The following is a 57352-nucleotide window of genomic DNA, read 5'->3' as shown; positions in this document are numbered from 1 at the left end:
AAGGAGCAGCCACCGTTCACCACGCCGGAATTCTTCCACCAGCCGTGTTCGCTCTTCCATCCGTCCGGAGACGGCAGCACATTTCCTGATGAGAGAAGGGGACAAGCGTTCTTTCAGCCATTGGATCACCCGGCTGCTATCCCCCGTTCGGGGGATGAATAGGAGAACCTGCCCCCCTGTGGAACGGGCTTGCTCCAAGAATGCTTCCAACACCGGAAGAGGGCGCCCCCGTTCAATCTTCCTCCACAACCCCGGCACTCTGGTGAGGCGCGGGACGGGGAGTGGGTTTCCATGGTAACGAGCAGGGAGGGTAACAGTGGGAAGGTGGCCCTTTTTCACCCGACGCCGCCAGGAAGCGGGAGGTGTAGCCGTCACATGAACCCGTTTTCCCTCGGGGGTGCAAGCGCGTTTTAACGAAGCTTGTAGCCGATAATCCTCCGATAGGGGCCAAGCATCCGCTTCATCCACAATCACCAGAGAAAACCGCCGATAGAAACGGTAAGCCTGCTGAACGGTGGCCACAAACAGGCGCCCGTCACACCAGGTTTCCTCGCTTTCTCCGTGAAGAGTAACGTGGGGAGTATCAGGAAAAGCTTTTTTCAAACGGGTCGTCAATTCCCTCACTAGGTCTCGACGAGAAGCTGTCCACAGGACATTTCCACCCTTCTCCAACACGTTTCGGACGCTTGGAAAGAGCATCTCCGTCTTACCCGAACCGGTTACCGCCCAAATCAGCAGTTCCTCTTCCGAACTATCCAACCAGCGAAGACAACCAGCGGCAGCATCGGATTGAGCCGGAGAGAGCCGGGGAGACCGCAGGGTGGGAATAGCCGCTTGCTGGGATTGAGGTATTGGTAAGGCCTGTATCAGCGGGAGACAGGCCCGGCTAGCTCCTAGCACAGCACATGATTCACAGACGGCACAGGCTCCCCCACAACGGGCACATTGTACGGAACGGATTCCACTCGGCCCTCCGCCGCACCGGTTGCAGCGCCACCGGGAAACGGCTCGTGGCACCTCTACACCGGGGACTATCTTCACCCGGCCAGTTAGTTGAAGCCATTGAAGTGAGGCCGCCACCTCCCCTTCCTGCCAATCTGCCCCCCGAGCGCGAAGGAGCCTCTGAACTTCTATCCACAGCAGGGAGCGGCCCCCGATCAATCCATGGAGTATACAGGCCTGTTGGTCCCGGATTGTCCACTCAGGGGCTTCAGCCGCCTCTTTTGGGAATTTCACTTTTTCTCGGAGCCGATACATGCTTCCCTCCACCGTTGTATAGGCTTGTCCAATAGAAGAGAACTGTAGCAAATCTTCCATTTCCCATCCCGCCATTCCCCAAAAAAACCGATCCGTTTGCGGGTCCGGTGTTACCCACGGCTCTCCCTTTACACGGTAACGTGTGATATCCACCCTTCTCTCCTTTCTGTCCGCCAGGAACACCCCACCGATGAGACCGGCGGGGTGTTCCTGGTGGACGAGCCTGCCGTATTCGTCATTTTCCTCCGATCGGGGCAGTCCCCTTCCGCAGGTCTACGACCGCCGCCTCCCGTTCCCATAAGCTGGGATGTGTGATCGTCTCCCGGGAAAAAAACCGGACTTCCAATGCCGGGTACCGATGTTTCAGGCGCGTCAAGATTTGATACGTATCATCAGAGGATCCGGTATCCACACAAACCACTTCTGCTCGCCGGCCATAGATCTGTTGTCGGAAGAGGAAAGAACGGACCACCCCTTCAATGGACCCTTGGCTATTTTCCGTCATCAAGACCAATCGACGGATATCGGTTTGCAATGTTAATCCGAATATTCGGGCAAATAGGACCGACAATAACCTGAGCGCGCCGTAGAGAACCACTGTCCACAGGACCCAGAGTGCCATGGTATCCGCCCCTCCTTTGCCCCCAGTATATGCAGGGATAAAACAGGAGGTTCTGGAAAGCAGGACAGCTGCTCCCAAGTGGCTACCAAAGAAAAGTATATCATTTTTTTCCAATAATGACGACGCTTTCTCACAAGCTCCACGGCACCACAAAAAACCTCCGAAATGATCGGAGGTTTTTCGAGCTTCTCTGTAATGGCTGTCAGAGAGAGGCTTCCCGGCGGAGGGTATCGGCCAGGTTGGTTTTTTCCCAGGGCAGCTCAACATCCGTACGACCAAAGTGGCCGTAGGCTGCCGTTTGCCGATAGATAGGACGACGAAGATCCAGTTGACGAATGATACCGGCAGGTCGTAGATCAAAGTGCTTCCGAACCAGGTTGACCAGCTCTTCCTCAGCGACTTTACCTGTCCCGAAGGTCTCTACACGAATAGAGACAGGTTGGGCGACCCCAATGGCATAAGCCAATTGAACCTCGCACTTGTCAGCAAGGCTAGCGGCGACAATATTTTTCGCTACATAGCGTGCAGCATAGGCGCCCGAACGGTCCACCTTGGTCGGATCTTTCCCAGAGAAGGCACCACCGCCGTGTCGAGCATAACCACCATAGGTATCCACGATGATCTTACGGCCAGTGAGGCCAGCGTCTCCCATCGGGCCACCAATGACGAACCGACCTGTCGGGTTGATAAAGTACTTGGTCTTTTCATCCAACATATTTTCAGGAACAATCGCATTGATCACATGTTCCTGAATATCTCGTTTGATCTGATCGAGACCGATCTCTTCAGAGTGCTGGGTGGAAACAACCACTGTGTCGATCCGAACCGGCTTATCCCCTTCGTACTCCACCGACACCTGGGTCTTGCCGTCGGGACGGAGGTAGCTTAGGGTCCCGTCCACACGCACTTCGTGCAAGCGGCGGGCCAGTTTGTGAGAAAGGGAGATAGGAAGCGGCATCAGTTCTGGAGTCTCGTTGACAGCGAAGCCAAACATCAAGCCTTGATCCCCCGCCCCAATCGCTTCAATCTCCTCTTCGGTTATAGCCCCTTCCCGTTTTTCCAACGCTTCGTCCACTCCAGCAGCGATATCAGGCGACTGCTCGTCGATAGAGGTGAGGACAGCGCAGGTCGATGCGTCAAAACCATATTTGGCACGGGTATAACCGATCCCGCGGATCGTTTCCCGCACGATCTTGGGAATGTCTACATAACAAGTCGTGGAAATTTCGCCAGCCACCAGCACGAGACCCGTGTTCACAGAGGTCTCACAGGCGACTCGAGCATTGGGATCTTTCGATAAAATTTCATCGAGCACGGAGTCAGAGATCTGATCGCAGATCTTATCCGGATGCCCCGCTGTCACCGATTCCGAGGTAAACAGACTGCGACGGGTTTGTTCATTCAAAACAGTTCCCCCTTTGCTTTCTGATCCATACAAAAAAGACCTTTCCCTCAAGGAAAGAAGGTAACGTTATATCGGCCGTCCCGGTGCTATCCGGCACGGAATCCGTTATCCTCGAAATCCATCCTAAGAATACATGATCAAGGGGGGAAAGACAAGGCTTCCGCCGGATTTTTCCAACCCTCTGGGGATCAGCATTTACTTTGCTAAAAAAACAGGGAGCGGCAGGGCTGCCCTTTTTACCCCCTTTTTTTCGAAAAGCGGAGTTCATACTGGCCGGCCCCCTTTCCGCCCCCATACACCCGGATAAAGTAAGTTCCCGGCGTCAGGTTCGGTTCCATCCGGGCTCCTCCCTTTTCGTTTCCGGTCTTCCGAACGAGGGCCCTTCGCTTCTCATCATAAAGAATGATCTCCATCGATCCAGCGGCTTTTGATTCCTTCAGCTGCAGTTGGGGCTGCTCCCCTTCTTTCAGAAAAAAGGAATACCAGTCCATATCCGACGGCCCTGCAAGCCTTCCCTTCACTGTCTCACCATCGGCGAGAAGCGCGGCTTCTGCGGATATGTCATTCGGCTCGAAATCGTCCTGGGAACGGGGCTTATAATCAAAGAACAGATTATAGGGAGTGGGAATCACATTATTTCCATAATCTGACACCCGTACATACAGATTTCCCGGGCTCACCTTTAGCGTCCTTTCTTCCGCTTTTCCTTCCGCCTTTCCATCCAATTTCCGCCCTTCTCGGCTCCCCTTTTTCTGGATATATAGGACCGGATCATGCCGCGGGGTTTGGACATCCACACGCACCTTCAACTCGCCCGGTTCCGGGATTTTCAACCGAAACCAATCCTCATCCCCTTGTTTATGTAGGGTCCCTTTCACATAGGAGAAACCTGCGTTCAGCTCCAGATTGTGGGCGTTCCACTGGTGATCGTTGTTCTCGTAGTCATCCGGAGCGGGGCGAAAATGATTCTCTAGGGAATAGACGGCTTTCTCCTGCTTGTCAGAGGAGAGACAGAAAGTCACATTCCCGGGAGGGACGCTCATCCGAATGTTTTTTAGTTCCTCTCCCCGGTAAATCTCCTTCCTGCGCTCCCCTTTTCGTCTGATAACCAACCGTAGATTTTTCCGGCTTTTTGCCTTTAGATCAAGGGAAAGCGTTCCGGTGTATGGAGTCTCCATCCGAAAGCAATCCCGGTTTCCCTTCTCCAACACCGCTGTCAAGCTTTGATCGGAAGAAAAAGGGATCGCTTCGGCTGGGGAATCATTCGGTTCGTAGATATCTTTTTTTAACGGCTGGGTAAGGGCCTCGTAGACATCGATCCGACCGAACCCAGCCAGTTCGTTCCAACGCCCTTCCCCTACCGGTACGGCTGTCTGCCGGATCAGGTTTCGAACGTCTCCTGCGCTCAAATCTGGGCGCTGCTGGCGAATGAGAGCAGCCAAAGCCCCTACTTGGGGGGCGGCAAAGGAAGTACCTGAATCGCTAGCAAAGTCGCCTCCTGGCATCGCCGCCCAAATCTCCTCCCCAGGTGCGGTCACATCGATCCCGGGTCCTCCGTTGGAGGTGGGAACCACTTTACCGTCGGTTCCCAGGGAACCGACCCCCAGAACTGTCGGAAATGCGGCAGGGTAATACAATGGCCGGTTATAGCGAATTTCGCCCGCCTTATCCAGTTGAGCGTTACCCGCCGCACCGACGACTACCACTCCTTTCTTTTCCGCCAGCGCAACAGCATCCGCCATCGTCTCCGAATACGTCCAACTCCCTTGGGACAGGACGACCACGTCAGCTCCCTTGCGAACCGCTTTCCGGATCCCTTCCGATGTATAGTACACATCACCGTCTGAACCATCTTGCATTACCTTCACGGGCATGATCTTCAGAGATCTATAGGATTGCCCCCACTTTTTACGGAAACCTTCCCATACTTCCGCGATGACACCGGCAACATGCGTTCCATGCCCCATCGTATCTTGAGGCGGTTGGGAGGGATCTTTCAGATTGATCCCCCCGGCCAACCAGGCTTGGAGAAACGGGTGTTTCAAGTCAACTCCCGTATCCACAACCGCCACTGTCACCGGCTTTTCTGAAGAACCCGGCCCAATGGATTGCCATGCCTTATCCGCGTCAATCCTATTCAGATAGTACTTGCCCTCAGCTTGAAAGCCCGGTACAGTCGTTTCCCGATTTTCCACCTTATATTTCTGGTTGGGATGGAGGTACTCCACATCTTCATGTGCGGACCAGCGATCCATCCACCGCTCTTCCTCCACCCCCGGCTTGAGCCGAACCAGCATCGTCACCCCATCCGGCTCCTCCCCTGTCTCGTGAAGGATCTGCACCGTATCCAGAAAGGCTTGATCCGGCTCCCTGCCCTTCCATTTGACGACCCACTCTTTGTCCACGGCTTGTTTGCCGTTCCCTTTCTCCGGCTGCGGTGGATCTCTTCCTTCGTCACCCTGACCGGTGCAGGCCGCGGTAAAGAGAAGAACAACCGTCAGCAAAATCCCCAGCCCTTTATTCATCGAAAAACCCCGCATCCCTTGGGTGATAGGTCCAGCTTATCATGAATCCGCATGGAATGGGACACATGCAGCCTATAATAACAACGTCAGGACCGGAGGCTCAGTATCCGGCCCCGAACCCACAGGGAAGGAATGAAGGAGCATGGGACGCTTTTACCGTGCGGGAGTCCTGGTGCTGCTTCTCGTAATCAGTGCGGGAGCGTATATCCAGTTTCGCCCGGCTATTTCCCCCGCCCCCAACACGCAGGGGGAACAGGAGAAACACCCTCCAAAGAAACCAGTCAGGGCTTATCGATCACCCGTATTGCCTTCACCACCGGATCGTCCTCTCAGCATCCTGTTGATGGGAATCGATCAGCGCAAGAGAGACAAAGGGAGAAGCGATGCCCTGATGGTCCTCGCCATCAACCCCCGTCAAAAAGGGATCACCCTCCTTAATATCCCCCGTGATTCCAAAGCAAATCTTCAGCTTGGGCACGGGCGTACACGCTGGGATAAAATCAACCACGCTTACGCCCTCGGCGAAGGCATCCCCTCTACCGTTCGGACGGTGGAATCTTTCCTCGACCTCCCCATCCAGCACTACGTCAAGGTGAACATGGCCGGCTTTCGTTCCCTGGTCGACCTCTTCGGTGGCGTTGAGGTAACCGTCGGCCATTCCTTTTCATACAAAGGGCATCACTTCAAAAAAGGGCCCATGACTCTCAACGGATCACAGGCTCTCGCTTATGTAAGGGACCGAACCGGCGGGAGCGACTATAATCGTCACCGACGGCAACAGCAGGTGATGAAGAGTCTCTGGGAAAAAGGGACCCGCTTTTCAACGTTGTTCAAAATGGGCGAGCTTGCCGGAATCATGACACACCACGTGGAGACCTCCCTCACTCCAAGCGATGTGTGGCGTCTTTTCGTCGCCTTGCGAGAAGTTCCTGAAGACCGGGTGGAAGTGCTCCGTCTCGCCGGAACAGACGAGTGGGGAAGCCGATATTACCTGCGCATACCTAAGCGAGAGCGCATACGGGCCGCACATGCCCTCCGTCGTCGTATGGAACTGGAGCCTTCCCAATAAAAAGGCCCCATGGGGAGGGCCTATTTCGCATGAAGATATCAGCCCCTAAGAAAGGGGGATTTTTCTCTTTCAACGAATGTTCAGGGAGTTACTACTTGAGAGCTTCACTACCGGGATAGTATCATAAAAGAGATGCTGGTTACGGGGGGAATAAGGGACAGCAAAGTGGGGAACTCAACATGGATAACAACAGCATGGGCCGTCTCGAATGGAGCCGGTCACGGCGTTACAAAAAAGGAAAGAAGAAGCGTTGGTGGACTCGTTTCGCACTTATCAGTCTGCTCATCGTCTTGGCGGGGGCAGGGTACTTTTTCTACCAAGTGTGGGGGGCACTGGCAGGAACCTATGACCCGCTTGAAAAATCGGACAAGCGGAAACAGGCAGTCACGATGGATGACCCTTTTACCATCCTCCTTCTAGGGACAGACGCCAGGAAGGCATCGACTAACTGGCGACCCGATGTGATTATCCTCGCAGCAGTTAATCCGCACAAGAAATCCGTGAAAATGGTAAGTATCCCGCGGGATACCTATGTCCAGATCGCCAACACTGGAGGCGATAACCACAAAATTAACGCCTCTGCTTATTATGGCCGCCGGGAGGTTAACCCCAAGGGACCAGGACCTGTGAACAACACGGCCCAAACGGTGGAGCACTTCCTCAATGTGCCTGTGGACTACTACATCAAAGTTAATTTTCAGGGGTTCATCGATGTCGTTGACGCCCTGGGTGGGGTGGACGTCAATGTCAAATTTGCGTTTTCACAAGCTCATTTCGGCGGGGAGGTCATTCCCTTCAAGCCGGGCCCAAAACACCTGAATGGGAATGAAACCCTCGCTTATGTCCGGATGCGCAAGCAAGATCCCCGGGGGGACGCGGGGAGAAACGAACGACAGCGGGAAGTGATGACCAACCTGCTCGACCAAGCAGTCAGCATCAATACCGTCACAAAAGTGGATGAACTCCTAAAAGCGGTGGGTAAGAATCTCTCCATGGGCATTCAACCCCAGGAGCTCCTTCGTTTACAATCGATCTATAAAGAGATTCCCAAACAAAACATCCAAAACGAGCCGCTCAAAGGGGAAAACCGTCGCATGGATCTGTGGTATTTCTTCGTCAATGACAAGGAACGCCAACGCGTAAGCAACCTCTTACGCCAACAACTGGGTTTGAAGAAAGAGGCTGTCGAACCCATGGGCACCCCTTCCACAGAATAAGGAACCGGAGTGGGAAGATTCCCTACCACAGGGCCAATGGTGAATTGGCCCTTTTCCTGTTAGGCGGCCCACGTCCGATATGGCGGGGGATACCGACCGGATCATCGGGAAAAGCCTGTTCTTTCGTTTCCTGCTGGACCGGTAGCAGTGATCCTGTGAGGGACATCCACAGGCGGCGCAGGTTTTCTTTTCCTTCTTCCAGCCACTCCTGACAGACAGGGTAGAATCGGAACCCCGATTGACGAATGGAAATACACTCACGATAAATGGACGGTATACTGATAAAGAACATAAAGCCACCACATTCCTTTCACTCGGACTCACTTGTCCGTTGGTGGTTTCAAGAATAGAACAAGCCTTGGCTTCGCGGCTACCCTTTCGACAAAGCTTCTCAAATGAACCGTTTCTTTTTCAACCATCGGGAGAAATAGCCAGGTTCTCGACACAAGGAGGGCGATGGAATTTGACGAAACCAATAGCATACACCACAGTGAAAGGCTATGGGGAAACGGAAATCTCTATCCAACGATCCCGCTTCATCGCCTATATAAACCGTGTCGACACAGAGGAAGAAGCCGTTGATTTTGTCCAAAAAATCGCGAAAAAACACTGGGACGCCACTCACAACTGCTATGCCTATATTGTGCAAGGGGAGAACGAAGTCCAACGCTCTTCCGACGACGGTGAACCCGCAGGTACCGCCGGTCGACCCATCTTGGAAGTAATCAAGAGCCGGGAATTGACCAACACGGCCATTGTCATCACCCGCTACTTCGGCGGCATCAAACTGGGGGCAGGTGGATTGATTCGGGCGTACAGCTCCTCTGCTTCAGCGGGTTTGGACAACACTGGACTTGTGGATTGGAACCTACAACGCAAATTGACAGTCACGGTCGACTATCCCTCCATGGGAAAAGTGGAACACGCTTTGCGCCAGTCAGGCTTTGAGCTGGAAAAGACCCGTTTTACCGAGGTTGTCACGTTCCCGCTCTGGGTACCGGAAGGATCGGTACAGGCCATTCTCGACATGGTAGCAGAACAGACCAGCGGCAGCGGTCTCGTCCATTTCCATGAACGGGAACACCGGCCGCATCCTCGATAAGCTTCACTTAAACCAAACCCCCGCTCACGGAGCGGGGGTTTTAGTCTGAGGCGATCAAAAAGCGGGCTGTACACTTCCCTTGTATTTTTCCTCGATGAATTTCTTGGTGTCGTCAGACTGGAGGACTTTGATCAGCTTCTTGATCGCCGGTTTATTTTCGTTCCCTTTTTTCACAGCCAAGACATTGGCATAGGGGGAATCCGCCCCTTCAAGAAAGAGTGCGTCCTTTTTCGGGTTCAGCTTGGCCTGAAGCGCATAGTTCGTGTTGATCACTGCGAGATCCACTTGGTCCAGCACCCGGGGGAGTGTGGCTGCTTCAAGAGCCTTGAATTTCAGGTTTTTCGGGTTGGATTTGATATTTTTCAGCGTTTTTACCCCATCTTTTTCATCCAGCTTGATTAATCCTTCTTTGTCCAGGAGCAGTAAAGCACGCTCGCCATTGGTCGGATCATTGGGCATGGCGACGGTGGCTCCATCCTTGAGCTGGGATTTTTTCTTGACTTTTGAGGAGTATGCACCAATTGGCTCGATATGAACCTTACCCACGCTGGCAAGATCCCAGCCCCGTTCCTTATTGGTCGTCTTCATCCACGGGATATGCTGAAAGAAATTCGCATCCAACTGTCCTTCCTGTACCGCTTTATTCGGTGTCACATAATCCTGCAACACTTTTACTTCCAGCTTTACCCCTTCCTTCTCCAACCGGGGTTTCACATGATTCAGGATTTCCGAGTGGGGAACCTGGCTGGCACCCACTTTCAGGGTTTGCTCATCCCCGACTCCACCGCCGCCGCATCCTGTCACAGCCGTGATAAGAGCGCACGCAACCGCAAAAAAAGCCCATCTTTTTACCATCATCGATTCCTCCCATATCTGTATGTTGATGAAATATTCAACGTTGATCCGAACGGCGGGCTGTCCAGTCCCCGACCCATTGAACCAGTTGAACCAGGATAACCAGTAAAATTCCACAAATGTAAAGCATCCCGTCATTAAACGACTGAAAGCCGTAGCGGAAAGCCGCGTCCCCGAGGCCTCCTCCGCCGACGACCCCTGCCATCGCCGAGAAACTGATCAAGGTGACACAAGTGACTGTCAATCCGGAGACCAGAGCCGGGACCGCTTCAGGCAAGAGCACCTTAAGTACGACACTGAACCGGGTGGCCCCCATCGCCCGAGCGGCCTCCACTACTCCCTTGGGCACTTCCCGGAGGGCTGTCTCCACCATCCGCGCGTAAAAGGGCGCCGCTCCAGCGATCAGGGGAATAGTGGCTGCCGTTGGTCCCAGGGTCGTACCCACCAGAAATTGCGCTACGGGGAAAAGAACGAGGACGAGGACGATAAAGGGAACCGCCCGGAATAGATTGACGACGGAAGCCACGATTTTTTGTAAGCCCTGTTGCTCCCAGATCTGGCCCCGATCCGTGATAACCAACAGGATTCCCAGCGGAATCCCAAAAAGAGCAGTGAAGAAGGTGGAAATCCCAACCATGTATACCGTCTCCCTCGTTGCTTGCCAGATGAGGTTCCAATCCACTTCATGAAACACCGACAGCCACCTCCGCTTCCGCTCCCAACGATCTCAATACCGTAACAATCCTATCGGCAGTCTCCCGATCTCCCTCCACACGGAGGGTCCAAGGTGTGGAAGGGTCAATGCCGCCGGCGAGGACATGGATTTGAAGTTGCCTTCGGTCGGCCTCCTTTCGGAGTTCCTCCCAAACATCTGATAATCCAGGGAAACGGCATTGCACCACGATACATGCAGAGGAATCCCTACCCTTGTCCTCAAAAGGAGTACTTTGTTCTTTTAATAAAGTTTGTCGGACAAACTGACGAGTAACCGGATGAGAAGGATTCCTGAAAATCTCCGACACTTCTCCCACCTCAATCATTCGACCGTCATCCATAACCCCCATCCGTCCACAAATCGCCTGAACCACACTCATTTCGTGGGTAATCAACAAAGTTGTGATCCCCGTATCCCGGTTGATTTCCTTTAAAAGTTGCAAAATGGAGCCCGTTGTTTCAGGATCCAGAGCAGACGTCGCTTCATCGCACAACAATACCTTGGGGTCGTTGGCCAAGGCGCGTGCGATGCCCACCCGTTGTTTCTGACCCCCAGAGAGCTGGGAGGGGTAGGCTTTGGCCCGGTCACTTAGTCCCACCCGCTCCAACAAATGATTAACCTTCTGGCGAATTTCTTCTTTCGAACGGCCCGCAACTTCCAGAGGGAATGCGACATTATCCCAAACGGTACGAGACCAGAGAAGGTTAAAATGTTGAAAAATCATCCCGATTTTGGTGCGTGCCTGACGAAGTTCCCTCTCTTTCAGTCGGGTAATTGACCAACCGTCCACCCAGACCTCACCGGAGTCAGGAGTTTCAAGGCCATTGACCAACCGTAAGAGTGTACTCTTACCAGCTCCGCTGCGTCCGATGATCCCGAAGATTTCCCCTTCATTCACTTCCAGGTTCACATCCTTCAAAGCAACGACAGGGATCGAACCGGACCGGGACGGATAAGTTTTTTGGATTTCTTTCAATTGAAGCATGTCCTTTCCACCGCCTTACCATAAAAAAATCCTTTCCGCCAGAAGCAGAAAGGATTTAAAAGTCGCCATCCTTTCTCTCATCTGCCAGAACGCACTTAAACGTCCTGCAGGAATTGGCACCTTTACCGCAAAACCTTGCTGTGCGGTCGGTTGCCGGGCTTCATCGGGCCAGTCCCTCCACCTCTCTGGATAAGAGAACATCATACATTCCGTATTTAAATGTCCGAGAACGATATTAGCATGCCGGATACCCAACGTCAATGGGGTAAAATTATCCATTAGATAACCAAGAAAATTTTCCACTGTTGTTTTTCAACGACCTTTCCCGGACATTACATTTCCTTTACAAATGGTTAACAGCCCACTATTCACCGGCAGTTTGCCGTATAATAATAATCACTAAGAGGTATCGGAGGTGCCCTGGATGAACTACACGGTTGTGGGAAAAACCTTCTGGTTGGGCATTTTCAACGCAGCTTTCATAAGCGTTCCTCTCTGGTTGCTTTTTTATCTGTCCCTGCGCTGGCTGGTTTCTTAATAGGAGACAGATGGAAAGGATACCTCTCGTTTGACCTGTGATTATAAGAGCGTACTAACGCCTCAAGAATATCGATAAAAAGGGTTGCCGGAATCACGGCAACCCTTTTACATGCTGTTTCGCTTTTAACGGGCTCCACTTCCTGAAAGGACCACCCATACAGTTCGATAAAGAATCTTCATGTCCAGGATCAAGGACTGCCGTTGGATATAATACATGTCCATGGAGAATTTCTCTTCTGGCGTGGCGTCATATCCACCGTTCACCTGCGCCCAGCCCGTTAATCCTGGTTTCACCATCAAACGCTGTTTAAATCCGGGGATTTCCTTGGAAAACTTTTCAGTAAAGACATCCCGTTCCGGTCGGGGGCCGATCAAGCTCATATCGCCCCGCATGATATTGATCAGTTGAGGCACCTCATCAATCCGGGTTTTGCGGATGAACCGTCCGACGCGGGTAACACGGGGATCATCTTTAGCTGCCCACTGGGGACCGTTTTTCTCTGCATCCGTCCGCATCGAGCGGAGTTTGATAACATGAAAACGGCGTCCGCCCAGCCCGACACGTTCCTGCTTATAGAAGACAGGGCCTTTGGATTCCAGTTTGATTGCGATCGCTGTCAACACCAGCACAGGGAGAGTAAAGAATAAAAGTCCGATCACAAAGGCGACCTCTAACCCCCGCTTGACAATCGGATACCAACCTGTCGTCGTGACTGGCAAACCTTTTGTTTGCGCTTGCGAATCGCTTTCGTAAGCCACTGCTTTTGAACGCATCCGCAAACCACTCCTGCCGTAATGAATAGTGAGGCTTCCCACCCGAAGGATTGCTTTTGTGAAGCACCGTCCGGGGGAAAGGACTTGAAATTCATTCTTCTCAACGTTCAACTGTTTATCAGTATACTGGAGAACGCCCAGTTTTACAATACATCAAACGTCTTCTTTTACAAGCACTTTACACCAATGTTACAGGAAACATATCCGACCCGCCTCAGCATAAAGCAGGGCGAGCCTATGGGAATCGGGATCGGGCCGTTTAATTCTCGGCCTTCATCCGGTAATAATCATACGTCCGTTGCAGACCAGTCTTCAGGTCAATCCGGGGGGTCCAGTTTAAAACCCTCATTACACGTTCATTATGGAAATAGCTATCTTTAATATCCCCTGGCCGTTCAGGGGAATACGCCGTCTCGACTTTCCTGCCCAAACACTCTTCGAGGACCCCAATCAATTCGTTCAGGGTCGTCCGTTTCCCCGTTCCGATGTTTAGGATCTCTCCGTCTCCTTGCTTGAGGGCGGATAGATTAGCCGTAGCGATGTCTTCAACATAGATGAAGTCTCGAGACTGCTCTCCATCCCCTTCGATACGGAACGTCTCCCCGTTGATCAATTTGTTCATCAGGATCGTAATAACCCCCGCTTCGCCCCCGGGGAGCTGTCGAACACCATATACGTTGGCGTAACGAAACACCGTGTATCGAATGCCGTACAACTCATCATAGGCTTTCAAGTAATGCTCGGGGGTGTACTTAGAGACCCCGTAGGGGGACAAGGGTTGAACCGGATGCTCCTCATCGATGGGGAGGTACTGAGGGTTTCCATATACCGCTGCGGAAGAGGCGTAAACTACCTTTTTGACTCCATATTGACGACAACCCTCTAGGACGCGGATCGTTCCTAGAATATTGGTTTGAGCGTCCCAGATCGGATCTTCGATGGAGGCCGGAACTTTGGATTGGCCCGCCTGGTGGATCACTGCGTCAGGGCGTTCCTCACGGAATACGTCCATCAACCCTTCATCCTGGATATTCAGCCGGTAAAAGGAAGCCTCCGGGCGCAAATAACTTTCACTTCCCGTTGTCAAGTTGTCGACGATGACGACTTCCATGCCTTCCTCCAGCAAATGATCCACGATATGAGAGCCGATAAAACCCGCTCCTCCGGTTACCAGCACTTTCATAGCACAACTCCCTTTCGCCCGTATTCGCTCCTGTAGCGGACGTGGTACTCTCTTCGCTCCTCCCCCTGAACGGCCCCCACTCAGGATAACGCCGTTGTCGTTCAGGAGGTTCCCTTTTGCGGAGAGTTTACCACTATTTCACTGCGGAAAAGGGAGGTTCGCTCCCCTCCCCGCCATGCCTTCCGGGCGAACCATTCGAACCAGAAACCTCCGATCCGGGTTTCTAGTTTCCCGCCAAACGTGTCCATTTCTTCAAGGCACACGCTTGCCCATTTACACTCCACTATCAAGGTACAATAGATGGATGATATGAAAAACCGCCTTTTGTGACAAATTTGTGACCTTCAAGAGGAAAAACGGGACCAGGGCTTCTCCTAATCCTTTCGAGGGGAACCGAAAAAAAGGCCTTTACGGCCGTAGATCGTTGACAAAGTCCTTCTATACTATAAAGGTGAGTCGGTTTCCGGCCGTCTGTTGGCAACCGAAAATCCAGCGGAGTGCTCGAAGGCTCCCACCGTTTTTGCGGCCACACACGCTTTTCCTTTGGCCGCTGATTGGGAAGCCGGAGTCACGGAGCGGACAGGCCCGACATCTAAGGGAAGTTCATCTGGCGTGGAATCAGAAGTCCGGCTCCACGCCCCGCACGCATCAAGGTTTATCAGTAGCCCTAGGCCTTTTCAACCGGTCATTTCAACCCCAAAGAGATATATTTGATTTCCAGAAACTCTTCGACACCGTACTTACCCCCTTCCCGACCCAGACCGCTCTCCTTGAAGCCGCCAAAGGGTGCCTGAACGGTGGAGGGTACCCCGTCATTCACACCGACGATCCCGAACTCCAATTTTTCCGCAACCCGGATCGACCGGGCCAGATCCCTTGTATAAAAGTAGGCAGCTAACCCATAACGGCTGTTGTTTGCCTTTTCTACCGCTTCTTCTTCTGTCCGAAAGGTCTGTATGGGTGCCACGGGTCCGAAGGTCTCCTCAACTATCACTCGCATGTCGTCGGTCACCTTATCCAACACGGTCGGTTCAAAGAAATGGGCCTTTTGTCCGGGGGCTTTCCCCACTTTGGTACGCCGATTTCCTCCAGTGACGACACGAGCTCCTTTGGCAACGGCATCTTTCACGTGCTCTTCGACCTTGTCGGCAGCATCACCATCGATCAGAGGGCCGATTTGAACTCCTTCCTCCATCCCGTTACCTAACTTTAACTCCTTCGCCTTTTCTGCGAGAAGATCGGTGAAACGGTCGGCAATGCTTTCATGGACATAGATCCGGTTGGCACAGACACAGGTTTGCCCGGCATTGCGGAATTTGCTGGCGATCACTTCATCGGTCGCCTGTTCCAGATCGGCATCTTCAAATACGAGAAAAGGCGCATGACCCCCAAGCTCCAGACTGATTTTCTTTACCGTATCCGCTGCCTTCTTCATTAAAAGCTTGCCCACTTTCGTGGAGCCGGTAAAACCCACCTTACGTACCCGTCCATCTTCAAGGAGGGCATCTCCGACGGCAGAAGCGCGAGTGCTTGTCACCAGGTTGACGACACCGGCGGGGACCCCCGCTTCCTGAAACAGTTCCATCAGTCGGCAAGCGGTTAGTGGCGTCTGCTTAGCCGGTTTCACAACCACCGTGCAGCCGGCAGCCAGGGCGGGGGCGATCTTGCGGGTGATCATGGAAGCTGGGAAATTCCAAGGGGTGATGGCGGCGGCCACGCCGACGGGCTGTTTGTGGACCCAGATCCGTTTATCCCCCGTTGAAGAGGGTATAGTCTCCCCGTAGATGCGCTTTGCCTCTTCTCCGCTCCATTCGACGAAATCAGCCGCATACTGGATTTCTCCTTTGGCCTCCACCAGGGGCTTTCCCTGTTCCAGGGTCATGAGTTCCCCCAGCTCTTCTTTATGATCCAGCATTCGCTCATAAGCCCGACGCAGAATGATCGCCCGTTCTTTCGCAGGAAGGGCTGCCCACTCCGGAAATGCCTGATGTGCAGCTTCCACCGCCCGGTCGACATCCTTCTCATCCCCATCGGCACAGGTACCGATAGGATCCCCCGAAGCGGGATTGAATACCTCGTAAGTTCTTCCACTATGAGCTTTTGTCCACTCGCCGTTAATAAATAATCCATAGGTAATCATGCCAACCTCTCCTTTCTACCACCGAAACCTTTGTCGTCCTTCTGTTTTCCCCACAAAACCTCTCTCAAACATAGGTTCTAAAAGTCCCTTCATCAACACGAAACCCCCGGAACAATCCGGGGGTGGTGTTCAATGTTTCATTTTCGCTTCATTGATTTCTTTCACGGGATCAGCCCGGTGAAAAAAACGAAGTTCATGGTATAGAACTTGGGCCAGCTTCTGCCGGTTGCCGGAACGATCGATGTAACACCGACCACGCTCCTGGATCGCTTTCTTCTCCTCCGGGGTGAGACCCCTGAGGGACTTCATCGCATCGGCGATGCCACGGGGGTTTTCGGCCCCGCTGAACACTCCCGCCCGGGCCTCTTCGATAATATCGCGAATTTCTCCGTCCACGGTGGTGATGATGGGCTTACCGACATACAGATAATCGAACAATTTATTGGGCCGGGCACCGCGAAAGATTTCGTTATCTGCCAAGGAGATGATCCCACAATCCGCCGCATCGATAAAATCATACACTTCCCCTTTGGTAACGGGGTCCAGAAAATGGACGTGATGAAGTCCTTTCTCCTCTTTGATCCTTTTTAGCTTCTCCTTCTCCGGCCCGTCCCCGATCAGAACGATGGCATAGCCTTCGGGAAGGTGTTCTCCAGCACGAACCACATGCTCCAGGGCATTGGCCGGGCCGTGGGCGCCTGCGTACAGAGCGACGAACTGATAGGGGGCGACTCCCATTCGACGTCGGCATTCCTGCCTTTTGTCCGCGTCAGACTCCCAGGAACCGACGACGATCCCGTTGGGGATGAGGGAGATCTTTTCAGGGTTAATCCCCTTAGCAGCGATAAAACGGCGCTGGTACTCCGTCAGAACGATAATCTTGTCCGAACGGCGATAAAGGAAGGATTCCAGCCACGTGAGTGCTTTGACCATCGCTGGGTTTTGGAGTCCGCCCATCTTGGTCAACGTATCCGGCCACAGATCCCTCACTTCCAATACAAAGGGACAACGCTTCAACCGAGAGAGGAGCCAACCGGCAAAGGGTGTCAGTAAGTGAGGAGAGGAAGCGAAGAGTACATCCGGTCGCCGCCGAAACAGACCAGCCAGAAAAAACAGCACGGCAAAGCTAACCATGTTGAGCACGCGTCGAAAGTCGTTCACGCTGTGGGGAAAGGACCACAGCCAACACATCTCGAGACCTTTTACCGTCTCCAACTCCCGCTTAGACTCATCGTCGATGAACCGACGGCGGGAGTGGTTAAAGGAAGAAAGCCACAGAGTGACTTCTGCCCCTTCTTTTTCCGCCCACTCCCGGCCGAGTTCATAATGACGGGTAATCCCTCCGATGTTGGGTGGCACGGCATAGTGGTTAGCGATCCAGATACGCACAGGGTTTCACTTCCTTACCTCAGGCTGATGACGGACCTTCACGGGCATCGGAACTTTCTGTTCCATGCGGATGCTCCGGTTCGCCGCGGGTGTGTATGTCACGTCCCCGTCTCACGGCAACCCCCTCACTCTCTGTCAACCGGATAGTTCCTGATAGAGCTCTATTAGTTTCTTCTCCTCTACATGCCAATTGTAAACATCCATATGAGCGATTTGTCCATTTTTGCCCATTTTTTTCTGTAGGGAAGGATTAGTCAAAATCTGCTCCACCTTGGCCGCCATCTCTCTCGGATCGAGGGGATCCACGGTAAAACCCGCTCCGCTTTTCTCGATAATCTCCCTCCACAGGGGAAAGTCCGTCGCCACCACCGGTAAACCTGCCGCCATATATTCAAAGAGCTTGATCGGCAGGGACTCCCGGTAGTTTTCCACCGGATGCAGACAGACAAGCCCTACTTTTCCTCGGGCCAGCCACGGCCCCACTTCTTCAAAGGGAATTCGGCCATGAAGATAGATCCTTTTAGCCTGTAATTCTGCCTCGTTCCGGTCTTCCGGCTGGATATGTTGCAGCGGGCCGATGACATGCAGCTCCGCCTTCAACTCCTGGGGAAGATGCGCCATCATTGCGATCATCTCCTTGTAACCCCGCAAATAGGAGACACCGCCTACATATAGGATGCGATTTTTGCCGTCTTCTCCCGCTCTCTCCGCTGGCGGGAAGGGAAGCGGATAATTTTTTACCGTCACAGTTCGGCGTACCGAAGAGAAATTCTCTGCGATGGGTTCCGTAGCCGTGACGACGGCGGAAAGACAACGAGCCATCCCCTTCTCCGCCGTATCAGCAAGGCGGGAAAGCGGTTGACGAAGCCTACGTGGAATCCAGGGTTTTGTCCCAATCTGTTTGGGCAGATCCTCATGTGCGTCATAGATAACGGGGCTTTTGGTCCACCATCGGAGCAGCATCCCCCAAGGGAGGAGTTCCGGGTCGTGGAAATGAAACCGGTCTGCCCCGCTTTTAAGAGCCCGACGAAACAGCTTCCAACCGCCCAAAAGACGGGCTGCCCTGTTTTTCGGGGCAGGAAGACCGACCACTCTCACGCCGTCGATCTCCCGCTCATCAAAATCGGCGAGGGCATGTAGTTCCACCCGGTATCCAGCCTTCACTAAAGAGACAGCCTGCTTATGAAAAATGCGGGAATCATTATATCCGTGAACGGAGCTCATAATCATTACATGGCTATTCATCTTAGATCCCTACTATCAGCATGAGCGGAATGGCTGGATACAGCGGTTTTCCCTTCCTCCTTGTGGCGCGCGGCGTATCTCTGCCGTTCACCGACAGCAATCACCGCCAGAGCAAAACCGTAGACGATCCACATCGGCGTAAAGTGGATAGCCGTGCTGGGGGACATGCCTCCGAAGAAGTAGCCGATGAGTGCGATGAATGAGGCAGTCGCTCCCCAGCGGATCACCGGGGAGAGGCCAACAGCCTCCTTTACCCGGGCCAGGCGGAAGAGACGCCACAACATCCAGAAGTAGAGGGTCATATAGAGAAGGAACACGCCCACCCCGAAGTTGACCAGCACTTCCGCCCACCAGTTGTGTATATTGGACTTCGCGCCCACGCCGGGAGCCCCCAGCATGTAATATTCGATATTGCCCGCCCCGACACCAAGATAATGGCTCCTTGCCAGAAAATGAAGGCCATTCATTATCAAGGCTTTACGGATCGAAATGCTCTGATCCCTCGAACTGGCTTCTTCCTCGTCCAGGGGTATATCATCCTCGTTCGGTAACGTCCAGGAACTCTGTAGGTCATTGAAAACCCCCAGGGTGCTTCCCAGTTTGCTACGGGTCTGATCGGAAAGAACGGAGGATAGGAGGCCACCGGTCACCACCACCGCCAGCAGAAGCAAACCCGCTCCCTTGAGGAGGTTCCGAAAATTCCGTTTGGATCGCTCTACCGTAAACGGAATCAGTGCTAGCCAAGTCACCGCCACCAAAGGAAGGGCAAAGCCGCTGTTGCTTCGGGAACCCGTGAGGAACAAATCGCAAAGCGTGATGATCCCGGTCAAGTAGATAAGTACTTTCGCCTTGCGCCGGGCTGCCAACATATACAGAGCCGTCACCAAGAACGGGAGCCCTAGCGTGATCGCCGTGGCAAAATCATTCTGATTGGAGAAAAAAGACGTGACATTGGAACTTTCTCGTCCAAAATATCGGGAAGCTGGCAGGTGCCAATAGGTGACGGATTCGATCAGACCGTAGACGACAATGATAAAAAACGCCCAGAACAGTACGCGGCCCGTCTGCTCGATATGGCTAGACCCTTTCAAGAAGAAAGGAAAAGATAAACATAACAGCAACATCGTCACCAGGAAGGTAAGGTATTTCAGCCCGAGCCCCAGACTTCCGGCCCATGTCAGGGAAACGGCCGCATAGACCACCCAAAAGGCGAAGAAGGCCGTATACCATCGTACCGGGTGCATATGAGAGGATTCCAGATCGCGACTGCGGGCCCAGCGGATGAACAGTCCAGCCGCCAAAGTCAGAAAGAAGAGGCGAAACAGGGTAAGCTTAAACCCGGGTATCACAGGAACACCCAAAGTTGGCCCCAATACAGCGAACACCACCATCAGGTGGAACAGCTGATTCAGTTTTTGTTGTCTGGGCAGAAGCAGGGAACTCATCGGCACTCACCTTTTGCGAAGGAGTTTAGGTATCATCCTTTGCAGGAGCTTTATAGACTCGACATTAAACAATCCCGTCAGGAAGACAGCGGCCACCATCAGAACGGCCGCTGCAACATAGTACAGCCAAAGACCGCTCCAGCCACCCACTTGCATCCACGTGATCGCCCCCATCACGGCAATATACAGTCCGAGATAGAGGAGCATCGACCGCATCCGGAAATCGACCTGATAGGCCGCCTTTCCCTTGCGATAGATGGAGAGAAAGACGTATAGATAGGTGACCACCGTCATAGACGAGGTCCCCCAGGCTCCGATGACGGGCACCAGAACCAGGTTGCCGACCAGATAAACCAAGGCCGCCACCATGAACGTTTTCGAAATATCCTTGGTCTTCTTGTTGATCAACAGCCCTACACCTACGATCAAATGCATCGTGTTGAGGACTGTACCAAGGGCCAGCATCCAGACATAGGGATAGGCTTCATAGTAATCAGGGTTCCCCGTTGCCACCTCGATAATCGGCTTGATGAAGAAGGTGAGGAACATGACGAAAAAGGTCCCGAGCACCAGGAATCCTCGACCTAAGAGGCTATAGATCTGCTGGGCGTCCTCCTGCTCCTTGATGGAGACGGAGAAGGGGCGCCAGGCAAGCTGGAAAGCGGAAGTGATCAGTACGATGATGCTGGCGAACCGGACCGCCAGTCCGTAGATCCCCGCTTCATCGGAAGAAACCATGTGATAGATCATTGGTCGACTGACGGCATTCATAACCCAGAAGGCAAGGAGTGTGGGCAATAGCGGGATGCCGTAGCTCAGGAGATCCCTCACATGCTTCTTTTCGACATGGCGGGTGAACTGTTTTCGGTAATGCCACAACAAAATGGCGGCTACAACTGACTGGGCCAGGATCTGTCCGTAGAAGATCCCCAGCACGCCCATCTTTCCTATCACAACAAACCAAACGCTGGCCAAGCTGGATCCGATCACATAGGACATACTACCCGCCATAAAGGTCTTAACCTCGCGGGCAAAGCGGGCATAAGCCAGGGTCTGCTGGATAATCACGTTGGCCACGATGGTGAGGACGGCCAGAGTCAGCAGATTGGGATAGCCGCTGGGGTCTTCATACAGCAGATTGGCAGTGGGGGCGCTGATGAAGAGGGCGATCAGCAGAAATCCAAGGCTGACCAGGGCCGGGAAAAAGACAGCGGCGGTGAAGTAACCTTGCCTGTCTTTCTGATCCTTGGCTTCAAAGAAATAGAAAGCAAATGCAGTATCTGTGCCCAGAATGCAAAAATAAGTGATAACCATGGCGATTGTGTTGGTTAAATCCCAGTCCCCGAAACGGGTTGGATCCAATTGGCGGGTATAGACCGGGATCAGCAAAAAAGCCACGATCTTATTACCCATTAACGCCAGCGCAAAGGCCGCTGAATCGGAGAACAGTTGTTTGATCTTTGCTAGCATAACCTGCCCCTTTACCTGTTCAACCTCCGCGCATCTCCCCTTTCGGTACCGGCCTTAGACGTCGTGCAGGCACTCCGACGTAGACGGCAGCCGGTTCCGTATCCCGGTTGACGACGGCACCGGCGGCAATGAAGCTCTCTTCGGCCACGACTACTCCAGGCAGGAGGATGGCTCCCCCGCCGACCCGGGCCCCTCGTTTCACCGTGGGCCCCTTGACGTGTTGGAAGCGTTCTTCAGTCCTGCCCATAAAGTTGTCGTTGGTCGTCGTCACCCCCGGCGCAATGAAGACATGCTCCTCCAAACGGGAATAGGCAGTGATGTACGCATTGGTCTGTATTTTTGTATGGGAGCCGATCTCCACCTGGTTCTCCACCGCAACCCCACGACCGATCACTACCCGGTCGCCGATACGACACTTTTCCCGAAGGAAGGCTTGATCCCCGACCAAGACTTCCACGCCGAGAAGGCTGCCACGGTAGAGGACCGCATTGGCCCCGATTGTGCTCCCTTCCCCGATAATCAATGCAGGAAGATCGGCATCCACTTGGACCGTACTCGTCTTTGCCGGTCGAGGCCACCGACCGATGACGGCATGATCGGCAATCGTGACCCCATCCCCAATCCGTGTGCCCGCATGGATGGTCACATGGTTGCCGACGGTGACATTATCGCCCAAAACCGCGCCTTCTTCAATAACAGAGAAGTGGCCGATGACAACCCCTTCCCCGATTCGAGCGGAATCATGCAGATAATAGCTCATCTTCAACCCTCAAATCTTTTCATAGTCGGCGCTGATTTCTTCTAACCCCTTCAGAGCGTTCCGCGTATCAAAGATTACCTTGGCATGATCGGCAATCATCTGGTAGTCATAAGCCGTATGGTCCGTGGTGATCAATACGAGATCCGCCCCTTTCAGCAGTTCCGGGGTGATTTCCTGGCTCTCATAGGTACGCTCCCCAATTACAAACCCGGGAATGTGGGGATCGTTGACCGTGATTTGAGCCCCGTATTTCTCCAGCTTTTCGATGATCTCGATCACGGGGGATTCCCTCATATCATCGATATCCCGCTTGTAAGCAGCCCCTAGAATCAGCACTTTGGAGCGGGAGAGTGCCTTCCCGTACCGGTTGAGGATCTTCATCGAGCGCTCGACGACGAAATCGGGCATATAATTGTTGATCTCCCCGGCCAATTCGATCAAGCGGGTATGGTACTTATATTCCCTGGCTTTCCAGGTCAGGTAGTACGGATCGATGGGGATACAGTGACCTCCCAGTCCCGGCCCGGGATAAAAAGCCATGAAACCGTAGGGTTTGGTCTTGGCTGCCTCCACCACTTCCCAGTAATCGATACCCATTTTATTGCAGAGAATCGTCATCTCATTGGCCAGGGCGATGTTAATGTTGCGAAAGGTGTTCTCCAAAATCTTTTCCATTTCCGCCACAGCGGGGCTGGAAACTTCGAATACCTCTCCCTCCAACACGTTCCGATAGAGGGAAGCAGCCACCTTCGTGCAGGACTCCGTGATGCCGCCAACCACTTTGGGTGTGTTTTTGGTGTTATACACTTTATTGCCGGGGTCAACCCGCTCCGGGGAGAAGGCCAGGTAGAATTCCTCTCCAACCTTAAGCCCCCCCTCCTCCAGGATCGGACGAACGACTTCCTCCGTCGTACCGGGGTACGTCGTACTCTCCAGAACAACGAGCATCCCTGGATGAAGGCGCTTGGCAATCTCCCGCGTCGAGGCTTCCACATACGATGTGTCCGGTTGTTGATAAAGGTCCAAAGGGGTTGGAACACAGATGGCCACCGCATCCACTTCAGCGATATCCGAGTAGTCTGTGGTGGCCCTTAAACGACCGTCACCGACAATTTGTTCCAACTCTTCATCGACAATATCTCCGATATAGTTCACACCCCGGTTGACCATGTCTACCCGTTTCTGCTGGATATCAAAACCGATCACCCGGTAACCGGCTTTTGCCTTCTCCAAGGCCAGGGGTAAACCGACGTAACCCAGGCCGACGACACCAATGATTGCTGTTTTGTCGTTGATCTTACCCAGTATTTTGTTCATCGGAACCCTCATCCCTTTGTCTCATGGTGTTGGCGCAATCCGATTCCTTGCCCCACGGTGTATCCGAATTTCGTCATACCTTCCCGAAAGTGGAACAGATGGCTGTTCGGAGCCGCCCCGCTCGACCGAACCGGGTTTTTCACCGCTTCCAAAGCAACAATCCATCACTGATAAAATGTGTTTACGGTATCAGCGATGAAATGAATGGTCTCCTCTTTCATTTCTGGGTAAAGCGGCAACGCAAAAGAGCGCTTGGAAACCGCTTCAGCCACCGGCAGGTCCCCTTCCCGGAAGCCAAGTTCCCGGTAGACTTCCTGAAGGTGCAAGGGTACCGGATAATAGGCATTGACTGCGATTCCCCGTTCCCGGAGATAGGTCATCAGACCCTCTTTTTCTTCCGCTTGGATGATGTACAAATGGTAAATCGGATTGACATCCTCCGATGAAAAAGGGGTAACCACAGGCACTTCCGCCAACAAGCGGTCATAGAGACGAGCGTGGTTTCGACGGGCTTCGTTCCATTCTTCCAGGTACTGCAATTTTACTCGCAGTGCCGCCGCCTGCAATTCATCGAGACGGCTGTTGTATCCGATCAGCCGATTCAGGTATTTGGATTTCGGGTCACTACCATGAACCCGAAGGCTCCGAATCCGTGCAGCTAATTCTTCGTCATCGGTAACGACCATGCCACCGTCCCCGTAACCGCCCAGGTTCTTCGTCGGGAAAAAAGAGAAGGTGGCCGCATCTCCCAAGGAGCCTACCCGGCGCCCCTTATACTCAGCACCGATCGCCTGTGCGGCGTCCTCTAGCACGAAGAGGCCGTGGGTTTTTGCGAAGGCAGTTATTTCATCCATATTCGCCGGTTGTCCAAAAATGTGGACGGGGATGATCGCTTTTGTTTTTTCGGTGCGTTTTTTCTCCAACTGGTACGTATCCAAGTTGTAGGTCTTTGGATCGATATCGACGAAGACCGGGACGGCTCCCAGCCTGGAGATCGATTCTGCCGTTGCGAAAAAGGTGAACGGTGTGGTCAGCACTTCATCCCCAGGGCCAACCCCCGCCGCGTCCAGTGCCAAAACCAGAGCGTCTGTCCCGTTGGCAACCCCGATACCAAAGCGAGCGCCGGAAAACGCGGCCACCTCTTCTTCCAAGGCCTGAACCTGGGGACCTAAGATGTAACGCCCACTCTCCAACACACCGAGAACCGCTTCTTTTACCTCTTCCTGTATCCCTTTGTACTGGGCTTTCAGATCCAACAGAGGTGTCTTATTCATGCCTTCACCCCCGGATTTCTCTCCAATTCTTCCATGCGAACCGGACGGCCTCTCTCCGCCGACTGTTGGCAGGCGATAACAAGGGCAAGAGCGCGATACCCGTCCATACCGGATACCACCGGTGGCCGACCTTGTGCCACAGCTTCGGTCATATCTTCAATCAATCGCTGATGACCCGGCTTTCCATAGGGTTCTTCATGAATACGATGGATCGTCTCCTCCGCCTGGCTATCGGTCAGATCAGCAAACTTCCAGGCCTGAATCCAATTGGCCGTCGGTCCGCCAACGATCGCTGTCCCTTTCTCTCCAAATAGAGAGAGGGATTCTTCCAGGTTTCGGGGATAAAGGGTAACGGCTGCTTCAATTACACCCAGGGCTCCGTTTTTAAAGCGTAGGATGGAAACCGAGGTGTCCTCCGTTTCAATATCGCGAACGCGGGTGGCATGGTAGGAGGAGACTTCCTCCACTTCCCCCATCATCCACAGCATCAGGTCCAAGTTGTGGATGGCCTGATTCATCAGAACACCGCCGTCCATCGCCTTTGTCCCCCGCCAAGGGGCTTGATCGTAGTATTCCTGGTTCCGGTTCCACCGGACCGTGGCATTTGCGTGACTGAGCGTGCCGAAAGCCTCTGTTTCTACCCGCTTTCGCAGCTCTTCCATCGCCGGTCGAAAGCGATTAGGATGGACGACGGACAGGAAAACCCCGTTCTCCTTGCAAGCCCGGATCATAAGATCTGCGTCTTTCAAGGTTAGGGCCATCGGTTTTTCCACCACCACGTGCTTACCCGCCTCTGCCGCTTGGATGGCGAGAGCAGGGTGAAGACCACTGGGGGTGCAGATATTGATCACATCCACATCAGCCTGCTTCACCATCTCCCCGAGGTCCCCATAACCGGCAACCCCATCTACAGCGAAAGGAGCCAGCCGCTCCGGGTCTTTATCGCAGACAGCTACTAGTTCCGCTCCCTCAGCGGCCCGGATCGCTTCCACATGTTTTTTGGCGATATGTCCACAACCGACGATCCCGTATCGTATCACAAAGGTCCCTCATTTCATTCCGCCAGGGCCAGGCTATCAAACCGGCGGCCATTGGCTCTTTAATGTTACAAATAGATTACAAACCTAGGATCAATGTAACACAGCAGTAATAACTTGAGTATCCCTCCTTGGGATTCTTAAGCGTATCTTTACAAAAAATCAGGCCTCTTTTCATCCAAGATGCCTTCATACAAAGCTCGCATCCGTTCTGCATTCCGTTTCCAGGTGACGGCTCCCGACTCCGTAAAGGCGCGCTCCCCCATGTCGCAAGCCAACCCCTCATTTTCCGTCAACAAGATGGAGAGATAACGTGCCAATTCTTTTGGTTCACCGGGTTTCACTAGAAAACCGGTCCGCCGGTGCTGGAGGATTTCCGAGATGCCACCCACATCCGTTGCCACCACCGGCTTTCCACAACCCATCGCCTCCAGAATAATCGAAGGCATTCCCTCACTTAGGCTGGAGAGGACCACCACATCACTGCTGTTGATCCACACGGGAATCTCCTCGTGGGGTTTCCGCCCGACAAAATGGATCTGTTCCTCGACGCCGCTCTCCCGGGCCTGCTGTTTTAATTCCCCCCGTAGAGGGCCATCTCCAACCAGGTAGAGACATACTTCGGGGTGCTGCTCTGCCACCTGCGAAAAAGCTCGGAGGAGGTCACCAAGCCCTTTTACCTTGTACAGGTTTCCTACAAACAAAATCGACTTCACACCTTCAGGCACACCCAACTTCTGACGAGCTTCCTTTTGACAGAACGGATAAAACCTCTGTGGGTCAAACCCGTTGTAAATAGTGGTCGCTTCCACCCCAGGAACGATTTTTTGCGTGTCCCACTTCAATTGTTCGCTGACTGTAATGATGTGATCATTCATCCGCAGGGCTTGTTCCGTACGGCGATATACCCTTGTCGACCGATAAGGATACAATCGAATATCTGAACCGTGAATCGTTGTCACCAATGGGATAGAGAAGGACTGCTTCAACTTCGCACCGGCATAACCGTCAGGGAAAATCGTATGACAATGAATGATGTCAAAGGGAAAATGCTCCCGGATCTCCGCAATCTCCCCGGCAAGGGCCTTGTAATAGAAATAACCGTATGCCGAAAAAAACAAGCCGCCGGGAAACATAAGTGTCGGTACATAGTGAATGGGGATTCCGTCCATCATAGCCGTCTGGGGAAACTTTCGGTATCCGCTCCATTTCGGGTAGAAGGGAAAATGGGGAATCGGGGATATAATACGGCATTCAATCCCTTCCTCCTTCATGGCCTTGATCTGGTTATGGACAAAAATACCCGCCATCGGGTTTGCCGGGTTGGGATACATATGGGAGATCACCAAGACATTCAAGCTCATAATGAGTCATCATTCTTCCTTTCTGGGGGCTCCGCGTGAACAGGTGAACCCGCTGTTGGCATCATGGCCCGCTAACGAGCCGGCGAACAATTTTTTCTGCCGCCCGCCCATCCCCGAAGACAGGAGCGACATGAGAAAAGTCCACCTCAAAATTTTCCACAGCCTCGATGATTTTCCTTTTATCCGCTCCAGTCAGAAGGTTTGTTTTTTGTTCCACCGTTTCGGTCCACTCGGTCTCATCCCGCATGGTAATACAGGGGACTCCCACCAGGAACGCCTCCTTCTGTACACCTCCGGAGTCGGTTAGAATTTTGGACGCCTGGGCCTCCAATTGAAGCATATCCAGATAACCGACCGGTTCGGTCACCGTGAGCAGAGGATTGTCGAAGGCTAGGCCCTGCTCGCTCATACGCCCTCGGGTACGAGGATGGAGGGGCAGAATGACCGGAACATGGAGCTGATTCAGAGCGCCCACAATCGCAGAAAGGCGGGCCGGGTCATCGGTGTTTTCCGCCCGGTGGAGGGTGACCAATACATAAGATCGCGGCTCGACACCCAGCCGTGACAAGATATCCGACCGAGCTTCCGCCAAGGACCGATTAAACTGGACGGCATCAGCCATCACGTCTCCGACCAGTTCCACCCCGCGGTCGACCCCCTCTGCCGCTAAATGGCGGACCGCCGTATCCGTCGGACAGAAGAGTGCTGTTGAAACATGATCCGTTAGCACCCGATTTACCTCCTCCGGCATCCGGCGGTTAAAACTTCTCAGACCGGCCTCCACATGGGCAACGGGGATATGCAGCTTAACTGCCGCCAATGCTCCGGCCAAGGTTGTATTGGTATCACCGTATACCAGTACCCAGTCCGGCTTTTCTTTGACCAGCACCTCCTCGATCCGAGTTAGCATTTCCCCCGTCTGGGCGCCGTGAGACTTCGAGCCAACACCCAGGTGATAATCGGGGGACGGAATTTTCAGTTCACGGAAGAATACATCGGACATCGCGTCGTCATAGTGTTGACCACTATGAATCAGCACCTCTTCTCCTTGCTTGCGGAGACTGCGCGACACAGGGGCCGCTTTGATAAACTGAGGGCGGGCTCCAACGATCGTTACGGTTTTCAACAGCATTCCCTCCTCGTGTTTTCCCTTAAAAATGAAAAATAATTCCTGGTATCTCAACGGTAAGGGAAGGCGTAAAGGTTACATGGTTAACAAACTCTTAATACAGGCAAAAAACAGCATGAGGCCTCTCCGAAAGCACACCATCTTGCCCGCTGACCAAACAGATAGAAAGCGCTCGAAGCCACAGGAAGCCCCTCTGACGAGGGGCTTCCTGTATTATGTATTATTCCGTTTTCGAAATGGCAAAAAGAAGTTCTCCCTCAGCCACCACCTGACCATCTACCTTGGCCGTGGCTTTCCCTTTGCCCATGGTAGCACGCAGGCGCGTCATTTCCACTTCCAACGTGAGCGTATCACCGGGCTTCACTTGCCCTCGGAAACGGAACCCTTCAATACCCGCAAAAAACGCTAGTTTTCCTCGGTTTTCTTCCAGGCCCAGCACAGCACAGGCACCCACCTGAGCTAGCGCCTCTACGATCAGTACTCCGGGCATAACGGGGTGGCCAGGGAAATGCCCCTGGAAAAAAGGTTCATTCATCGTAACATTTTTCAATCCAACCGCCCGCTTGCCATATTCGCATTCCAGGATGCGGTCCACCAACAAAAAAGGATACCGATGAGGGATCACTTCCTGAAGTTGGTTGATATCCATCTCCATTTTCCTTCTCTCCCTTCCATCAGACCAATCGGCCCGACAACGCCTTAATTGTAACATAAAACCAAGTGCCATAAAAAAACGGATCAACGGGTTTTTCCTCTCATCCGTCGTCATCCCTCTGTATCCCCATGTATGAAAGGGAGACCCGGACACTACAATAAAGGAGACCCTCCTGCTTACTAGTGGTGGGGGGTTCAAATAAAAAAGGGCACCGGAGGTTCCTCCAGTGCCCTTTTCTCGTTGAAGGAAACCTCTCGTTGCGGGTATCACATCAAACGCTGGTTCAACAGTTTAAACTGAAACAGGTAAATGAACGAAGTCGCGAAGGAGAAAAGGATAACGCCCCATAAAAACTCCTCTCCAAAGGAATGGCCGAACATGAGCAAAAAGAGGGCGATATAATATAGAATCGTCGTCAGCTTCCCCATGATATTAGCCGGTACCGTCAGCTTCCCTCGGAAATGAAAAAAGGCTGAGGCGATGATCATTCCCAAATCTCGGATGAAGATTGCAGCAGCAGCGGTAAGACTGATCTTTTGAGAAATGAGTAGTGAGAGAAAGACAGCCAACATCATCAGCTTGTCCGCCAAAGGATCAAGCATAACACCCAATTGGGTAACCTGACTGTGTCGCCGTGCCAAATACCCGTCCACCACATCGGTTAACCCAGCTAAGAGGAGAACCCCGAACGCCCATGCCATCCGGTCGCTCAGATCTGAAAAGAACAGGCCCAAGTAAACAGGAATTAAGGTAAAACGAAATAGGGTAAGCAAATTGGGCAGATTCATTCGGGGTCCCTCCTCTCCTCTTCCTTCACCCGGTATAACCGGCCCCCGATAAACCCTTACCCTGGCCAAGTAAACGTGAAAGATCCCGTCTTAGCCGTCGGGGGACGGCGGAGACGGGTCCCTATTTTACCCGTAAATCAAATTGTATAAGTGCTCCCACAGTCTTTTTGTGAAAACATCTCCAGCCGGATCATCTCCGATCACACTGTAACCGATCAATAACCCTCCTGCTAAGGCAGCGATTGCTAACAAAGGAAACCATACGAAGGTGAACATCAGCACCCTTCGCCGGGTCAACCAAGCCCACCGGCCCTCTTTCTCCTCCTCGGCACTCATCGCCGAATGCTTCGCAGGAACCTCTGAAACTTCCTCCGGCTCCGGTGGAACCATGATCTCTCCCACGGAGGGAGGTTCAGGGTCCTCATCCGTTTCCTGTGTCGGCTTCTTCCACATGAGTTCACCAGCGGGCTTTTTCATTTTGCCCTTACCAGGCTCCCCGGATTCATCGCTGGTGTCGGGGTCTTCCTTCTCTTCCTTCCCTTCCTGCTCCACCGCAACGTCCGATCCGATTCCCCAATCATCCTGGAGGCGTTCCTCCCAGTCATGAGGAGGGGCGGTTTTCTCGTGCGTCTCTTCTGCTCTGTCAGAATTTTGGCCTGAGCCTGTCTCATCCGATTTCCCAGTTTCCGATCCAGCTTCGTCCACCGTTGATGGATCCTCAGTGAGGCCTTCCTTGTCCGCCGGTTTGTCTTCGGGGACATCTTCCTTCTCCGACGCGGATTTATGGGGAATTTCTTCCCTATCCGACGCCGATTTATCATGGGAGGCTTCTTCCTTGTCCACCGTGGATTTATCCTGAGAAGCTTCTTCCTCGTTCGTCAATGTTTTTCCTTGATCTGCATCCGCAGCTTTTTGCTCCCCTTCAGAGCGAGTTGCATCCATGGCGGTCTCTTCCTTACGGACTTCCGCCTCCTGTTTCTCCGGGTTCTCATTTTCCCTAATCCGGGGTTGTTTTTGGTCGTTCCCCTGCATGGTTGTTATCCTCTCCGAGCGGCAAAATATGGGTGACTCAGCGTGTTTGACAGCTCGTCCATCCAAAAGAAATCCCATTCCTATATATGAACAAGGTTGAATAACAATGCCAACTATAAATCCTCTATAGATAGAATATATCGCAACTGACCACACAAGTCTACTCCAACCATTTATTGATATGGGGAAGGGTCGCAATTGAGAGGCGGAAAAAGTCAAAAAGAAACCAGGTGGAAAGCAAGGAGACTTCCACCGACTCAAAGGAATTCATTTTTATAACGCCGGATCTGGCGCACCAGACCTCGTCGCAGGCCGGTCCGACAAGCCGGTATGTATGTCCGGCTGCGACCTGGCAGATTTTTTTGTCATATCGCAGGCGGGGTGTGCGGAAAACTCGTCTATACTTTGACCGTTGGCTCCAAGGTCTTTGTTTCTGTTTGGGGCCGGGATCGCTTGTATTTGATTTTCGTCGCTTCGCCGCCACGAAGGTGCCGGATGGATTTGTGGTACTCCAGAATTTCTTTTACTTGGTTAGCCAGCTCGGAATTGATTTCAGGTAATCGTTCGGTTAGATCCTTGTGCACTGTGCTCTTGGAAACCCCAAACTCTTTGGCGATCGTGCGGACTGTGTTTCGGGTTTCCACGAAATAGCGCCCAATTTTAATCGTCCGCTCTTTGATGTAATCGTGCACTCCCCTCGCCTCCTTCTCTGAATGTCTGGTACATTATATGAGCCATGACAGCGGTTATTCTCATATGACAGGCCCTGACAAGCCATTTTGGCCAAATTTTCATCCATTTTCCGTCACAGATGCACACGTAAAAAACCCGCTTCCAAAGAAGCGGGGGGTTAGGGTGGTTGAGGGTATGGTTATTGTTTACCCAGAAATTTCGCAGGGTTGACGGATTCTCCGTCTTTTCGCACTTCAAAATGGAGGTGAATGCCGGCTTCTTTCTCAAAATTGTTGCGTCCGGCTTTGGCAATCGGTTCCCCTTGGGAGACGGACTCCCCTTTTTTCACACTGACATCGGCCAGGCTTTGGTAAACCGTGACTAGACCATCCTTGTGCTCGATCTCCACTTGGTTTCCGGTTAACGGATTCTCTTCAACCCGGACAACCTTCCCGCTCATCGCTGCGAGAACTCCGAAGGTTTTGCCGTCCTTACGCGTGTAGTCGAGGCCGGAATGGGGCCAATAAGTGTTTGCATATTTCACCAGAGAGGCCTCTTTTGTTTTTTCAGAAGCGGTTTCATCGTAATATCCCATAGTTTCAAGCGCCTTGGAACCACTGTCAGCAGGAGCCTTCATTGGCTCAGTTTTGGCTATCGGTTCCTCTTGCTTCAGTTCTTGTTCCCAGCCGGTATTGGGTTTGGTCACGCCGGAATCCTGGGCGCCTTGATACCACCACACCAGGCTTAGGATGAGTGCTGCGGCTGCGAGATAAACGGCGGGGAAAAACCACTTCTTCGCGAAGAGGCGTTTCCATTTCAGGTTGGAGACTTTACTAACCGGCTTTACCGGTTTATTGTCTTCAGGTTTCATTTGGTTATCACCTCAGCAACCATTCTCGACAGGCATCTTCCGATTTATACCATACCCTCGTAAATTTTCGTATTTTTTGAGCAGGGGGATCAGTTGCCATCACTGGGATTTCTTCTTTTCCATCCTCTGAATCTGACATCATCAAAGAAATCCCGGTCGATTTGAAAGAAAAGAAACAGAAGGCCCGCCTCTTTGAGGGCGGGCCTTCTGTTTTTTCTAGTCGAAATCAGGCGTTTATACTGGGGATTCCAATTTCCGTATCCGTATCCTTTTCATAATCCACCTCTGGGATACCGAACCCGAATAGACGGAAGAAGTCGTTTCTATACCCTTCGAGATCGGACAGCTCATAGACATTGTCGGTCTTTACCTTTTCCCAGAGAGCGGAGACAGCCTCCTGAACTTCCGGCTTCATTTCCAAGTTGTCGATCCGAATCCGACCTTTTTCGTCGGTGGCCGTTTCGCCTGAATACAAGAAATTGGAGAACAAGCGGTGGATTTGCTCTGTGCAACCCTCATGAAGCCCTTTTTCTTTCATCACTTTAAAGAGTAAAGAGATGTAGAGGGGGACAACCGGGATCGCAGAGCTGGATTGGGTCACCAGCGCTTTATTTACGGACACAAAAGCTCGGCCGCCCAGTTCTTGCAATTGTTCACGAAGGGTTTGGGCTGTATCCTCTAAATGGTCCTTCGCCCGGCCGATGGTCCCTTCCCTATAAATGGGCCGGGTGACATCCGGGCCTATGTAAGAATATGCGAGGGTGGTAACACCTTCGGCAAGAACATCAGCCTCTTTTAAGGCTTTCATCCACATCTCCCAGTCCTCGCCGCCCATCACCGCAACAGTCTGTCTGATTTCCTCATCATCCGCAGGTTCGATGCGGACATCGGATACCTCACCGCTGTGGAAGTCGACGGTTTTGTTTTCATAGGCTTGGCCGATCGGTTTGAGGACAGAGGAGAAAGATTCTCCCGTATCCGGATGGGTCCGTTTGGGAGATGCCAGACTGTAGACGACGAGATCGACCTTTCCCCAATCCTTTTTGATCAACTCGATGGTTTTTTCTTTCACTTCATTGGAAAAAGCGTCACCGTTGATGCTCTTCGCATAGAGACCGGCCTTTTCCGCTTCTTTTTCGAAAGCTGCCGTGTTATACCATCCTGCTGAAGCCGTACGTTTGCCTGAAGCCGGTTTCTCAAAGAATACGCCTATGGTATCCGCTCCAGCGCCAAAGGCGGACACCACTCGGGAGGCGAGTCCGTACCCGGTCGATCCACCGAGGACCAGTACCTTTCGGGGGCCTTTCACAGTCGGTTGCTTTTTTACAAATTCGATCTGTTCCTGCACACCAGCGGCACAACCCTCAGGATGTGCGGTCGTGCAAATGAAGCCACGAAATTTGGGTTTAATGATCATCTTGGATTTCCTCTCTTTTTAACGTGATGACGTACGCGACCTTATGGTATTCTCTGATGTGATTGTAACATAACATTAGGACCAGATCATAATCAATTCTCCCACCCTCTCATCACTTCGACGTCCATCTCCACCCTAGGCGACTTCACACAAGTGACCCACCCAGGTTGTCAGATCAGGAGACGGGTCATTTTCATGCGATGAGAAGACAGACTGTCACCACCTGAAGGATCAAGGTAAGCAACATGATTATTTTCTCCATCAGCACCACCTCCTCCCCCTTGTCGACATCATGACAAGCAGAAGGGATCACGACCCCGCCCTTAATCCTTCCCGGTTGATTCTCACCCAAATATATACTACATTCAAAGTTCAGAACCCCTATACAAAATCCACCGGTATCCATATGGAACCGATGGATTTTGTGTTGGGTTCCCAATGACTCATCACCGACCCGCCGTCTTAGTGTAGCCAGGGTACCGGTTAGTTTATATCCCAACTTAGTTGTGACTTGCCCAACTGGATAATATATTCTTATGTCGAGTTTCGAATTCGGGGGACCAGATGGAGGTACTATTCAACCCAACAGCTCCCAAAGTTCCATTTTTCCTATAGAAAACAGGGCCTCCACTCATACCGCCCGTAACAAAACAATTGTGTTCAATCACGTCATAAAGCGAACTGATATTAGTGATTTTCCCTAAGCTACTGTACATATAATAGTAACCCTTATCTGCCGGGTATCCCGTGGAGTTAATACCGTCCCCTTTGGTCGAGTTGGTCAGAATGTTAAACGAGTGACTGTGATTGTCTCCTACGTTAATCACGGCAAAATCGTCTTCTACGGTGCTATAATAGATATGATCTTCATCCGGCGCATCCGCTTCAATATATTGGCTTGGTACATAAAAGGTGGTAGAGTAAGTCCAGCCATAAGGTTCTCCACTCTTACCATTTCGACCAGGTGTCACAAAAGCCAATACATTCCACTTATCATTGTGTGTATCATACAAACAGTGGGCAGCCGTAACAACACTATTCTTGTCCATATAGTAACCGGAACAAACATACCAGTTTCCATTAGAGTCCTAAATTTCCAGTTGAGCAATGGCATTATACGGATAGGAAGTGGTTCGATTGATTCGCTTCCTGTTATCGGCAAGCGCTTGGAAATTTGTCTCCTGTTTAATTTTTGTTTTTTCCGCATTCTTGTTCTTTTCTGAATAACCTTTCTCCACATCATGTGTCACAATTTCACCAAAAGAACTCACGGATGTATCAGAATTTAGATCCTTTAGTTTCTCCATCTGATCCTTTGTAAGATTCATAACTGGTTTGGTTTTGTCTTTCGCCTTTTTACTCTTTGATCCAATACTTTAGCCCTTGAAGTGTCAACCTTCGGCATATCGAAGCGACCTATTTTTTCACCCTCCCTTTCATCTTTAGCCTGGACGTTATTTGACCCAAAAAAAGAAACACCCATGAGAGCCAATGCCAAAACGATCGCAAAGATTCTTTTCATGTTTTCAAAGTCCTCCCTATATAAGATGAACCAGCTAATAATTAATATATAAAAACATTGTCAATTTTGCAACATATTTCACTGTCTTTTCGTCAAATAGTAGAAGGGGGTGAACAATTTTGCGAATCATGCCTCTCATGTTTGTCTTTTCTGTTTTGATAGCAGGGGGTTGCAGTAAAGAAGAGCCCAAACCAAATTTGACTCCGATCACCATTCAAATCGTCAATAAGGAAGGAGAACCGATTCCTCGGTTTGCTGTAGGAATTACAGTGATCATAGAGGAGGAAGAAAAAGATGAGGTTGGCGCCATTCCCAAAGCCATGTTAACCAACAGGGAGGGGAAAGTGGTTGTCGGCTTATCGACTAGTCAGAAATATAAAATAGAAGCAGGGCCTCAGAAAAAGGTTATTACCATATCAAAGAAACCCATGACAGTAAAGTTCATCGTAGACTCCAAAGCCCTCCCTGAATAAGGGTCTGGGATCATTGTTTGTCCTTGCTTCATCAGGTCCATACAAAGACTGCCTCTTTCCTCAGTTAAGCTGGAATCGAGGCGGCCTTTCGTTACGAGTACAATCGGAGGTGTTTTCATGGTACGAATACAGAAAAAACCGCCCATTAGGACGGTACTTTCTTTTAGTTATTGAACCGGAAACACAAGGTTTCATTTCTTCCATCCGGCGTCGGCGATCTCTACCCCTTTGTAATAGTAATCAATAATCTCTTGTGCACTTTTACCCTTTTCAGCCATCAAATGAGCCCCCCACTGACTCATTCCGACTCCATGGCCGTAACCGCGGGTAATCAAGGTAATGTCTTTTCCATCTATCTCCCAGGTGAAATCCGTGGACGAAAGACCCAGTGCTTCTCTTACTTGGCGACCGGTAAACAACTGATCACCGATGCGAACCTTGCTGATCCGTTTTCCTTCGGTTCGGTCCACCACCTTCAGTAAACCGCCCCCAGAAGACGCCGGAACTGCCACTTGCTTTCCTGTCGCCTTTTGCAGCTGTGAGGCCAATTCACTGACCGAAACCGTTTTTTTGGCTTTATATTTGGGCGAAACCTTATCCCAGGGAGAGACGACACTCCGCAGATAAGGAACCTTTTCATCAAAGTAATCCTCGGAATTCTCCGTGTATCCGTTGCTTGTAGAAAAAAAGGCGGCATAGATGGGTTCTCCCCTGTATTGAATCACCTGTCCTTCTGTCTCCTTCACCGCCGCGTCGATCCGATCGGAATAAACCGAATAACGGCTTCCCCAGTTTTTTTTCAGCTCTTTGTCCGTAAGGTAAACTTGATGCTGGACCGTATCGGTGACCTGGGCTTCTTCAGCGGTCCCTCCTAATTTTTTCATATCCGAATAATCTTCTCTCCTCATCCGGTCCGCCATATACGTACGGGCCACGAACGCCTGGGCTTTCAGGGCTTCCATATGAAAGTCGGCTGGCATCTCCGCTGCTACCACACCGCGAATGTACTGCTCCATCGGAAGACTTACCAACCGTTTCTCCCGGGTCAGGTAAACATCTACCTCCGGGCCGCCGGAAGGATGGCTTGTCCCTTTTTCTCGTGGTTCCGGAGCGGAAGCCGGAGGTTTGTTGCCGCCCAGACTGACTAGAAGCGTAGGCACGGCAACCATGATCGCAACCAGAATGGACACCATCAGCAGCATTCCTTTGTGCAAAACGGATCTGCCTCCTCTTCGTCCCTAAAGGACAACCTCTCTAACCACCCTATGCCGACAAAACCGGAAACAGAACCAAGCCGAGGCTGCCACAACAAAAAAAATGCGGGGGTTAACCCCGCATTAGCCAAAAAATTAAGCATATGAGTGCTGGAATTTCAAGTCGTCTTTCATCTCTTCATCCGATACGCGCTCAATATTGGCACCCAAGGATCGCAGTTTTCCGACCAAATCCACATAGCCCCGGTCGATGTGATGGAGATCCGTCACTTCGGTAGCACCTTCAGCCACCAACCCGAGCAGAACCAGCGCCGCACCGGCCCTGAGATCAGTGGACCGGACTGTCGCACCCGACAAAGGTTTACCACCTTCCATCATCACAGAACGACCGTCGATCTTCATCTTGGCGCCCATCCGTTTCATTTCTTCAACATGCATAAAACGGTTTTCAAAAACGGTTTCCGTCAGTGTACTGCTACCCTCCGCCATCAGCTGTAACGCCATCATCTGGGACTGCATATCAGTGGGAAAACCCGGATAGGGAAGCGTCTTCACATTGACCGGTTTCAGCGGCTTATCAGCCCGAACATGGACCCCGTTTTCTCCTTCCAAGATCTCGATACCCATCTCCCTCATCTTGGCGATTACCGGATTCAAGTGGTCAGAGAGGGCTCCTTCCACAAATACCTCCCCACGAGTAATCGCCGCAGCGGCCATATAGGTGCCTGCTTCGATCCGGTCCGGAATGACGCAGTACTCCGTCCCGTGGAGGAAATCGACCCCGTGGATCCGAATCGTATCAGTGCCTGCACCGCGAACGCGCCCGCCCATCGCATTGATAAAATTGGCTAAGTCCACATTTTCCGGCTCACAGGCAGCATTTTCGATGATGGTGGTTCCTTCAGCAAGAGCAGCGGCCATCATGATGTTCTGGGTAGCTCCCACGCTGGCGACATCCAGATAGATCTTTGTTCCACGCAGGCGATCGGGCACTCGGCCTTCAATATACCCCTGCCCGATCTCAAATTCAGCCCCAAGAGCCTCCAGCCCTTTCAGGTGCTGATCAATGGGGCGGCTGCCGATAGCACAACCTCCGGGGAGAGGAATCCTGCCGTGCTTTTTCCGGGCGAGGAGCGGACCCATCACCAGGAAGGAAGCCCGCATCTTTCGCATCAGGTCATAAGGTGCTTGGGTGCTGGAGAGGTGCTCGGCATTGATCCGGATCGTATCCTTTCCCTCGTCCAGTTCGGCGGAGATGCCTAGGCTTGAAAGTACCTGTGTGATCGTTTTGACGTCCTCCAGCATCGGCACGTCCTGGATCGTGATATCCCCCCGTGACGGCAGGATGGAGGCGGCGATCAACGGGAGAACAGCGTTCTTAGCACCATGTACCCTGACCCGCCCTTTGAGGCGCTTCCCGCCCCGTACAATAATTTTTTCCAAAGGTTTTCCCTCCGCGTCAACTAATATTCTATCGTAATAATCGGGGTCCCCAAGGTCAGGATAACATGATGGTCGTCGTGGGCTACCTTAGCCGCTGCTTGGACATTCATGGTCCCGCCTTTTGTTTTCAGTCCCCCGGAGAAAAGAGGGGTGTACGCGGACACACTGGCCGTTCGATCCGTTCGCATCGATTCGACCTCCCGGGCTCCCAGCCGCCCGAGCACCCGGTTGATCATCTCGTCTTTTTGCCCATTGGAATCAGTCCGTTTGGAAATGGTGCCTTGGATGGAAAAATGAGTGCGAGGTTGGATTTGGTGCTGTTGGAGAATGTGACTGATGTGGTCCCGGGCCTGGATCAATCCTTTGTCGGGGCGCCCGCGTCCCATCACTTTAATAGAAACGTATGGTTGTACAAAAAAATCCCGCGGCTTATCTACGATAACGTTCATTTCAACTCGGAGGTTTCGTTTCCAACGCCCGGAAGCGCTCCAGCGCAACCCGTCCGCCGAAGGCACAGACCGGACGGAACCCAGGTTTAATTTCCTAGCGAGGCGTTCCACATGACCCGGGACGGTTTCCCGTTCGAAAGCCTCTCCCATCCGGCTGCCGTAATGCAACATATAAAATTCCGGCTCAGCACCGGCTTCCGCCAGTGCGTCTGTCAAGGTGGTCTCAGCCTCCGGCGAGGGCGTGGTAGCGATCAGAAAAACAGCCGCCACCGCAATCAATATCCCGCGAATCCAACGTGCCCGTTTCATCGGTCATCCTCTCCCGTCCCTTTTCTCACCATTGTTCACGAGGGAAGGAGAGGATATACCGCTGATCGGTCAAGATTCCGGGAGTCCTCTCAGCCAAACAGGTGGCCAAGCATTCTGGACCAGTCCGTATAGTCGATGATAAAAGTTGCAAGGCCATGGCCCAGTACAATAGACAGGATCACGTAAAAAGCCTTGGCCCGTACCCCTTTTGGATCCCGCAGGAAAACATCCAACCGGAGGTTTTGGAGGACCCACCAACTGATTGCGATACTGGCAAGGGAAATAAGGATATTGACGAGTGCAGTGGCAGCGAAGCTCGTCGCTCCATCCATAGGTATGCACTCCTCTGACTGTGGGTTCACGATATTCCCATGCTAACTCAAAACGACCCCAAACGCAACGATTTCCTTACCCCTAACATGAGAAGTTCATCTGGTGGAATACTACCCAAGATAACTGTTCCGGTCATGGAGGTTTGGTTTGTTGACGCTACATTTTGTTATCCGCTGGGCCGTTGCCTGGGTGATCCTCAGCTTCGGTAACAACAGTCTTGAAGAGATGTCCATCCATTCGCCCGGCGTTCTCCTCTTTACAGCCTTTGTCCTCGCAGGGGCCGCCATCGGCGTCGATTATTTCCTCTATCCCATCCGAAGCGGGTCTATGGTAGCTCTGATCGATTTGTTCACCTACGCCTTGGTGTTGATTCTTCTGTCGGTACTCTTTCCCCGGTTTACCATCGCCTCCTCTGCCGCTCTCACCATCGGCCTGATGTTGGCTGGGTTCGAATGGATTTTCCACTATTTCATACCCGCAAAAGCTCGCCGATAGCTGAGGGATTCAAAAAGGGCTTCTTTTTTCCTTCCCTTTCCAGTTATCGTTAAACCAAAAAACAGCCCGGATTCCCATGGATCATGGAAAACCGGGCTGTTTGATCCCATGACGTTTACCGTCACTGGCCGACAGGCCCCTGTTTTAAAGGAGAGATAGCGGATACCCAGTCGAGGGTGCCGAGGAAATCCAATACCCACTGAGGCATAAAACCGAGAGCCAGAGTGCCGAGGACGGCGATTCCGATCACCCATGCCGGACCTACAGACACCCTCAGTTTTCCTTCCATTTGGGGCGGGCGGAAATACATCATCCGAATGATCCCAAAGTAGTAGAAGTAAGAAACGACCGTGGTCCCTAACATAATGGCGGCCAACCAGTAGGGACCCGGATTGTCAGCTGAACCGGAGGTGACGGTGTTAATCAGGATATAAAACTTGCCGAAAAAGCCAGCGGTCACCGGAATCCCCGCCAGGGAGACGAGAAAGAGAGCCATCCCAGCCGCCGCGAAGGGGGAACGGCGGGAAAGACCGGCAAAAGCCGACAGGTCTCCCTTTCCCGACTCGCGCTCCACCACCATCACCACGGTGAAAGCCCCCAGGGTCATGAACAGGTAGGCCAATAGGTAGTAGAGGGTACTTTCAAAGAGTGTCGGCCCCAGGGCCGCCAGAGGAACAAGGAGATAACCCCCATGGGCGACACTTGAATAGGCCAACAATCGTTTTGTCCGCAGTTGTTTCAAGGCAACACTGTTCCCGATTACCATAGACAGACTTGCAACAATCCACAGGCCCCATCCTACCGTTTCTTTCCCGGGACCCACTTGGTACAAGAACAAGAAGGCAATGAGAAAGATCCGCAGGATGAAGGCAAAGGCAGCCGATTTGGAAACGACAGCGAGAAAAGCAGCCACCGGCGTTGGAGAACCCTGGTATACATCAGGTGCCCACATATGGAAAGGCGCCGAGGCCACCTTGAACCCAAATCCCAACAACATGCAGAAAAAAGACAGCAGAATAAAGGATTCGTAACCATTATTGTAGGCTTCAGCCAGTCGCTCCCTCAGGGTAAACAGATTGGTGCTTCCGGCAAGCCCATACAGGAAGGACATCCCATACAGGATGAAGGCAGAAGAAACCCCGCCCATGACGACATATTTCCAGGCCGCTTCGCTGGACTCCCCATGCCGCCGACGGATTCCCGCCAGGATATAGGAGGAAATGGATAACAACTCCAGACCGACGAAGAGGGTAATGAGGTCGGCGGAGGAGGTCATTACCATTCCCCCGAGGAGGGCCGTCAGCAGGAGGTAATAGTATTCCCCCTGGGCAAACCCTTTCTCCTCCCGGAATTCCCTAAAGGATATCAGGAACACCAACCCCGTCCCAGTCAAAAGAATTAATTTGAAGGCGCGGGCGAAGTCGTCCACACGATAGGTATCAGCCAGGATTTCATAAGGGGGTGCCCCCAACCGTATAGCGGTGAAATACCCTGCAGCAGCCACAGCGGCCAAGGCCATCCAGGCCAAGATGTGTCGGCCTCTATTCGGTTTTAGAACCAGGTCGATGATGGACAGGAGCGCTGCCGCACCGGCGATGGTCAATTCAGGAGCCAGCACGGTCCAGTCATAGTCGAGTAAAAACTTTTCCATGCTCTACCCCCCTATCCTCGCAGCGATCAGCTGCAGTGTCGTCTGTATCGGAGCCTCGAGTGTCGCCGGCCAAACACCGATCAGAAGGATGAGGCTAAGGAGAACCAACATCGGTCCTGCCTCCGCCCATCGGATATCTCGCAGGTTTTGCCACCGCTCCGAGATCGGACCAAAACTGGTGGAGAGAACCGCCCGCAAGCTATAAACCGCGGTAAGAACCAAACCGATCGTCCCGACGGCGGCCACCACCGGCTGGCTTTCAAATAATCCGAGGAAAGCCAGAAACTCGGAGATGAAGCCGGAGGTACCCGGAAGGCCAAGCAGGGCCAGCCCCCCTGCGAGGAAGATCCCCATCAACACCGGCATGGACCGGGCCAGCCCCCCTAACTCCGCGATCATCGTCGTCCTCATCCGCTCATGGAGAGAAGCAACAAAGAAAAACAGCAGCGCTGCGATGAAACCGTGGGAAACCGCTTGAAATACGGCCCCTTGAAGACCGACCAGGTTGAGGGAAGCGATGCCGAACAGGATGATCCCCATGTGGCTAACACTCGAATAGGCCAATACACGTTTCAAATCCTTCTGGGTGAAGGCCAGGACCGCTCCGTACAAGATATTGACCAAACCCAAGAGCGCCAGGACTGAGGCGGAAGCCTTCACCTGCTCGGGAAACAATTCCACCCCAAACCGAATCATCCCGTAGGCCCCCATTTTTAGAAGCACCCCGGCATGAATCATCACTACCGCCGGCGGGGCTTCCGTATGAACCTTCAGCATCCAGGTATGGAAAGGGAAGATCGGCAGTTTGATCGCGAAGGCGAGGGCCAGGCAGAGAAAGATCCCCCACATCAGCCTGTTGACCATCCCCTGTTCCAGGAGCGGGCTGGTTCGGGGGTCGCTCAGTACCGCCTGCAATTGGTTAAAATCCAGTGTTTGGAACAGAGCGAGAATGCCGAGGAAACCGATCAACATGAAGGCGGAGCCCAGTCCATTGTAGAGTAAAAACTGATTGGCCGTCTTCTCGCGGTGGACGTAACCCCAAATCCCGATCAGGAAAAACATCGCAACCAGGGTCACCTCAAAGAAGAGGAAAAAGAGAAAGAGGTTGCGAGCGAGAAAGACCCCCAGCGTCCCCATCTCCAAGAGCAGAAAAAGGAGAAAATACTCTTTATGGCGCTCCTTGATATAGAGGGAAGCGATCGCCGCCAGAGAGGCGATCAACGCCGCCAGCAACATCAGGGGCATGGACAGACCATCCACGCCCAGCTGATAGGCGATCGGCCAACTCTTTCCCTGAGGAAGCGGGATGCTGAACCAGGGAATGTTCTGTCCGAACTGCACACCCTGTATTCCTGCATCAAACCGAGCGTACAAAAAAAGGGAAAACAGGAGAGGGGGAAGGGTCCCCAACCATCCAATCCGTCGAATCCAACCGCTTTTCTCCCGGGGGAAGAATAGAATCACTGCGGCTCCCAACAGGGGGGAGAAAACGATCCAGCTAGGCAGTGTTTTTATGAGCATCTCCATTATCCCAACAACCTCCCCGCTGTCAGACCGACGAACAACAACACCAGCCCGATCAGGCTGTACAGAACATAGGTCTGTGTCTGGCCGTTCTGGGCGGCGGAACCAAAGCGTCCCAGATTCCGAAATATTCCGGCGACAACTCGCACCAACCCTCCAACCAGGTACCGGTCAATAAAGACCAGCACCCGGCCCAGGACCCGGTAGGGACGGACCAAGCCCCCCCGGTAGATCTCGTCGATATAAACCTTCCGAAACAACAAGGTATGGAGCCAAGGTGCGGCGCGGACGAAGGATTTCGGAGAGAGGGATTGTTTCTTGTACATCGCCCAAGCAAGCCCGATCCCGGCAACCGATACCAGCACAGCCAAAACCGGTAGCCATAGGGGGGTCTCCCCTTCCGGTCCAGCTGCAATGCCAGCTCCCTCAGTCAGCCATTGACTGAAGGAATGTCCCGGGATTTCAGCGAAACCGGCGGTAACAGCCGGAACCGCTAATACAACCATCGGCCACACCATCACCCTTGGAACGGATTTGGCTCTCGTTTCGCCCCGGTATTCTCCCGTGAAGACCCCGAAGAAAAGGCGGAACATATAGAAAGCGGTGAAAAAGGCAGCTATCACCCCGACGGTGAAGACACCAGGCCGACCGTCCAGCCAGGCAGCGGTTAACATCTCATCCTTGGAGAAGAAGCCCGCCAACGGAGGCACCCCGGCGATGGCCAAGCACCCGATTAAAAACAACCAGCCGACCCCGCGATGGGTTCGCCAAAGGCCGCCCATTTTTCGAATATCCTGTTCGTGGTGAAGAGCCGTGATCACAGCTCCTGCGGCCAGGAACAGAAGTGCTTTGAAGAACGCGTGGGTCATCAAGTGGAAGATGCCCGCAGCATACCCCCCAGCACCCAGAGCCAGCATCATATAACCCAGCTGACTGACGGTAGAGTAGGCCAGGATGCGCTTGATATCATTCTGCACCAGCCCGATGGACGCGGCGAAAATCGCCGTGAATGCGCCGACATATACCACTGTATCCATAGCTGCCGGGGAGGCTTCAAAGAGAGGAAAAGTCCGGGCAACCAGGTAGACCCCTGCCGCCACCATAGTAGCGGCGTGGATGAGGGCGCTGACTGGGGTGGGACCCTCCATCGCATCCGGTAACCAGGTATGTAGCGGAAACTGTCCGGATTTCCCCATCGCCCCCACAAAGATAAGAAGCGCAATCAGCGTAATCATACCCGGCTCGATGCTTCCTGCCTCCAAGGCGGCGAAAATATCGGCCAAGTCGAAGCTACCCGCCTGCCAAAAGGCCAAAATGACGGCAATGAAGAGACCGACATCCCCAACCCGGGTGACGATAAAGGCCTTTTTAGCCGCCTGCCGTGCTTCCGGCTTGAAATACCAAAAACCGATCAACAGGAAGGAACAAACCCCGACTAGTTCCCAGAAAATATAAATCTGAAGCAAGTTCGGTGACAGCACCAGTCCCAACATGGAAAAGGTGAACAGGGATAAGTAGGCGTAGAAAACGGAAACTCGGTTATCCCCGGCCATGTACCCTCGGGAATAGACATAAACCAGAAAGCTGACTAGGCTGACGATAGACAACATCAATGCATTGAGCTGGTTGACCTCAACCCCGAACGTAACCGATGTTTCCCCCAAAGACAGCCAAGGCCAGCGCACCACGGTGGATGACGTATCCACCATCTTCTCCAAAAGAACGCCAAATGAGAGGATGGTGGATGCGAGGACAGCCCCGGATGCAGTCCAAGCGGCGGTCCCTTCCGCAACGAAACGGCGGCCTGCTGTCAATAGGAAGAAGGAAATCAGAGGAAAGAGGGGAATCAACCACGCAAATTCTGACATGGGATCACCCGTCCTTGCATGTGTAGTGAAAACAGAGGGAACTTCAACCCTTCATAGAATCGAACCGATCCGCCTCCACCGTGTTTCGGTGGCGATACAGAGCGAAGAGAATGGCGATTCCCACCGCGGCTTCCGCGGCGGCCACGGTGATGGTAAACAAGGTGAATACTTGCCCGGTCTGATTCGCGTAAAGGCCGTACTTGGAGAAAGCAACCAGGTTGATATTGGCGGCATTCAGCATCAACTCCATCGAGAAGAGAACGAGTACTGCATTCCGCTTGGTCAAAACCCCGTAAAGACCGATACTAAACAGGATCGCCCCCAGAGCGAGGTACGAGGTAACCGGCATCAGGAATCCGCCTCCTTTTTCGCCAGGATAACCGCTCCCACCAGAGCGACCAGCAAAAGAACGGAGGTCAATTCAAAAGGGATCACGTACTGTTTAAAGACGGATTCCCCCAGTTTGGCCACGGTGTACGCCGACGTTTTTGCGGTTTCACTAGGCATCGGTGTGTGGTAGATCACCCACATTACGGCACCGAAAAAAGCGGCAACACCGAGAAAGCTGAACAAGGTGTGCCAGGGTCGGCGACTGGTCTCATCCCCGCCGCCATCCCGGTGGCGGGTCAGCATAATCCCGAAAAGCATCAAGATCGAAACCGCTCCCGTATAGATCAACACCTGTACGGCCGCCAGAAATTCTGCGTTCAGGAGGACATAAATACCGGCGATACTGAAAAAAGTGAAAGCCAATGCCAGCACCATGTGGACCACTCGGGTAAGGTTAATCATAAAGATGGCCCCCCCGATCGCCATCATCGACAGAAGGAAAAAGGCAATGAACTCTCCGGAGATCAGCATCACTTGACCCCCTTGGCGTTAAGATTATTCTCACTGCGGATCCGGCTGTTGTTGTCATGGAGCCATTCCATATCCTTAAAAAGGTCGTCCCGACTATAGGCTGCCAATTCGAAATTCTGGGTCATCACGATCGCTTCGGTCGGGCATACCTCTGTGCAGAGATCGCATAAGATGCAGATTTCAAAATTGATATCATAGGTATCGATGATTTTTCCCCGCTTGCCGGGATCCGGGTGCTTTCGACCAGTCAGGGTGATACAGTCCGTCGGGCAAACCCGGACACATTGATTGCAGACGATACACTTTTCCGGGTCAAAGTGCTGGATCCCTCGAAAGCGGTCCGGCATGTTCATCGGCTCATCAGGATAATGGTGGGTCACTTTCTGCTTAGTCATCGTCTTCAGCGTGACCCCCATCCCCTTAATCAGACCCTTCATGGGTATCCCTCCTTGGCGGGCTCAGTAGAAATTTCCGATCCCCGGTACTTCTTTTAGCACCGCGGACAGGAAGATGTTAGCGAGGGCGAGGGGCAGAAGCACTTTCCACCCCAGTTGCATCAATTGGTCGATCCGAATCCTCGGAAGTGTTGCCCGAATCCAAAATAGCGAAAAAACAATCACGAAAAACTTAAGAAGAAACCAGAGTATCGGGGGGATGACATCGAGGCCGAAGACCGGGTTCCACCCGCCGAGAAAGAGAACGGTCGTCAATCCTGCCATAGCGAACACATACACATACTCCGCCAACATGAAAAAGGCGAATCGGAAGCCGGTGTATTCGACATGGTAACCGGACACCAGTTCCGATTCCGCTTCAGGCAGATCAAAGGGAGTCCGGTTTAATTCCGCAAGGGAAGCCACGAAAAAAACGGCGAAACCGATGATCTGGGGCAAAATGTACCAGACATCTTGCTGAGCTTCGACGATCTTCACCAAGTTGATCGAGCCGGCACTCATGATCACGCCAACGACCGCCATCACCAGCGGGATTTCGTAACTGATCATCTGAGCTGCGGAACGCATCGCCCCGAGGAGTGCGTATTTGTTATTGGAAGCCCACCCTCCGGCTAGGACACCGATGGTGGTGATGCTGGAAACAGCGATGTAGTAGAGAAGCCCCACACCAAGATCGGCAAAGACAAGTTTGGGAGTAAAAGGGATCACCGCCAGGACGGCGAAAGCAGGGACGAAGGCGATCACCGGGGCGATCTTGAACAGGGAACGATCGGCTTTAGCGGGAATAATGTCTTCCTTCAGCAACAGCTTTAACACGTCGGCCACGGTCTGTAGCATCCCCCAAGGGCCAACCCGGTTGGGGCCGTGACGCCCCTGCATCCAACCGATCACTTTCCGCTCAAACAAGATGGACATCGTCACGAAACCGAGTACAACCAGCAGGAGAACCACCGGCCCGAGTATAGTCATGGCTTGCAAGGTGGCATCCACCTCCCCGTGAAATGAGATAAAATCGGAATGCCGGGCCCCGTCAGATGTCCCCATCGTAGGCTTGGTAATCTTTGCGCAAGGGGTGTCCCACCCAGTCATCAGGCATGAGGATTCTCTTCAGATTGGGGTGTTCAGTAAACCGGATTCCCAACAAGTCGTAAACCTCCCGCTCATTCCAGTCCGCTGCCTGCCACACCTGCGTCACCGAAGGGACGATGGATGCTTCTCGATCGGTTTTCACTCGGACACAGAGGGAATGACGATGCTCTAGGGAATAAAGATGAACGACGACTTCCATGTGGGTTTCGTAATCCACCCCTGATAAATTTTGCAGAAAGTCGAAGGCGAAGCTTTCATCCTCTTTGATGAAACGGGCCACCTCCAGCCATCGGGCCGCAGGGATTACTAGGGTGGGCAAATGCCCATTGAGCCGGTTGATAAAGGAATCCTCCACCGCTTTTTCGCCCACCCCTTGTTTCAACTTGGCGACAAAGGCATCCAGAAGCGGTTGTTTGGGGGAGGGCTCCAACGGCTCCTCTGGCTTTTTTCCGCTGGGACGCTTACGGGCACTTCCCACCTTGGGCTTGGCTGCTGCGGCTGCTTTCGCCGCAGCGGCGGTTTTTGTCTTTAGATCTTTCTCGGAGCCGGCGACCTTTCCTTCGGATTCCCCGTTCATTTCTCTGCTGGGTTCATTTTCCGTGCCCCTCTTTTCGGCAGCGGCCCCAGAGGAAGGGGATTCCTGAGTTTGCTTTCTGGTTTCAGAAGCATCCCCGCGGGACTGTTCCCCCGTTTCCGGTGGGTTCTCCCCTGCCGAAGAATCGGCTTTTTTCTCCGCTTTTCCGTTGTCTCTCTCTGTCACCGCTGGGTCACCCTCTTCCCCGTTCTCGCTTCATAGCGGATTTTTTCCTGCAGCTTATTGATCCCGTAGATGAGCGCCGCCGGGTTAGGCGGGCAGCCGGGAATGTAGACGTCGACCGGAACGATCTGATCCACCCCTTTAATCACCGCATAAGATTTGACGTAAGGCCCCCCCGCTGTGGCACAGGATCCCATCGCGATCACCCATTTGGGCTCCGGCATCTGATCGTACAGCCGGCGTAAAAGCGGTCCCATCTTTTTCGTAACCGTCCCGGCGACAATCATGACATCCGACTGACGAGGGGAGGCCCGAAAAAAGGAACCGAACCGATCCAAATCATAGTGAGCCGCCCCAGTTCCCATCATCTCAATCGCACAGCACGCCAATCCGAATGTCATCGGCCACAGGGAATTGCTGCGAGCCCATGCTTTCACCTGATCCAGGGTCGTGGTCAGAACGTTGCGCTTTAGCTCCTCTTCCGTGTCCGGTGTGAGGCCCTCCAACTTTATGTCCATTCCAACACCTTCTTTTTCCAGGCGTAAATCAAACCGATGAGTAAAAACAGGACAAAGATCAGCATCTCCACCAGGATAAACAAGCCCATCTCAGCCCGTAATGTATCGTAAGCAACCGCCCAAGGATAGAGAAAAACCGTCTCTACATCAAAGATCACAAATAACAGGGCGAATAAATAATACCGGACATTGAACTGGACCCAACTGTCACCGGTAGGGTCCACTCCGCTTTCATAACTGATCGTCTTGGCCGGTGACGGCCTGTGAGGACGCAACAGACGGCCTGCCGTCAATGCCGCAGCGGGAAGCGCCAGACCCAGGATAATGAAGATCACTACGGTCATATAACTTTCGGTGTACTCCATCGATGTCCCTCCATCCCTCATCATGGAAAAGCTTCCTCAGAATGAAGCATAAAACTGCCGGAGCCTAGTACCGCAATTTTATTGCTATTTCTTCCATTGCGATTATACCAAACCTTTCCTGGCGTCACCACCATCCATGCTCAGCTCTGAACCTGGAACGCATCAAGCCCTTCCCTTCCGCACTTCCTACAAAGTGAGCGCCCGTTCGGAAAACCGTTCTCCAGGAATCCCCCCTATGACAGCGCTTTCAATAAGCGCCGTCCCTGAGAAAACCAGGGGGACTTTTCCCCATTGTATCACAGTCCGGTCCTACATCCCACGGCGATCCACCCTACGTCCAAAGTTGTAACACGAGCGTGCAATCCCCCATTGAAAAAGGCAACCCCAGTAGGGGTTGCCTTTTCATTACAACAAGTAAGTCAAGCCTCAACGGGCTTTGCCGACACGGATGCGAACCATCGCCCGTTGCAGGGAAAGCTGTGCCCGTTTAAAGTCAAGGTCTTCCTGCTTCTTATCAGCCAGACGATTTTCGGCTCGTTCCTTGGCTGCAATAGCGCGGTTGACGTCGATTTCCCCCGGCAGTTCCGCCGATTCGGCGAGGAGGGTCACCTTGTTATCATGCACTTCGATAAACCCGCCGCTGATCGCAATCAGCTGCTCCTCACCGTCTTTTTTCACTTTGACCGCCGTCACCTGAAGCGGGCTGATAAAGGGGCTGTGGTGGGGCAAAATCCCGATATCTCCTTCGGCAGCCCTGGCAACGACCATGTCCACCTGTTCGGAGTATACCTTCCGCTCCGGGGTGACGATGTCCAATTGCATGGTACTCATGGACAGCCTCTCCTTTCAACCCGCGGATTACGCGAGCTGTTTCGCCTTTTCCACGGCTTCTTCGATGCTTCCCACCATGTAGAAGGCGTCTTCCGGAAGGTTGTCGTGCTTACCGTCCAGGATTTCTTTGAAGCTGCGGACGGTATCCTTAACCGGAACGTACTTCCCGGGCTGGCCGGTGAATTGCTCGGCCACGTTCATCGGCTGGGAAAGGAATTTCTCGATCCGACGGGCCCGGGCGACGGTTTGCTTGTCTTCCTCGGACAATTCGTCCATCCCCAAGATGGCGATGATATCCTGCAATTCTTTATACCGCTGCAGGATTTCCTGCACACCCCGAGCTACATCGTAGTGCTCCTGGCCGACGACCGAAGGAGCAAGAATCCGGGAGGTGGAGGCGAGGGGATCCACAGCGGGGAAAATGGCCTTGGCCGCCAGGGAGCGCTCCAGGTTGGTGGTGGCATCCAAGTGGGCGAAGGTGGTCGCCGGTGCCGGGTCGGTATAGTCGTCAGCCGGCACATAGATAGCCTGGATCGAGGTCACGGAACCCTTCTTGGTCGAGGTAATCCGCTCTTGCAGCTGACCCATTTCCGTGGCGAGCGTCGGCTGATAACCCACGGCGGAAGGCATCCGGCCCAACAGGGCGGACACTTCAGACCCCGCCTGGGTAAAGCGGAAGATGTTGTCGACGAAGAACAGCACGTCCTGTCCTTCCTCATCGCGGAAGTATTCAGCCATGGTAAGACCGGTCAACGCGACCCGCATCCGGGCACCCGGCGGCTCGTTCATCTGGCCGAAGACCATCGTGGTCTTCTCGATCACGCCGGAATCACTCATTTCGTGATAGAGGTCGTTCCCTTCCCGGGTACGCTCCCCTACACCGGCAAATACGGATAGACCGCCGTGCTCTTGAGCGATGTTGTGGATCAGTTCCTGAATCAGAACGGTCTTACCCACACCGGCACCGCCAAAAAGGCCAATCTTTCCGCCCTTGGCGTAGGGTGCCAAGAGATCGACAACCTTAATCCCCGTTTCCAGGATCTCTTCCTGGGTAGAGAGGTTCTCATAAGCGGGGGCAGGCCGATGAATGGAATAATGGTCGTTGGAAACCACTTCATTCTTCTCGTCAATCGGCTCACCTAAGACATTAAATACCCGACCGAGGGTGGGGCGGCCAACGGGGATTGTAATTGCTTTCCCCGTATCCACCGCTTCCATCCCACGGACCAGACCGTCGGTAGAAGACATGGCAATACAGCGCACCATGTTATCCCCCAGATGGAGGGCGGCTTCCACGGTCAGGTCGATGTCCTGCTCGTTGCTGGTCTTGGCTTTATTTTGAATCTTGATCGCGTTGTTGATTTCAGGCAGATGGCCGCGTTCGAACTGAATGTCGACGACGGGGCCCATCACCTGGCTGACGCGTCCAGTGCTCATCCGTTTCCCTCCTTAGAAGCCCGTTAGCGGCTTTGCCGCTGACGGAATCTTGTCCTGTTGTACGAACTCTGATCCGATATCCGAAGCGAGAGAGGGAAGACCCTCTCCTTTCCGCCCCGTATCCGTTTAGCTGAGGGCGTTGGCCCCGCCGACGATCTCTGCCAGCTCCTGAGTGATCGCGGCCTGACGCGCCCGGTTGTACTTCAGCGTCAACTTGCCGATCAGCTCACCGGCGTTGTCCGTGGCGCTGCTCATCGCCGTCATCCGAGAGCCGAATTCACTTGCTTTGGATTCCAGTAGGGCACTATAGACCAGGGTCTCCGCGTAACGCGGCAGGATGGCCTCCAGCACCTCTTCCGCGGAAGGCTCATATTCATAAAGCGCCTTTTGTCCGTCCTTCTCTTCCCCTTCCACTTCGGCCAAGGGAAGAAGCCGTTTTTCCACAGGGCGCTGGGTCACCGGATTGATGAATTCGTTATAGACCAGGTTGAGTTCGTCGAACTCCCCGTCGGCAAACATCTTGACAGCCCGTTGGGCGATCGGCTTGATGTCTGCGTACTCCGGTGAATCGGGGATTCCCGTGATCTCCTCGATAATCGGGTGTTCACGCCGTTTCAGGAAGTCACGCCCTTTGCGGCCGATGACGAATATGGCATACTCGTCGCGGCTCCCGTGCCGGTTTCCGATGGTTTGTAGGAGATTCCGTAACAGGTTCGCATTGAACCCACCGGCCAGTCCCCGGTCCGACGTGATCACGAGGTAACCCGTCTTTTTCACTGGGCGGGAAATTAGCATCGGATGCTTGATCCCCTGGGTACCGGTGGCGACGGAAGCGATCACCTCTCGCATCTTATCCGTATAGGGTCGGGAAGCCTGAGCCTGCTCCTGGGCTTTGCGGAGATTGGCAGCGGCGACCATCTCCATCGCCTTGGTAATCTGTTTCATGTTCTGGAAGGAACGGATACGCCGCTTGATATCCCGCATGTTTTCTGCCATGGCTATTCACCGCCTTTCCTCCGTCGATGGTTAACTGCGGCCGCCCCGGAAAGGGCGTCGACCGACAGTCATGCCGACGCATGATCGATGCTAGGGAAAATCGTTTTACTCAGACGGGGCGAAGCCCTTTTTGAAGTCCGCGATCGCACTCTTGATACCGGATTCGATCTCTTCGGTCAGGGCTTTCTCTTCACGGAGCTTCTTCAAGAGGTCGGACCGCTCGGCATCGACGAAGGAATGGAACTCACTTTCGAAGCGGAGGATGTCCGCCACCGGAATGTCATCCAGGTAACCGCGGGTAGCTGCATAGATGGAAAGAATCTGCTTTTCCACAGGCAGCGGCGCGCTTTCATCCTGCTTCAGAATCTCTACCAGCCGCTCACCCCGGGACAACTTGGCTTGGGTCGCTTTATCCAGATCGGAACCGAACTGGGCAAAAGCTTGCAGATCGCGGTACTGAGCCAGTTCCCCTTTCAGAGGACCGGCCACTTTTTTCATGGCCTTAATCTGGGCATCCCCACCCACCCGGGAGACGGAGGTTCCGACGTTGACCGCCGGACGCACCCCGGAGTGGAACAGGTCGGTCTCTAGGAAGATCTGACCGTCGGTGATGGAGATCACGTTGGTCGGAATATAGGCGGCAATGTCACCCGCCTGGGTTTCAATGAAGGGAAGCGCCGTCAGGGAGCCACCGCCCTTTTCGTCGGACAGCTTAGCAGCCCGTTCCAAGAGGCGGGAATGAAGATAGAAGACATCCCCAGGGAAAGCTTCACGACCCGGCGGGCGGCGCAGCAGGAGGGAGAGCTCCCGGTATGCGGCGGCCTGCTTGGACAGGTCGTCATAGACCACCAGCACGTGCTTTCCTTGATACATGAAGTGCTCACCCATCGAGCAGCCCGTATAAGGAGCCAGGTAGAGGAGCGGAGACGGCTCAGAGGCGCTGGCAGATACAACGATGGTGTAGTCCATGGCGCCCGCTTTCCGCAGTTTTTCCACAACACCCACCACGGTGGACTGCTTCTGGCCGATAGCAACGTAGATACAAATCATATCCTGGTCTTTCTGGTTGATGATCGTATCGACTGCTACGGTCGTTTTCCCCGTTTGACGGTCGCCGATGATCAATTCCCGCTGACCGCGGCCGATGGGGATAATGGCGTCAATCGCCTTGATTCCGGTCTGGAGAGGTTCATGGACGGATTTCCGATCCATGACACCCGGAGCACGGGTTTCGATGGGACGGTATTCAGCGGTTTCGATAGGGCCTTTGCCGTCCAACGGCTGGCCGAGAGGGTTGACGACGCGGCCCAGGAGGGCGTCTCCAACGGGTACTTCCATAATACGACCGGTCCGTTTTACCTGGTCTCCTTCTCGAATATCTGTGAAGGGACCGAGGATCACGATCCCGACGTGGTCTTCCTCCAGGTTTTGGGCCATCCCCATGACGCCGTTATGGAACTCGAGGAGCTCCCCGGCCATCACGTTCGTCAAGCCGTGGACACGGGCAATCCCGTCCCCGACCTGGATAACGGTGCCGACATCGACGACTTCGATGTCTCCTTGATATTGCTCAATCTGCTGTCTGATCAGCGAGCTGATCTCTTCAGGCTTGATGCTCATGATTTCACCCCTATCCTTCCGATCCGAGTCACCCTACACGGGAGTTTTTGAGCTGTTTTTGGAAACGCTCCAACTTGCCGGCGAGGCTGCCGTCATACAACCGGTCGCCGATCTTGACGATCACGCCGCCCAGGAGGTCGGAATCGACACGGTTCTTTACCACCAGGGTCTTCCCGATCCGCTTCTGGAATACAGCGATCAATTCTTTTTCTTCTTTGTCGGTCAAGGGACGGGCGGTGACCACTTCCGCGTCAGCGATGCCTCGGGATTCGTTAGCGAGGAGTTTATACTCCTCACCGATCCCTTCGATGGCCCCTTCCCGTCGCCGGTCAATCAGCACCAGAAGAAGGTTTTTCGTCAACTCCGACACGTTTTCGAGCAGTTTGGAGAAGAAGGCTTTCTTCTGTTCCGGTGTCACCGATGGGTGGGCCATCCAAGCCCGTGCTTCCGGCACTTGGCGCAGAGCCTCCGCCACTGCTTCCCATTCCTTTTCGACCAAATCCAGCTGCCCTTTATCCCGGGCTGCTTCAAACAAGGCTCTGGCATACCGTTTCGCTACAATGGACTGGCTCATTGCAGTTCGCCTACCCGGTCGAGGTAACGGTCCACCAGCTTAGCCTGTTCCTTTTCATCCAGCTCTTTCTCCATGACTTTGGAGGCGAGGAGGACGGTAAGGCGACCCACTTCGTCCCGCAATTCCGCCAGGGCTTTTTCTTTCTCCATGGCGATCTCGGAGGTAGCTTCCTTGATCATCCGCTCGGCGCGTTCCTGGGCGCCTTTGATGATTTCTTCCGCTTCCCGTTCTTTCTGGGATTTGGTCCGTTCCAGGATCTCTTTGGCTTCCCCACGGGCCGCTTCCAAAGCTTCCCGCTGTTCGGCCACCAGCTTTTCTGCCTGCTCGCGGTTCTTTTCCGCGGAGGAGATCTGTTCGTCGATATAATCCTGACGCTTCTTCAACACTCCCAGCATCGGCCGGAGAGCAAATTTAGATACCAACAGCATCAGGGCGATAAAGGCGACCGCCTGAAAAATCATGGTCCCCCAATTTAGTTGCAGCACACCGAGTCACTCCCTTCAATCCCTATTGCGATACGTCTACAGTAAGCAAGGCGGGAATCGATATCCCCGCCGTTGAACCCTAGTTTCCGCTTAGATGATGCCGAACAGAACCAGGATGCCGAAGGCCACAGAGATGATCGGCAGCGCCTCGACCAGACCGATCCCGATAAACATCTGGCCGAAGAGGGTTCCCCGAGCTTCCGGTTGACGTGTGATGCCTTCCAGGTATTTGGAGATGACGAGGGAGTTACCGATACCACCGGCGATGGCGGCGAAAGCGATCAGAATGGCACCTGCGAGTACGGACATTTCCATTGTATAAATTCCTCCTTGGAATCAATCGTTGATTTAATGGTCTTGCACAGTCTTCTGCGCGATGTATACGGACGCCAACACAGTGAAGACGTAGGCCTGGATCGTGCCGACGAAGAGCGAGTAGCCCAGCCATACCACAAGGGGAGCTCCGGTCATCAGCGGCCCGCCGTAGGTGAGCATGATGGTGATCAGCACTTCCCCCGCGAAGATGTTGGCCCAGAGACGCATGGCGTGTGTCGTCGGTTTGGCGATCTCGTCGATGATGTGGATCAGAGCCATGGGGGCGAAGGGCTGAAAGTAGTGAGAGATATACCCTTTGGCGTTCTTCCGGATTCCCATGAAGTGGGCGAAGAGTGCGATCCCAACTGCCATGACAACGGTTACGTTGAGGTCAGCGGTGGGCGACTTCAACCAGGCAATGCCATGGGAGTCTTTCAAGGCTTCCGCGGTCACCCCCAGCCCTGGAATTGGATGGTGCACTTCCGTGGTCACCATCAGCATCACCCCGAGCTGGTTGGCGATAAAGATGAAGAGAAAGAGTGTCAAGGTGAAGCCCAGATACTTCTCCGCCGTCTTCTGATCGAAGCTGATATTGAGGATCCCGCGGACGAAATCCAGGATCATCTCCACCAGATTCTGCAACCCGCCGGGCCGCATCTGGACGTTCCGGGTGGCAAGGATGGTAAGGAGCAGGACGAGGATGCTGGTAACGACCGTGCCGATCATCACGGAGACATCGAAGGTGAGGCCCAAAAAATCTACTCTAGGCGCAATTTCCATCGGTCATTTTTCCCCCCTTTCCGTCGGATGCGACTTTTTTCTCACATCCCAGAATTCAATGAGCAAAACGGCGGCCAGGCCGGAAGGAAGACCGAGAAGCACCGCGCGGAAGTCGATCCATTGTGGATAAGCCGCCGCGAACAGCAAGGGTGCTGCCGCCATCAGAAAACGGTTGATCATCCCGGAGCCGGGACGCTTGTGGGATTCTCCGAATGCATGGGCCTCCAGGGCCGTCAGCTTCCGGGCAACATTGAGAATATTGTATAGGCTAACCAATCCGCCGAGGAAAAGCCCGGCAAAAAAGGTTTTCTGCGGTGTCAAAAGCCACAGGAGAAGTAGGCTGGTGAGGAAGACCCCCATGAGGGTCACGACTGGGCGGCGCTGGCGCCACTCTGTTGGTTTCATGAAGCATTCACCCTTTGGTCGGGGAGGGTTGGGGAGCTGCCGCTTCCAGGAGGGAACCGTTACCCGCTTAATCCATAAACGTGCGAACGGTCAAAGCAGCACTGACAAAACCGAGGGCCAACCCGACCAGCACACAGACAGCCAGCATGATTGGTTTGGTTCCCCATTGGGCATCCAGGGCGCGGCCCGCCCACGCACCGAACAATGTAAAAGCCACGACTTCCAGACCGAGTGTTCCGACAAGTCCCATCATCCGCAGCGGATTATCGGAGTTCTTCTTCACGAAAAATCCCCCCAAATTAGGCAATCCGGCGAATAGCAACGGGGAA

General features: G+C 53.2%; 58 protein-coding genes, 1 pseudogene and 1 riboswitch (1 of these 60 running past the window's edge). Of the genes and pseudogenes, 5 read left to right on the top strand and 54 right to left on the bottom strand.

What is annotated here, in order from left to right; translation table 11 throughout:
- The 4 genes from ACFOUO_RS11360 to ACFOUO_RS11345 form a co-directional block, all read right to left on the bottom strand.
- Window positions 1-1410: the 5' portion of a helicase-related protein gene (locus ACFOUO_RS11360; protein WP_380705235.1), read on the bottom strand. Its footprint begins 270 nt before the window's first position; 1410 of the gene's 1680 nt are visible here — the first part of the coding sequence; its start codon is at window positions 1408-1410; the stop codon falls past the left edge of the window.
- Window positions 1411-1492: 82 nt separating this feature from the next.
- Complete coding sequence (locus tag ACFOUO_RS11355; protein ID WP_380705234.1) at window positions 1493-1879, bottom strand: hypothetical protein; 387 nt, start codon at window positions 1877-1879, stop codon at window positions 1493-1495.
- A gap of 202 nt (window positions 1880-2081) precedes the next feature.
- Complete coding sequence (metK, locus tag ACFOUO_RS11350) at window positions 2082-3284, bottom strand: methionine adenosyltransferase (protein ID WP_380705233.1); 1203 nt, start codon at window positions 3282-3284, stop codon at window positions 2082-2084.
- A gap of 236 nt (window positions 3285-3520) precedes the next feature.
- Window positions 3521-5809: a S8 family peptidase gene (locus tag ACFOUO_RS11345; protein WP_380705232.1), complete on the bottom strand. Its 2289-nt coding sequence runs from the start codon at window positions 5807-5809 to the stop codon at window positions 3521-3523.
- Window positions 5810-5951: 142 nt separating this feature from the next.
- Between ACFOUO_RS11345 and ACFOUO_RS11340 the strand changes: the two genes are divergently transcribed.
- Window positions 5952-6878, top strand: coding sequence for an LCP family protein (locus ACFOUO_RS11340; protein ID WP_380705231.1), 927 nt, complete (start codon window positions 5952-5954; stop codon window positions 6876-6878).
- 179 nt (window positions 6879-7057) lie between these two features.
- On the top strand, window positions 7058-8095 hold the full coding sequence (locus ACFOUO_RS11335; RefSeq protein WP_380705230.1) for an LCP family glycopolymer transferase: 1038 nt from the start codon (window positions 7058-7060) through the stop codon (window positions 8093-8095).
- A gap of 22 nt (window positions 8096-8117) precedes the next feature.
- Here the strand turns inward: ACFOUO_RS11335 and ACFOUO_RS11330 are convergent, their stop codons facing one another.
- Window positions 8118-8387, bottom strand: a complete 270-nt coding sequence (locus tag ACFOUO_RS11330) for a hypothetical protein (protein WP_380705229.1) — start codon at window positions 8385-8387, stop codon at window positions 8118-8120.
- Window positions 8388-8558: 171 nt separating this feature from the next.
- Between ACFOUO_RS11330 and ACFOUO_RS11325 the strand changes: the two genes are divergently transcribed.
- On the top strand, window positions 8559-9197 hold the full coding sequence (locus tag ACFOUO_RS11325) for a YigZ family protein (RefSeq protein WP_380705228.1): 639 nt from the start codon (window positions 8559-8561) through the stop codon (window positions 9195-9197).
- Window positions 9198-9251: 54 nt separating this feature from the next.
- Here the strand turns inward: ACFOUO_RS11325 and ACFOUO_RS11320 are convergent, their stop codons facing one another.
- The 25 genes and pseudogenes from ACFOUO_RS11320 to ACFOUO_RS11200 form a co-directional block, all read right to left on the bottom strand.
- The gene (locus ACFOUO_RS11320) at window positions 9252-10052 is read right to left on the bottom strand and encodes a MetQ/NlpA family ABC transporter substrate-binding protein (protein WP_380705227.1); all 801 of its coding nucleotides are present in this window, start codon (window positions 10050-10052) and stop codon (window positions 9252-9254) included.
- Window positions 10053-10089: 37 nt separating this feature from the next.
- A complete protein-coding gene (locus ACFOUO_RS11315; RefSeq protein ID WP_380705226.1) occupies window positions 10090-10746 on the bottom strand; it encodes a methionine ABC transporter permease in 657 nt (218 codons plus the stop codon).
- Window positions 10736-11752, bottom strand: coding sequence for a methionine ABC transporter ATP-binding protein (locus ACFOUO_RS11310; protein ID WP_380705225.1), 1017 nt, complete (start codon window positions 11750-11752; stop codon window positions 10736-10738). Before ACFOUO_RS11310 ends, ACFOUO_RS11315 begins: the two co-directional genes overlap by 11 nt.
- Window positions 11753-11826: 74 nt before the next feature.
- A riboswitch (SAM riboswitch) is annotated at window positions 11827-11948 on the bottom strand.
- Between the two features lie 467 nt (window positions 11949-12415).
- Window positions 12416-13066: a sugar transferase gene (locus tag ACFOUO_RS11305; RefSeq protein WP_380705224.1), complete on the bottom strand. Its 651-nt coding sequence runs from the start codon at window positions 13064-13066 to the stop codon at window positions 12416-12418.
- Between the two features lie 259 nt (window positions 13067-13325).
- The gene (locus tag ACFOUO_RS11300; protein WP_380705223.1) at window positions 13326-14249 is read right to left on the bottom strand and encodes an NAD-dependent epimerase/dehydratase family protein; all 924 of its coding nucleotides are present in this window, start codon (window positions 14247-14249) and stop codon (window positions 13326-13328) included.
- Between the two features lie 685 nt (window positions 14250-14934).
- Window positions 14935-16389: an NAD-dependent succinate-semialdehyde dehydrogenase gene (locus ACFOUO_RS11295; RefSeq protein ID WP_380705221.1), complete on the bottom strand. Its 1455-nt coding sequence runs from the start codon at window positions 16387-16389 to the stop codon at window positions 14935-14937.
- A 129-nt stretch (window positions 16390-16518) separates the two neighbouring features.
- On the bottom strand, window positions 16519-17778 hold the full coding sequence (locus ACFOUO_RS11290) for a glycosyltransferase family 4 protein (protein ID WP_380705219.1): 1260 nt from the start codon (window positions 17776-17778) through the stop codon (window positions 16519-16521).
- A 135-nt stretch (window positions 17779-17913) separates the two neighbouring features.
- A complete protein-coding gene (locus ACFOUO_RS11285) occupies window positions 17914-19023 on the bottom strand; it encodes a glycosyltransferase family 4 protein (protein ID WP_380705218.1) in 1110 nt (369 codons plus the stop codon).
- On the bottom strand, window positions 19020-20468 hold the full coding sequence (locus tag ACFOUO_RS11280) for an O-antigen ligase family protein (protein WP_380705217.1): 1449 nt from the start codon (window positions 20466-20468) through the stop codon (window positions 19020-19022). The genes ACFOUO_RS11285 and ACFOUO_RS11280 overlap by 4 nt, the downstream gene beginning before the upstream one ends.
- Before the next feature lie 6 nt (window positions 20469-20474).
- Window positions 20475-21938, bottom strand: coding sequence for an oligosaccharide flippase family protein (locus tag ACFOUO_RS11275; protein WP_380705216.1), 1464 nt, complete (start codon window positions 21936-21938; stop codon window positions 20475-20477).
- 19 nt (window positions 21939-21957) lie between these two features.
- A complete protein-coding gene (locus tag ACFOUO_RS11270; protein WP_380705215.1) occupies window positions 21958-22698 on the bottom strand; it encodes an acyltransferase in 741 nt (246 codons plus the stop codon).
- Window positions 22699-22707: 9 nt separating this feature from the next.
- On the bottom strand, window positions 22708-24015 hold the full coding sequence (locus ACFOUO_RS11265) for a nucleotide sugar dehydrogenase (RefSeq protein WP_380705214.1): 1308 nt from the start codon (window positions 24013-24015) through the stop codon (window positions 22708-22710).
- A 164-nt stretch (window positions 24016-24179) separates the two neighbouring features.
- The gene (locus ACFOUO_RS11260; RefSeq protein WP_380705213.1) at window positions 24180-25289 is read right to left on the bottom strand and encodes a DegT/DnrJ/EryC1/StrS family aminotransferase; all 1110 of its coding nucleotides are present in this window, start codon (window positions 25287-25289) and stop codon (window positions 24180-24182) included.
- Window positions 25286-26329 carry a Gfo/Idh/MocA family protein gene (locus tag ACFOUO_RS11255; protein ID WP_380705212.1) on the bottom strand — a complete coding sequence of 348 codons (1044 nt, stop codon included), beginning with the start codon at window positions 26327-26329 and terminating at the stop codon, window positions 25286-25288. Before ACFOUO_RS11255 ends, ACFOUO_RS11260 begins: the two co-directional genes overlap by 4 nt.
- A 149-nt stretch (window positions 26330-26478) precedes the next feature.
- Window positions 26479-27690 (bottom strand): glycosyltransferase family 4 protein, encoded by a 1212-nt coding sequence (locus tag ACFOUO_RS11250; RefSeq protein ID WP_380705211.1) that lies wholly within the window; start codon window positions 27688-27690, stop codon window positions 26479-26481.
- Window positions 27691-27751: 61 nt separating this feature from the next.
- Entirely contained in the window at window positions 27752-28816 is a 1065-nt protein-coding gene (wecB, locus tag ACFOUO_RS11245) for a non-hydrolyzing UDP-N-acetylglucosamine 2-epimerase (protein ID WP_380705210.1), read from the bottom strand.
- 223 nt (window positions 28817-29039) lie between these two features.
- Complete coding sequence (gene fabZ, locus ACFOUO_RS11240) at window positions 29040-29474, bottom strand: 3-hydroxyacyl-ACP dehydratase FabZ (protein WP_380705209.1); 435 nt, start codon at window positions 29472-29474, stop codon at window positions 29040-29042.
- Between the two features lie 266 nt (window positions 29475-29740).
- Window positions 29741-30262 (bottom strand): CDP-alcohol phosphatidyltransferase family protein, encoded by a 522-nt coding sequence (locus tag ACFOUO_RS11235; RefSeq protein WP_380705208.1) that lies wholly within the window; start codon window positions 30260-30262, stop codon window positions 29741-29743.
- Between the two features lie 126 nt (window positions 30263-30388).
- On the bottom strand, window positions 30389-31294 hold the full coding sequence (locus ACFOUO_RS11230) for a DNA-directed RNA polymerase subunit beta (protein WP_380705207.1): 906 nt from the start codon (window positions 31292-31294) through the stop codon (window positions 30389-30391).
- A gap of 398 nt (window positions 31295-31692) precedes the next feature.
- Window positions 31693-31986: a sporulation transcriptional regulator SpoIIID gene (gene spoIIID, locus ACFOUO_RS11225; RefSeq protein WP_380705206.1), complete on the bottom strand. Its 294-nt coding sequence runs from the start codon at window positions 31984-31986 to the stop codon at window positions 31693-31695.
- 179 nt (window positions 31987-32165) lie between these two features.
- Complete coding sequence (locus ACFOUO_RS11220) at window positions 32166-32837, bottom strand: peptidoglycan DD-metalloendopeptidase family protein (protein WP_380705205.1); 672 nt, start codon at window positions 32835-32837, stop codon at window positions 32166-32168.
- Window positions 32838-33063: 226 nt separating this feature from the next.
- Window positions 33064-34254, bottom strand: a complete 1191-nt coding sequence (gene fabV / locus ACFOUO_RS11215; protein WP_380705204.1) for an enoyl-ACP reductase FabV — start codon at window positions 34252-34254, stop codon at window positions 33064-33066.
- A 193-nt stretch (window positions 34255-34447) separates the two neighbouring features.
- A complete protein-coding gene (locus ACFOUO_RS11210) occupies window positions 34448-34606 on the bottom strand; it encodes a hypothetical protein (RefSeq protein WP_380705203.1) in 159 nt (52 codons plus the stop codon).
- 148 nt (window positions 34607-34754) lie between these two features.
- A pseudogene (locus tag ACFOUO_RS11205) lies at window positions 34755-35315 on the bottom strand (trypsin-like serine peptidase); the annotation flags it as partial.
- Window positions 35316-35578: 263 nt separating this feature from the next.
- Window positions 35579-35776 (bottom strand): hypothetical protein, encoded by a 198-nt coding sequence (locus tag ACFOUO_RS11200; RefSeq protein ID WP_380705202.1) that lies wholly within the window; start codon window positions 35774-35776, stop codon window positions 35579-35581.
- Window positions 35777-35895: 119 nt separating this feature from the next.
- On the opposite strand from ACFOUO_RS11200, the gene ACFOUO_RS11195 reads away from it, so the two are divergent.
- The gene (locus ACFOUO_RS11195) at window positions 35896-36249 is read left to right on the top strand and encodes a hypothetical protein (protein WP_380705201.1); all 354 of its coding nucleotides are present in this window, start codon (window positions 35896-35898) and stop codon (window positions 36247-36249) included.
- A gap of 191 nt (window positions 36250-36440) precedes the next feature.
- Here the strand turns inward: ACFOUO_RS11195 and spoIID are convergent, their stop codons facing one another.
- The 4 genes from spoIID to ACFOUO_RS11175 form a co-directional block, all read right to left on the bottom strand.
- On the bottom strand, window positions 36441-37463 hold the full coding sequence (gene spoIID / locus ACFOUO_RS11190) for a stage II sporulation protein D (protein WP_380705200.1): 1023 nt from the start codon (window positions 37461-37463) through the stop codon (window positions 36441-36443).
- Between the two features lie 135 nt (window positions 37464-37598).
- Window positions 37599-38906 (bottom strand): UDP-N-acetylglucosamine 1-carboxyvinyltransferase, encoded by a 1308-nt coding sequence (gene murA / locus ACFOUO_RS11185; protein ID WP_380705199.1) that lies wholly within the window; start codon window positions 38904-38906, stop codon window positions 37599-37601.
- 20 nt (window positions 38907-38926) lie between these two features.
- The gene (locus tag ACFOUO_RS11180) at window positions 38927-39664 is read right to left on the bottom strand and encodes a YwmB family TATA-box binding protein (RefSeq protein ID WP_380705198.1); all 738 of its coding nucleotides are present in this window, start codon (window positions 39662-39664) and stop codon (window positions 38927-38929) included.
- A gap of 89 nt (window positions 39665-39753) precedes the next feature.
- The gene (locus ACFOUO_RS11175; RefSeq protein ID WP_380705197.1) at window positions 39754-39996 is read right to left on the bottom strand and encodes a DUF1146 family protein; all 243 of its coding nucleotides are present in this window, start codon (window positions 39994-39996) and stop codon (window positions 39754-39756) included.
- A gap of 151 nt (window positions 39997-40147) precedes the next feature.
- Between ACFOUO_RS11175 and ACFOUO_RS11170 the strand changes: the two genes are divergently transcribed.
- Window positions 40148-40492 carry a hypothetical protein gene (locus ACFOUO_RS11170; RefSeq protein WP_380705196.1) on the top strand — a complete coding sequence of 115 codons (345 nt, stop codon included), beginning with the start codon at window positions 40148-40150 and terminating at the stop codon, window positions 40490-40492.
- 121 nt (window positions 40493-40613) lie between these two features.
- Here the strand turns inward: ACFOUO_RS11170 and ACFOUO_RS11165 are convergent, their stop codons facing one another.
- From ACFOUO_RS11165 to ACFOUO_RS11070, 20 genes are all read right to left on the bottom strand, one after another.
- Window positions 40614-42143 carry an NADH-quinone oxidoreductase subunit N gene (locus ACFOUO_RS11165; protein ID WP_380705195.1) on the bottom strand — a complete coding sequence of 510 codons (1530 nt, stop codon included), beginning with the start codon at window positions 42141-42143 and terminating at the stop codon, window positions 40614-40616.
- A 3-nt stretch (window positions 42144-42146) separates the two neighbouring features.
- Window positions 42147-43664, bottom strand: a complete 1518-nt coding sequence (locus ACFOUO_RS11160) for a complex I subunit 4 family protein (protein ID WP_380705559.1) — start codon at window positions 43662-43664, stop codon at window positions 42147-42149.
- A 5-nt stretch (window positions 43665-43669) separates the two neighbouring features.
- The gene (nuoL, locus tag ACFOUO_RS11155) at window positions 43670-45535 is read right to left on the bottom strand and encodes an NADH-quinone oxidoreductase subunit L (protein WP_380705194.1); all 1866 of its coding nucleotides are present in this window, start codon (window positions 45533-45535) and stop codon (window positions 43670-43672) included.
- 43 nt (window positions 45536-45578) lie between these two features.
- Window positions 45579-45884, bottom strand: a complete 306-nt coding sequence (gene nuoK / locus ACFOUO_RS11150; protein ID WP_380705193.1) for an NADH-quinone oxidoreductase subunit NuoK — start codon at window positions 45882-45884, stop codon at window positions 45579-45581.
- Window positions 45884-46390 (bottom strand): NADH-quinone oxidoreductase subunit J, encoded by a 507-nt coding sequence (locus tag ACFOUO_RS11145; RefSeq protein WP_380705558.1) that lies wholly within the window; start codon window positions 46388-46390, stop codon window positions 45884-45886. Before ACFOUO_RS11145 ends, nuoK begins: the two co-directional genes overlap by 1 nt.
- A 5-nt stretch (window positions 46391-46395) precedes the next feature.
- Window positions 46396-46833, bottom strand: coding sequence for an NADH-quinone oxidoreductase subunit NuoI (gene nuoI, locus ACFOUO_RS11140; protein WP_380705192.1), 438 nt, complete (start codon window positions 46831-46833; stop codon window positions 46396-46398).
- 21 nt (window positions 46834-46854) lie between these two features.
- On the bottom strand, window positions 46855-47820 hold the full coding sequence (nuoH, locus tag ACFOUO_RS11135; RefSeq protein ID WP_380705557.1) for an NADH-quinone oxidoreductase subunit NuoH: 966 nt from the start codon (window positions 47818-47820) through the stop codon (window positions 46855-46857).
- A gap of 61 nt (window positions 47821-47881) precedes the next feature.
- Window positions 47882-48700, bottom strand: coding sequence for an NADH-quinone oxidoreductase subunit C (locus ACFOUO_RS11130; protein ID WP_380705191.1), 819 nt, complete (start codon window positions 48698-48700; stop codon window positions 47882-47884).
- On the bottom strand, window positions 48697-49215 hold the full coding sequence (locus ACFOUO_RS11125; RefSeq protein ID WP_380705190.1) for a NuoB/complex I 20 kDa subunit family protein: 519 nt from the start codon (window positions 49213-49215) through the stop codon (window positions 48697-48699). Before ACFOUO_RS11125 ends, ACFOUO_RS11130 begins: the two co-directional genes overlap by 4 nt.
- On the bottom strand, window positions 49206-49580 hold the full coding sequence (locus ACFOUO_RS11120; RefSeq protein WP_380705189.1) for an NADH-quinone oxidoreductase subunit A: 375 nt from the start codon (window positions 49578-49580) through the stop codon (window positions 49206-49208). The genes ACFOUO_RS11125 and ACFOUO_RS11120 overlap by 10 nt, the downstream gene beginning before the upstream one ends.
- Before the next feature lie 426 nt (window positions 49581-50006).
- Window positions 50007-50411 carry a F0F1 ATP synthase subunit epsilon gene (locus tag ACFOUO_RS11115; protein WP_380705188.1) on the bottom strand — a complete coding sequence of 135 codons (405 nt, stop codon included), beginning with the start codon at window positions 50409-50411 and terminating at the stop codon, window positions 50007-50009.
- Window positions 50412-50438: 27 nt separating this feature from the next.
- Window positions 50439-51848 (bottom strand): F0F1 ATP synthase subunit beta, encoded by a 1410-nt coding sequence (atpD, locus tag ACFOUO_RS11110; protein ID WP_380705187.1) that lies wholly within the window; start codon window positions 51846-51848, stop codon window positions 50439-50441.
- Window positions 51849-51974: 126 nt separating this feature from the next.
- Complete coding sequence (gene atpG / locus ACFOUO_RS11105) at window positions 51975-52844, bottom strand: ATP synthase F1 subunit gamma (RefSeq protein WP_380705186.1); 870 nt, start codon at window positions 52842-52844, stop codon at window positions 51975-51977.
- Window positions 52845-52949: 105 nt separating this feature from the next.
- Complete coding sequence (atpA, locus tag ACFOUO_RS11100) at window positions 52950-54464, bottom strand: F0F1 ATP synthase subunit alpha (RefSeq protein ID WP_380705185.1); 1515 nt, start codon at window positions 54462-54464, stop codon at window positions 52950-52952.
- 28 nt (window positions 54465-54492) lie between these two features.
- A complete protein-coding gene (locus ACFOUO_RS11095) occupies window positions 54493-55038 on the bottom strand; it encodes a F0F1 ATP synthase subunit delta (RefSeq protein WP_380705184.1) in 546 nt (181 codons plus the stop codon).
- Window positions 55035-55523: a F0F1 ATP synthase subunit B gene (gene atpF, locus ACFOUO_RS11090; protein WP_380705183.1), complete on the bottom strand. Its 489-nt coding sequence runs from the start codon at window positions 55521-55523 to the stop codon at window positions 55035-55037. Before atpF ends, ACFOUO_RS11095 begins: the two co-directional genes overlap by 4 nt.
- 90 nt (window positions 55524-55613) lie before the next feature.
- Entirely contained in the window at window positions 55614-55838 is a 225-nt protein-coding gene (gene atpE / locus ACFOUO_RS11085) for a F0F1 ATP synthase subunit C (protein ID WP_380705182.1), read from the bottom strand.
- A gap of 33 nt (window positions 55839-55871) precedes the next feature.
- A complete protein-coding gene (atpB, locus tag ACFOUO_RS11080; RefSeq protein ID WP_380705181.1) occupies window positions 55872-56618 on the bottom strand; it encodes a F0F1 ATP synthase subunit A in 747 nt (248 codons plus the stop codon).
- A 3-nt stretch (window positions 56619-56621) separates the two neighbouring features.
- The gene (locus tag ACFOUO_RS11075; RefSeq protein ID WP_380705180.1) at window positions 56622-57023 is read right to left on the bottom strand and encodes an ATP synthase subunit I; all 402 of its coding nucleotides are present in this window, start codon (window positions 57021-57023) and stop codon (window positions 56622-56624) included.
- Window positions 57024-57090: 67 nt separating this feature from the next.
- On the bottom strand, window positions 57091-57306 hold the full coding sequence (locus ACFOUO_RS11070) for an AtpZ/AtpI family protein (protein ID WP_380705179.1): 216 nt from the start codon (window positions 57304-57306) through the stop codon (window positions 57091-57093).
- Between the last annotated feature and the right edge of the window lie 46 nt (window positions 57307-57352).

The sequence above is a fragment of the Salinithrix halophila genome (genome assembly GCF_042650125.1).
In the GTDB taxonomy this organism is placed as follows: domain Bacteria; phylum Bacillota; class Bacilli; order Thermoactinomycetales; family DSM-45169; genus Salinithrix; species Salinithrix halophila.
The sequence above is the reverse complement of the archived record's forward strand: the minus strand, read 5'-3'. Positions and strand labels throughout refer to the sequence as shown.

What these genes read in the sequence shown, in the direction of transcription:
- ACFOUO_RS11355 (WP_380705234.1), bottom strand. Translation starts at nt 1,879, where the DNA reads ATGGCACTCTGGGTCCTGTGGACAGTGGTTCTCTACGGCGCGCTCAGG.
- ACFOUO_RS11345 (WP_380705232.1), bottom strand. Translation starts at nt 5,809, where the DNA reads ATGAATAAAGGGCTGGGGATTTTGCTGACGGTTGTTCTTCTCTTTACC.
- ACFOUO_RS11340 (WP_380705231.1), top strand. Translation starts at nt 5,952, where the DNA reads ATGGGACGCTTTTACCGTGCGGGAGTCCTGGTGCTGCTTCTCGTAATC.
- ACFOUO_RS11335 (WP_380705230.1), top strand. Translation starts at nt 7,058, where the DNA reads ATGGATAACAACAGCATGGGCCGTCTCGAATGGAGCCGGTCACGGCGT.
- ACFOUO_RS11330 (WP_380705229.1), bottom strand. Translation starts at nt 8,387, where the DNA reads ATGTTCTTTATCAGTATACCGTCCATTTATCGTGAGTGTATTTCCATT.
- ACFOUO_RS11320 (WP_380705227.1), bottom strand. Translation starts at nt 10,052, where the DNA reads ATGGTAAAAAGATGGGCTTTTTTTGCGGTTGCGTGCGCTCTTATCACG.
- ACFOUO_RS11310 (WP_380705225.1), bottom strand. Translation starts at nt 11,752, where the DNA reads ATGCTTCAATTGAAAGAAATCCAAAAAACTTATCCGTCCCGGTCCGGT.
- ACFOUO_RS11305 (WP_380705224.1), bottom strand. Translation starts at nt 13,066, where the DNA reads ATGCGTTCAAAAGCAGTGGCTTACGAAAGCGATTCGCAAGCGCAAACA.
- ACFOUO_RS11300 (WP_380705223.1), bottom strand. Translation starts at nt 14,249, where the DNA reads ATGAAAGTGCTGGTAACCGGAGGAGCGGGTTTTATCGGCTCTCATATC.
- ACFOUO_RS11295 (WP_380705221.1), bottom strand. Translation starts at nt 16,389, where the DNA reads ATGATTACCTATGGATTATTTATTAACGGCGAGTGGACAAAAGCTCAT.
- ACFOUO_RS11285 (WP_380705218.1), bottom strand. Translation starts at nt 19,023, where the DNA reads ATGAATAGCCATGTAATGATTATGAGCTCCGTTCACGGATATAATGAT.
- ACFOUO_RS11280 (WP_380705217.1), bottom strand. Translation starts at nt 20,468, where the DNA reads ATGAGTTCCCTGCTTCTGCCCAGACAACAAAAACTGAATCAGCTGTTC.
- ACFOUO_RS11275 (WP_380705216.1), bottom strand. Translation starts at nt 21,938, where the DNA reads ATGCTAGCAAAGATCAAACAACTGTTCTCCGATTCAGCGGCCTTTGCG.
- ACFOUO_RS11270 (WP_380705215.1), bottom strand. Translation starts at nt 22,698, where the DNA reads ATGAGCTATTATCTGCATGATTCCGCTCGAATCGGGGAAGGGGTTGTC.
- ACFOUO_RS11265 (WP_380705214.1), bottom strand. Translation starts at nt 24,015, where the DNA reads ATGAACAAAATACTGGGTAAGATCAACGACAAAACAGCAATCATTGGT.
- ACFOUO_RS11260 (WP_380705213.1), bottom strand. Translation starts at nt 25,289, where the DNA reads ATGAATAAGACACCTCTGTTGGATCTGAAAGCCCAGTACAAAGGGATA.
- ACFOUO_RS11250 (WP_380705211.1), bottom strand. Translation starts at nt 27,690, where the DNA reads ATGAGCTTGAATGTCTTGGTGATCTCCCATATGTATCCCAACCCGGCA.
- fabZ (WP_380705209.1), bottom strand. Translation starts at nt 29,474, where the DNA reads ATGGAGATGGATATCAACCAACTTCAGGAAGTGATCCCTCATCGGTAT.
- ACFOUO_RS11235 (WP_380705208.1), bottom strand. Translation starts at nt 30,262, where the DNA reads ATGAATCTGCCCAATTTGCTTACCCTATTTCGTTTTACCTTAATTCCT.
- ACFOUO_RS11230 (WP_380705207.1), bottom strand. Translation starts at nt 31,294, where the DNA reads ATGCAGGGGAACGACCAAAAACAACCCCGGATTAGGGAAAATGAGAAC.
- ACFOUO_RS11220 (WP_380705205.1), bottom strand. Translation starts at nt 32,837, where the DNA reads ATGAAACCTGAAGACAATAAACCGGTAAAGCCGGTTAGTAAAGTCTCC.
- fabV (WP_380705204.1), bottom strand. Translation starts at nt 34,254, where the DNA reads ATGATCATTAAACCCAAATTTCGTGGCTTCATTTGCACGACCGCACAT.
- ACFOUO_RS11200 (WP_380705202.1), bottom strand. Translation starts at nt 35,776, where the DNA reads ATGAAAAGAATCTTTGCGATCGTTTTGGCATTGGCTCTCATGGGTGTT.
- ACFOUO_RS11180 (WP_380705198.1), bottom strand. Translation starts at nt 39,664, where the DNA reads ATGAAACGGGCACGTTGGATTCGCGGGATATTGATTGCGGTGGCGGCT.
- ACFOUO_RS11175 (WP_380705197.1), bottom strand. Translation starts at nt 39,996, where the DNA reads ATGGATGGAGCGACGAGCTTCGCTGCCACTGCACTCGTCAATATCCTT.
- ACFOUO_RS11165 (WP_380705195.1), bottom strand. Translation starts at nt 42,143, where the DNA reads ATGGAAAAGTTTTTACTCGACTATGACTGGACCGTGCTGGCTCCTGAA.
- ACFOUO_RS11160 (WP_380705559.1), bottom strand. Translation starts at nt 43,664, where the DNA reads ATGCTCATAAAAACACTGCCTAGCTGGATCGTTTTCTCCCCCCTGTTG.
- nuoL (WP_380705194.1), bottom strand. Translation starts at nt 45,535, where the DNA reads ATGTCAGAATTTGCGTGGTTGATTCCCCTCTTTCCTCTGATTTCCTTC.
- nuoK (WP_380705193.1), bottom strand. Translation starts at nt 45,884, where the DNA reads ATGCCGGTTACCTCGTACCTCGCTCTGGGGGCGATCCTGTTTAGTATC.
- nuoI (WP_380705192.1), bottom strand. Translation starts at nt 46,833, where the DNA reads ATGAAGGGTCTGATTAAGGGGATGGGGGTCACGCTGAAGACGATGACT.
- nuoH (WP_380705557.1), bottom strand. Translation starts at nt 47,820, where the DNA reads ATGACTATACTCGGGCCGGTGGTTCTCCTGCTGGTTGTACTCGGTTTC.
- ACFOUO_RS11125 (WP_380705190.1), bottom strand. Translation starts at nt 49,215, where the DNA reads ATGGACATAAAGTTGGAGGGCCTCACACCGGACACGGAAGAGGAGCTA.
- ACFOUO_RS11120 (WP_380705189.1), bottom strand. Translation starts at nt 49,580, where the DNA reads ATGGAGTACACCGAAAGTTATATGACCGTAGTGATCTTCATTATCCTG.
- ACFOUO_RS11115 (WP_380705188.1), bottom strand. Translation starts at nt 50,411, where the DNA reads ATGAGTACCATGCAATTGGACATCGTCACCCCGGAGCGGAAGGTATAC.
- atpD (WP_380705187.1), bottom strand. Translation starts at nt 51,848, where the DNA reads ATGAGCACTGGACGCGTCAGCCAGGTGATGGGCCCCGTCGTCGACATT.
- atpG (WP_380705186.1), bottom strand. Translation starts at nt 52,844, where the DNA reads ATGGCAGAAAACATGCGGGATATCAAGCGGCGTATCCGTTCCTTCCAG.
- atpA (WP_380705185.1), bottom strand. Translation starts at nt 54,464, where the DNA reads ATGAGCATCAAGCCTGAAGAGATCAGCTCGCTGATCAGACAGCAGATT.
- ACFOUO_RS11095 (WP_380705184.1), bottom strand. Translation starts at nt 55,038, where the DNA reads ATGAGCCAGTCCATTGTAGCGAAACGGTATGCCAGAGCCTTGTTTGAA.
- atpE (WP_380705182.1), bottom strand. Translation starts at nt 55,838, where the DNA reads ATGGAAATGTCCGTACTCGCAGGTGCCATTCTGATCGCTTTCGCCGCC.
- atpB (WP_380705181.1), bottom strand. Translation starts at nt 56,618, where the DNA reads ATGGAAATTGCGCCTAGAGTAGATTTTTTGGGCCTCACCTTCGATGTC.
- ACFOUO_RS11075 (WP_380705180.1), bottom strand. Translation starts at nt 57,023, where the DNA reads ATGAAACCAACAGAGTGGCGCCAGCGCCGCCCAGTCGTGACCCTCATG.